Below are 56,273 nucleotides of genomic sequence, written 5' to 3' on the forward strand. Positions count from 1 at the left end.
CGCGCGGCGAACTTAGCGGAGCCCTCGCCACCCGCCCCGCGCTCCGACGCCACGGCGCCCGCGCCTCAAGAACCGTCAGCTACACTGGGCCTGGCGCTTCGGGTCGATGGCCGCCTTCGGCATGTTCGGGGGTTTCGCGAACGTCGGGCTCGTGAAGTCGAACAGGTCGGTCAGCGGATCGGTGTTGGCGTCGCGGGCCGTGAGGGCGGGGAGGTCGAAGCGCGTCTCGATGAAGCGCAGGATCGCGGTGTGGTCGCGCGGCACGTGCGAGACGTAGTGCTTGCGCGCGTACGGCGACACGACGACCAGCGGAATGCGCACGCCGTAGGCGTCGAAGGCTCCAGGGACGTCGTTGGGCCCGAGGATCGGCGCGATCCCGTCGGGGACGCAGGCGGCGGGCGGCGCCACGTGGTCGTAGTAGCCGCCGTGCTCGTCGTAGGTGTGGATGAGGGCCGTGCTCGGCCAGAGCGGGCTCGTCATGACTGCGTCGATGATCGAGGCCGCGAAGGCCTGGCCGACCTGGATGTTCGTCGGCGGGTGCTCGTCGTTCTCGGCCTCGCCGGTGAACGCGGGGTCGACGAAGCTCACCTGCGGGAGCGTGCCGGCCGCCGCGTCGGTGTAGAACTCGGAGATCGGGCGCAGGTTGGCGAGGCCGGTCGTCCGGACGTAACCGAACAGCCCGGCGAAGGGGAGGTCCGAGTAGTAGACCCGCCACGTCACCGGCGGCATGGCCTCGTCGAGCAGGTTGAAGATCGTCCGTTGCGTGTACTCGGGCCCGCCCAGCGGTGGGATCACGTTGGTCGTCTGCCCGAACGACGTGCCGGCGAGCAGATAGTAGCGGTTGGGGAACGTCGGACCCTGGAGCGCGCAGAATTGCCGGTCGCTGATCGCGAACGTCTTGTAGAGCTTGTAGTAGTAGCGAAGATCGCTCTTCGCGTACGCACCCATCGCGCGGCTGCCGCTCGGATCGCTCGGATCCACGTTCTGCGCAGTGAAGCCGTCCATCTCGCCGTTGTCGACCTCGCGGTGCGTGCCGCTCCAACCGTGATCGAGATCGGCGACCTCGCAGTAGCGTTTCTGGTGGAACACCTTGATCGGATGGCCGCCGAGCGGATCGGGGTTGGAGGCGTGGCGCGGCGGACCGCTCTTCTTGCCGTAGAGCCTCCCGAAGTAGTGGTCGAAGGAGCGGTTCTCCTGCATCAGCACGACGATGTGGTCGATCGGGATCTGACTTCCGTGCGGCGTGCCGGGCGGCAGGGTGTCGGCGGGGAGGGCACCCATCCCGAACGGGCAGTCGACGGCGCGAGCTACGGTCGCCGCCGCGGCGATCACCAGGGCGACGATGACGGTACGCAAGGGACGCATGCGATGCGGATAGGCTGGCCGCGCGCGGATCGTCAAGCGCGAAGCTGCGAACGCGCGATGAATCGCGGGGTTCGACGACGGCCCCGCCGCTACGGTCGAACCTCGAGGACGACGTTGAACGGCGTCTGGGTCGCCACCCGAAAGCGCGTGAATCCCGCCTGACGACAGACCTCCTCGAGGCGCTTCGGCCCGGCCTGCGCGCCGAGTGCGAGCCCGACCTCCTGCGAGCGGGACGCCGGCGTGCAAATCATGGTGGATGCCGAGTAGAAGACGCGCCCGACCGGATTGAGATTCTGCTCGAGGCGGTCGCCGGCGAAGGGCTCGACCACGAGCCAGGTGCCGTCCGGCCTGAGCGACTCGCGGACGTGTCGCGCGGCGCCGACCGGATCGCCCATGTCGTGGAGCGCATCGAAGATGCAGACGAGGTCGTAGTCGCTGCCCGAGAAGCGCTTGGCCGCGACTGTCTCGAAGCTCACGTGGTCGGCGACGCCGGCCTCCTCGGCGTGCTGCCGCGCCGACACGATGGAGGGTTGGTGGTAATCGAAGCCGACGAACGTCGAGCGCGGATAGGCCTGCGCCATGATGATCGTCGACGCGCCGTGGCCGCAGCCGACGTCGGCCACGCGGGCACCGGCCTGCAGCTTGGCCTCGACCCCATCGAGCGCCGGGATCCACGACGCGACCAGGTTCGCGTTGTAGCCGGCGCGGAAGAAGCGCTCGGTGCCGCAGAAGAGATCGACGTCGTGCTCGTGCCATGCGACGCCGCCGCCGCTGCGGAACGCCTCGGTGATGCAGTCGAGATCCTTGAACATGGAGCGCGCGATCTGGAAGCCGCCCAGGAAGTGCGCCGGGCTCGACTCGTCGGCGAAGGCGAGGCGCTGCACCTCGTTCAAGGAGAAGGTGCCCGCGCCGGGGTCGTAGTCCACGTAGCCCGACGCGGCCTGCGCGCAGAGCCACTCGCGCACGTAGCGCTCGTCGGTGCCGCTGTGCCGGGCGAGCTCGGCGGGCGTCTGCGGCCCCGCGCCCGCGAGAGTCTTGTAGAGCCCGAGCCGATCGCCGATGCCGACCAGCGCCGCGGAGCACGTGGCTCCCAGGTCGCCGACCAGCTTGCCGAGGAACTCGTCGAGGGTTGGTGTCGTCGTCATGGTGTCTCTCCTCTCCAGTCTGCTCAAAGGAGCTCGGCGATGCGGGCGGCGGCGCGGCAGGCGCCGTCGTTCTCGACGTCGCGGTAGCTCGTGGGTCGTCCGATCTCGTCGGCGATCGCGGCGGCGATCGCGTCCGGCGTCGCCGTGTCGTAGTCCATGCAGCGCCCCGCGCCGTAGCGCTGGAGCCGATGGCGCACGTGGACGTTCTGCTCGAAGTGGTGCCGGAGCGGGAAGTACAGGAACGGGCGCTTGCACGCCGTCAGCTCCATCGCGGTCGTGAGTCCGCCCTGCACGACGGCGAGGTCGCACGCCGCGAGGTGCCGGTAGAGGTTGTGCACGTAGGCGACCACCTCGAGACCGCGCGCGGACGGCAGCGACGCCGGATCGATGCGCGGTCCGGCGACGACGACCATGCGCAGCTCCGGGACGCGTCGCTTGGCTTCGGGATGGGCGGCGATCACGCGACGCAGGAGATGGTGTCCCACGCCCGAGCCGCCGACCGACACGAGGCAGATCCGCTCGTCGGGACGATAGCCGAGCTCGGCCCGCAACGCCGCGCGATCGCCCAGCGCCGCCGGATCGAAGCCCGACACGTAGCCCGCGAAGGCGAAATGGCGCTCGGTCCACTCGCGGATGCCGGGGAGACCCGGACCGAAGCGCTCGGGCACGATGTCGTCCGCGTTGCCGACGAAGACGGCCCGGTCGCGGACGTGCGGGTTCCGCTCGATGTGCTCGATCATCTCGGCATTGTAGTCCGCGGTGAGCGCCCGCTCGCGCCGGCCGCCGTCGGCCATCGGGAGCCAGCCGACGAAGTCCGTGAGCCACGCGTACGGCGCGCGCTTCTCGCCCGGGTTCTCGTGCAGGTAGTAGTCCAGCTCCCACGCTTCGTCGCCGATCCAGAGGTCGTAGGGCTCGGCACGGACGACGTCGTGGAAGACCATGAAGTTCGCGACCAGGATCTCGTCCATGCGCCGTAGCGCCTGGAAGCAGTGGAGGTCGTGCTCCGCCGACTCGGATTCGAGGTGGCGCGATTCGCTGGCGAGCAGCGCGCTCGCGGGGTGGAGTCGCTCGCCCTCGGCGGCGAGGACGCGCGTGACGGGGTCCTGGGCGAGCCAGTCGATCTCGAGGTCCGGCACGATGCGACGCAGCTCCCGCGCGATCGCCACGTCGCGCTGCGCGTGACCCAGCCCGATGGGGGAGGACAGGAAGAGTGCGCGCCTGCGCCGGCTCCCGCGCGGCGCGGGCCGCACCGGCTTCTGCTCGTCGCCGTTCGTCTCGAGGAAGTCGCGGATCGCGAGGTTCACGCCGACGGGCTTCCGCGCCAGCGGGAGATGACCCGCACCCGGCATGACGACGAGGCGGCCACGGGTTTCGTGCGCGAGCGCGCGGCCGTCGGCGAGCGAGGTGATGATATCGCGGTCGCCGTGGATCACGAGGACGGGGCACCGCACCCGCCGGGCGAGCTCGCGTTGCGCGCGGCGGGTGAACGCGGGCGTCGGGCCCAGCGTCGAACGGCGGAGCGTCTCGCCGTCCGATTCCAGCGCCCAGCCGACGCCGTCCTCGATCTGCTTGGTCGAATGGGGCTCGGGGAACATCTTGGTGATGAACCACTCGGCGAAGTCGGCGTGCTGCGTGCGCATGTGGTGGCCGTTGAACTTGCCCCAGCCGTAGGCGAGCCGCATCGGACGATCGGCGAAGCGACGCACCACCGGGCTCGCGAGGATGCGCCAGAAGAGTCCGCCCGAGAGGCTCGCCGGGAACATCGGCGCGATGAAGACGGCGCCCTCGACCCGATCGGGATGCTCGGCCGCGAGCAGGAGGCCGCGCTGCGCACCGCGCGAGACCCCGACGACGATCGCGCGCCCGACGCCGTTCGCGTCCATCACGTCGAGCGTGTCGCGGACGAATTCCTCCTCGGCGTACGCTTCGGTGGCGTGCGGCCGGTCGGACCGCCCGTTGCCGCGAGGATCGAACGCGAGCACCCGCGCATGCCGCGCGAGGTAGGGGATCTGCGCCTTCCACATGCGCGAGTGGACGATGGACCAGGGCGGCAGGAGCACGATCGTCCGCTCGCCGTCGCCGTAGCGCTCCCAGAACACGCGAACGCCGTCCCGCTCGATGAATCCCTCGGCGTCGGGATAGCGCGCGCGCGATTGCTCACGTACGCCGGCGGCGGGAGAGAGCGCGGTCGGCGCGTCGTCCGGCATGCTGGCGGTGAGATGCATTGTGGGCCCTCCTCGGCTCGCGCGCGGCGAGCCAGCCGTCGATCCAGGTGAGCAGGGCGTCGTGCCCTTCGGTGATTCCGGACATCCGTTCGAGCTGGAACCCCTGAGCCATCGTCATGACCAGGGCCGTCACCGCCTCGAGTGGCCAGGTGCGCTCGTCGAGCCCGTACTCGCGCAGCGCGCGGCCGAACGCCTCGCGCAGGACGCCGCGCCACTCGGCGTTCACGTGCGCGACGCGCGCACGCAGCTCGGGACGGGTCCAGGCCATCGCCTGCAGCTCGAGGAAGATGCGGTCGTAGCCGGACGCGAGGTCCTCTTCCTGGAACCGCCACGCCGTCCGCCACTTCTCGAGGAAGGGAGCGTCCGCCTGGTACATGGCGCGCTGGCGCACGATCAGCCGCTCGGTGAAGCGATCGAGCACTTCGAGGAACACCTGCTCGATCGCGCCGAAATAGTAGTGGACGAGGCCCTGGTTCACGCGCGCTTCCGCCGCGAGCCCGCGGGTGGTGACGTTGGCGTGGCCGACCTCGATGAGCAGGCGCTCGGCCGCGTCGAGGATGGCCTCGGCGGTCTCGTTGCGGCGCGCGGCTACGGCCATGCGGTCTCCCTGGAGTTAGGCATATGACTTAGGCGATCGCCTAACACCGACTCGGGACCTACGTCAAGAGGGTCGTGGGGCTCGCGGGGTGCCGAGGCCGCGTTGCGGTCGCCCCCGGGCGCGTGATCTTGCTGGACGCATGTCGACGAACCGCTTCGAAGGTCGCACCGCCATCGTCACCGGCGCCGGATCGGGGCTCGGCGCCGCGACCGCCGCCCGCCTCGGGGCGGAAGGCGCCGCCGTCGCCTGCGTCGACGTCGCCGTCGACGGGGCGTCCCGCACCGCGGCCGGGATTCGCGAGCAGGGCGGGCGCGCGCAGGCCTACGCCGCCGACGTGTCCGAACCGGCCGCGGTGACGTCCGCGGTGACCGCCGCGACGCGCGAGCTCGGGCGGCCCTCGGTGGTCGTCAACTGCGCCGGCATCGGGCGCTTCTACCACTCGCACGAGATGCCGTTCGCCGACTGGCAGCGCATCATCGCCGTCAACCTGACCGGCACGTTCCTCGTTTGCCAGGCGGCGCTCCCGCACCTGCTCGACGGCGGTGGCGTGATCGTGAACATCGCGTCCAACGCGGGACTCATGTCGCAGCCGTACAGCGCGGCCTACTGCGCGTCGAAGGGCGGCGTCGTGCAGCTGACGCGCGCGCTCGCCGACGAGTACCTCGAGCGCGGCGTGCGCGTGAACGCGATCGCGCCCGGCGGCATCGAAACGCCCCTCCAGGACGTCTTCCGCAAGGCGCCCGAGGGCATCGACTTCAAGAAGCTCGGCAAGATCAAGACCCCGCTCGGGAACGCGAAGCCGGTGGAGGTGGCGGCGCTGATCGCCTTCGTCGCGTCGGACGAGGGACGCTACATGACCGGCGCGATCGTCTCGATCGATGGCGGCCTCACCATGTGAGCCGCCTCAGGCGTCGCGGAACTCGGCCCACACGGCGGCGTGGTCGGAGGGCTGCTTACCCTTGCGCGAGTTCCGGTCGACGCCCGACGCGGTCGCGCGCTCGGCGAGCGCCGGCGTCGCGAGCAGATGGTCGATGCGGAGCCCGCGATTCTTCGGGAAGCCCAGCATGCGGTAGTCCCACCAGGTGAAGAGCGGCTCGGTGGGATGCATCGTCCGCAGCAGGTCCACGAGCCCCGCGTCCACGATCTTGCGGAGCTCGGTGCGCTCCGGCTCCGAGAACAGCACCTTGCCCTCCCAGGCCGCCGGATCGTGGACGTCGAGCGGGGCGGGCGCGACGTTGAAGTCGCCGCACAGGATGGCCGTCCGCCGCTCGCCGAGCTGCCCCTTCACGTAGCGGCGCAGCCGCTCCATCCAGTCGAGCTTGTAGCGGAACTTCTCCGAGCCGACGCTCTCGCCGTTCGGCACGTAGACCGACATGACGCGGACGCCTGCGGTGGTGGCCGCGAGCAGGCGCGCCTGCGCGTCCTCGTCGCCGTCGCCGAAGCCGCGCGTGACGTCGTCGAGCTTCGTGCGCGAGAGGATCGCGACGCCGTTGTACGTGCGCTGGCCGTGGAACGCGCACTGGTAGCCGAGGCGGCGCAGCTCGTCGGCGGGGAACGCGCCGTCCTCGACCTTGGTCTCCTGGAGGCACATGACGTCGGGACGCTGCGCTTCGAGCCAGGCGAGCACGCGCCCCAAGCGCGCGCGGATGCTGTTCACGTTCCAGGTTGCGAGCTTCACGCGCGCGCATCCTGCCTCCCGGCGCGCCTCTTGTGAAGGCGGCGAGCCTGCCATATCCGATCACCTGGAGAACGACCCATGGAGACACTTCGCACACCCGACGCTCGCTTTGCGAACCTGCCAGGCTACACGTTCGCGCCGCACTACACGGAAGTGGACGGCCTGCGCATCCACTACCTGGACGAAGGACCGCGCAGCGCCGCGCCCGTGCTCATGCTGCACGGGGAGCCGTCGTGGTCCTACCTCTACCGGAAGATGATCCCGATCATCACCGCCGCCGGCCATCGCGCCGTCGCGCCGGACCTGGTGGGCTTCGGACGCTCGGACAAGCCGACGCGGCGCGAGGACTACACCTTCCAGCGCCACGTCGACTGGATGCGACACGTGCTGGTATCGCTCGATCTCCGCGGCGCGACGCTCGTGTGCCAGGACTGGGGCGGGCTGCTGGGGCTCCGCCTCGTGGCCGAGCATCCGGATCGCTTCGCGCGCGTCGTGGTGGCGAACACGTTCCTGCCGACGGGCGACGTCCCCGCCGGTCCGGCGTTCCTCGCCTGGAGGGAGTACTCGCAGACGACGCCCGAGTTCCACGTCGGCGGCATCGTGCGCGGCGGCTGCACGAGCGACCTCTCGCCCGAGATCATCGCGGCGTACGACGCACCCTTCCCGGACGATCGCTACAAGGCCGGGGCGCGGCAGTTCCCGGTGCTCGTACCGGTCACCCCCGACGATCCCGCGGCGCCCGCGAACCGCGCCGCCTGGGAGGTGCTGTCGAAGTGGGCGAAGCCGTTCCTCACGGCCTTCAGCGACCAGGACCCGATCACGCGCGGCGCCGATCGCATCTTCCAGGAGCGCGTGCCGGGCGCCAAGGGTCGGCCGCACACCACCATCGAGGGCGGCGGACATTTCCTGCAAGAGGACAGGGGCGAAGAGCTCGCGCGCGTGGTCGTCGACTTCATCGGGCGAAGCTGAGGGAGGTCGCATGTATCGCATCTTCGGCGTCGAGCTGTCGCCGTATTCGGTGAAGGTCCGCTCGTACTTCCGCTACAAGCGCATTCCCCACGAATGGGTCGTGCGCGACGTGACGCGCATGGACGAGTACAACCGCTATGCCAAGCTGCCGCTGATCCCGCTCGTCGTCACGCCCGAGGGAACGGCGATGCAGGACTCGACGCCCATCATCGAGAAGATGGAGGCGCTCCACCCCGAGCCGGCGCTCGACCCGGCCGACCCCGGGCTCGCGTTCCTCTCGGCGTTGATCGAGGAGTACGCCGACGAGTGGGGCAACAAGCCCATGTTCCACTACCGCTGGTTCTACCAGGCGGACGCCGACTCGGCGGCCGATCGGATCGCACACAGCATGAATCCCGGCCTCGACGCGGACGCGCTCCCGACCGTCACCGGCGCCGTCAAGGGACGCATGGTGCCGCGGCTCGCGTTCGTCGGCTCGTCGCCGCAGACCAAGGACGCGATCGAAGCGTCGTTCCATCGCCAGCTCGCGATCCTCGAAGCGCACCTGGCAATGCGGCCGTATCTCTTCGGCGGCCGCCCGGCGCTCGGCGACTTCGGCCTCTTCGCGCAGCTCTACGAATGCTCGACCGACCCGACGCCGGGCGCCGTCATGCGCGCCAAGGCGCCGCGGACGCTCGCCTGGATCGCGCGCATGCTCGACCCCACGGGCGAGGGCGCCTTCGAGCCGTGGGAGCGCCTCGAGCCGACGCTGCTACCGCTCCTGCGCGACGAGATCGGTGCCGTGTTCTTCCCGTGGACGCTCGCGAACGCGCAGGCGCTCGCCGCGGGCGCGAAAGAGCTCACCTGCACGCTCGAGGGGAAACCCTTCGCGCAGGAGCCGCAGAAGTACCACGCGAAGTCGCTGGCGGCGCTGCGGGCGCGCTATGCGAAGGTCGCCGGCACGCCGTGGCTCGACGGCGTGCTCGAGCGCGCCGGGTGTCTCGCGGGGCTGCGCGGGAGCTGAGGTGCGATTCGGGCGGCGCGCGCTCCTCCGGCTGCTCGGGGCCGGAGTCCTCGCCGTCGCGTGCGGGCAAGGGGAACCGCAGCAGGGCGCGAGCGCGCCCGTCGCGAGCGGGCCCATCCGCATCGCGTACGGAAGCGCGGCGCGCCAGTTCGGCGATCTGCGGACGCCCGCGGGGCGGGGACCGTATCCCGTCGTGATCGTCATCCACGGCGGCTACTGGCTCGCGGCCTCCGGGCTCACGTACATGGATTCGCTCGCCGACGCGCTCACCAAGGAGGGCGTCGCCACCTGGAACGTCGAGTATCGCGCGCTCGGCAACGACGGCGGCGGCTGGCCCGGCACGTTCCTCGACGTCGGCGCGGCGGCCGACGCCCTGCGGGGGATGGCGGCCGAGCGGCGGCTCGACCTCGGGCACGTGACCGCGCTCGGCCACTCCGCGGGTGGACAGCTCGCGCTCTGGCTCGCGGGCCGCGCCAGGATCGCGTCGGGTCCGCTCCACGCCGACGACCCGCTGCGGATCGCGCGCGCGATATCGATCGCCGGCGTCGCCGACCTGCGGGCCTTCGGCGCGGCGAAGGTCGACGTGATCGCGCAGTTGCTCGGCGGCGGCCCCGACGCGGTGCCGGAGCGCTACGCCGCCGCCTCGCCGATCGAGCTCCTCCCGCTCGGCGTACCGCAGGTGCTGCTCCACGGCACCGCGGACACCGTCGTTCCGTTCGCCATGAGCGAGCGCTACGTGGAGATCGCGAAGGTGCGCGGCGACGACGCCACGCTGATCGCGCTGCCGGGGATCGACCATCGCCAACCCGTCGATCCCGCCTCGGCGGCGTGGCCGGAGGTACGCGCCGCGGTCGGCTACTCCAGGTGAAGGAAGCCGAGCGCCATCTCGCCGAAGACGTCGCCCGCCCGCAGCGTCGCGAGCTCGCGTCGCGCCCCGTCGCCGACCATCTGCCCGAGGACGTAGAGGACGCGCTTGCGATCCGGCGTGTCCTCGCGGTTGCGGCCGCCGCTGGCGTAGTTGTGGCGCACCTCGCCCTCGAGCCACGATACCAGCTCGAAGGTGCTGCCCGGCTGGTGCCCGACGACGTTCACCAGCTTCTCCTCGGGCACGTTGTGGCATCCGAAGCACATGACGACCAGCGCGTAGGGCTGGTCGGGGCGGTGCATCCCCCTGGCGATGCTCTGGCATGCTGCCCTCCTTGGCGCGCCGTCGCGCGCGAACGCGGCAGACAGTGAGTCAGTCCGGCGATGAAATCAAGATGGATGCCGCGATCACTCGTCCGGGTCGTCGAACGTGCCGTCGGCGTCCGACGGCCAGAGCGGGCGATAGCCCGGCGAGCGGAGCTTCGCCGCGAGGCGTGCCACCTCGTCGGGGTAGAGGGGCGCGACGTTGCTCTGCTCGAGCGGGTCGGCGACGACGTCGTACAGCTCGACCTCGATCGGCGGGAGGGGAAGCTGGTTCGACTTCACCGTCTCGGTGTACTTCCACTGCGCTTCGCGCACCGTCGCCCACACGCGCTGCGCCGGCCAGCCCTCGGTCACGAAGTCGGTCCGCCATGCGGGCGCCGTGCCGTCGAGGATGCGCACGAGGCTGCGGCCGTCGAACTGGATCGGCGGCAGCGAGACGCCGGCCAGCTCGGCGAAGGTGGGGCAGAGATCGATGTTGAGCGTCATGGCGTTCGACTCGATCCGCGCGAGCGGCGCCAGCGCCGGATAGCGCACGAACATGGGCGCACGGATCGCCTCCTCGAAGGGCTTGTTCTTGCGGTCCTGCCGGTGCTCGCCCCACAGCCACCCGTTGTCGGAGAAATAGACGACGAGCGTGTGGTCGGCGATGCCGAGGTCGCGCAGGGTCTGCATGAGGCCCGTGATCGCGAACTGCGTCGAGCCGCCGATCATCTCGTCGACGGCTTGGAGCATCTCGAGCTGGTGCTGGCGGATCGCGTCGAGCGCCGCCATCGCGCCCATGTCGAGGAGCGGAGTGTTCTGGACCCACATCGGCATGTCGTCGAGCTCCGCGTCCGACTCGTTGTACGACGCGGGACGCCACGGCGCGATGCCGAGGTACTTGTCCACGTGGCGGGGCGCCGGCTCCTCGGGCAGGTGCGGCGCCTTCGGCGCCAGATAGAGGAAGAACGGCTCGCCCGTCGCCGCCGAGGTCGTGATGAAGTCCCGCGCGATCTCGCGCAGGACGTCGGTCGAGTAGTCGGCGTCCGCCGCGCCGTGGAGCTCCTCGACGTGGTCGTAGCCCACGCCGTTCCGGACCAGCGTGTAGTTGAAGTAGGTCGGCTGCTCGAAGACGTGCCACTCGTCCCACCCCGCGGGCACGAACGGCGGGCTCCCCGCCGTCCAGAGCGCGGGGTAGCCGTTCAGGTACTTGCCGATGAAGCCCGTCCGATAACCGGCGCTCTGCAGCATGGTGCCGAGGCTCACGCCGTCGGCCGGATAGACGTGCGCGCCGCCGTGCGGCCCCGAGTTCGAGAGCACGCCCGTCGTGTGCGCGTACTGCCCGCGCAGGATGCTCGAGCGCGACGGACAGCACAGCGGCGTCGTCATGAACGCCTGCGTGAAGCGCACGCCGGAGTCGCCTAGCTCGTGGTGAAGCCCGGGCATGATGAGCTCGCCCGCCGGCGCCTGCGTCGCATCGGTCGTGTCCCAGCGCTGATCGTCGGAGAGGATGAACAGGATGTTCGGCCGCAGCGGCTGCGGGTTCGGCCCGTTCCGGTCGACCCAGGTGCGTCCGAGCGTGTGCAGGCACGTCTGCAGCCCGGCCGTGTCGACCGGCGTCCCGACCGCGCCGACCGCCGCTGCGCACTGCGGGCCCACGTTCGGGATGACCACGCCGCTCGCGTCCGCCGCGACGGTGACCGCACATTTGAGGGGAATCTTCTCGAGCTGGCGTGCCGCGCGCTCGTCGGCGAGCGCCGGATCGATGCCGAGCGTGAGATAGCGGAGCTTCTTCCCGACGTAGCTCGAGACCGCCTTCCCGATCTGCTTCTGGCAGCGGTACTGGAGGCTCAGCGCGCCGGCGTCGATCTCCGCCGCCGGCGGATCGTTCGCCCCGTACGCGAGGCGCACGGCATCGGCGACCATCGTGTCCGCACACGTCGGCGGCACCGTCTGCTGGCAGGTCGTGTTCTGGTTCTTGAACTTCCGATCGTTGCACCGCACCGCCTGCCGCAGGCTCTTCCTCACGGTCTGCGCATCGTCGGACGAGGTGCATCCCCCGAACGCCATCCTCGGCACGGCGGCAAGGATCAGAAGGCCCGCGACGACCACCGTCTTCATACCCAGGACCCTACGCAGCAGGCGCTTCGCCCCGCAATACCGAATTCGGGGTGCGGAGAACTGCACCGTCCGCTCGACCGCGCACATGCGTTGCAAATTCTCCGTCCCCCGCTGTACGGTGCCGGCCCATGGCAAGCGACATGCTGCAAATGGTCGTCAACATGCTGCGGGCCCAGCGCGACGCCACCCCGCAAATCGTCGACCCGGTCGCGCTGCGCGCCGGCATGGAGAGCATGACGAGCCTCATGCCGCTCGCGCCCGACGTCACGCACGAGCCCACCGCGGCCGGCGGCGTGCGAGCCGAGTGGGTGTCGGCCCCCGGTGCGCACGAGGACCGCGTGGTCCTGTACCTGCACGGCGGCGCGTACGTGATGGGATCGATCAACACGCACCGCGACCTCGCCGGACGGATCTCGCGGGCGTCGGGCGCGCGCGTCCTGAACGTCGACTATCGGCTGGCGCCCGAGCACCCGCATCCGGCAGCCGTGGAGGATTCGACGGCCGCGTACCGGTGGCTGATCGGCGAGGGCTACGACGCCGCGGATCTCGCCGTCGCGGGAGACTCCGCGGGGGGCGGGCTCACCGTCGCGACGCTGGTGGCGCTGCGCGACCAGGAGCAGCCGCTGCCCGCGGCCGGCGTTTGTCTATCGCCGTGGGTCGACCTCGAGGGCGTGGGCGAATCCATGACGACGAAGGCCGACGTCGATCCCATGGTGCAGAGGGAGCACCTCGTGATGATGGCGCAGCACTACCTCGCCGATCATCCGCCGCGCACGCCGCTCGCGGCGCCCCTCTACGCCGACCTCTCGGGTCTGCCGCCGCTCTACGTCCAGGTCGGCACCGCCGAGACGCTCCTCGACGACTCGGTCCGGCTCGCCGAGCGCGCGCGCGAGGCGGGCGTCGACGTGACGCTCGAGCAGTGGGACGACATGATCCACGTCTTCCAGGCGTTCGCGCCGATGCTTCCCGAGGGACAGCAGGCGATCGACAAGATCGGCGAGTACCTCCGCGCGCGCTGGGCGTGACGACCGCGCGCGACGCCGCCGGTCCGCCGCCCGGCCTCTACGACTCGCCGTGGCCGGCGGAGGACGGCGGGCCGCGCCGGCAGCTCGTGCCGCGGACGCGCGGCCTCGGCGTCCGCGCCGGCGAGCGTCTCGGTGTGACGTTCCGTTCACTCTTCGTCTGCAACATGGTCGTGCTGCGCGCGCCGGGCGAGGTCTACCTCCAGGGCAGCACGTCCTTCTCGGCCGACGGCGCCGTCTTCGTCGAGCGCGTGGACCCGGTGTCGCTCGAGCCGCTGCGGCGCTCGCCGGATCTGGAGCTCGGCGGCGCGTGGTGGCCGGGCGGGATCGTCGCGCACCGAAACGGCTTCCTCTACGTCACGCAGGGCACGTTCTGTCACAAGCTCGACGCCGACTGCACGCTCGTCGCGAGCCGCCGGCTTCCCCGGCCGCAGGCGTACAACAGCCTGCTCGTGCTCTCCGACGGCAACCTCGTCATGAAGAACATGGTCTTCGACGGCAGCGCGCGCTCCGCGTTCGTCGTGCTCGAGCCAGACGAGCTGCGGCCGGTCGGTCCTGAGGTCGAGATTCCCGAGGGCTCGATCGCGCGCATCTCGAAGGACCTGTCGGACGCGGGCGAGCACGTCTACGTGGTCGGCGACCACACGATCTTCCGCCTGCGCTATGCGGGTGGCCGCCTCGCGCTCGACGACTGGCGCGTGCGCTACCTGACGGCGTCCGACGCCGAACAGTCGTACGGCTGGGATCCGGTGATCGCGGGCGGGCACACGTGGTTCCTCGACAACGGCGCCAACACGTTCTCGGGATCGTTCCGCGGCGGCGGCACGGCGACCGGGCCGATCCATCTGGTGCGAGTGTCGCTCGCCGACGCGCGCGACTGGGAGCTCATGACGCCGTTCGGCGTCGCGCACGGCACGGTCGCGAATCCGCCGGCCTTCGAGCCCGATCGCCGCATCGCCGTCGCGTACGACAGCGGCAACGCGCGCATCGCCGCCTTCCGGTTCGACGGGCCGGGACGGTATGCGCGCCTGTGGGATCACCCGTTCGGCGCCGCGAACCACTTCCTCCTCTATCCGGATACGGGCGAAATCGCCGTCAACGACTTCCAGGAAGGCGTGGGCGAGCACGTCGTCGTCCTCGACCTCGAGACGGGCCGCGAGCTCGGACGGGTCGCAACCGGCAGCCCCGTGCAGTCGGTCGTGTTCCAGGCACCCGGGTTCGGGCGCGACCTCTATACCTGCGCGTTCGCGGGCGTCGCCCGCGTCGAGGTACGGTGAGCCATGAAGCTCGGCCTCTACCTCCGCAACATGGGACCGCAGTCGACGCGCGAGACGATTCTCGCGTGCGCGAGGGCCGCCGAGGCGGCCGGGATCGACGACCTCTGGGTCGCCGATCACATCGCGATCCCGCCCGACGAGGCCGAGGGCTCGGGCGGCCGCTACCTCGATCCGCTCGCGACGCTCGCCTTTCTCGCCGCCGCGACCACGCGCATCGGGCTCGGCACGGGCGTCCTCGTGCTGCCCTACCGGCCGCCGCTCGCGACCGCGAAGTGGGTCGCGTCCATCCAGGAGCTTTCGGGCGGGCGCCTGCGCTTGGGCGTCGGCGCGGGATGGATGGAGGCCGAGTTCCGCGCCGTCGGGGTGGCGCGGAAGGAGCGCGGCCGCGTGACCGACGCGACGCTCGCCTTCCTGCGCCGCTGCTTCGACGCCGACGAGGTCGAGTCGAACGGCCAGCGCTTCCTCTTCCTTCCGCGTCCTCCGCGTCCGCCGATCTTCGTCGGCGGCGCGCCGCCGCACGCGTTCCGGCGCGCCGTCGAGCTCGGCGACGGCTGGATGCCGAACGGCGGCAGCGACCCGGTGGCGCTCCGTCCCGCGATCGAGCAGCTCCACGAGCTGGCCGCGAAGTCGGGGCGACCGCGCCCGGAGGTCGTCATGGTGACGACGCTGCCGCTCGGCGAGCCCGCACGCGCCGCGGACGTCGTCCACGAGCTCGCCGATATCGGCGTGACGCGCGTGGTGCACGGCCTTCGCTACCCGGACGCCGCCGCGTTCGCGCGCGCGGCCGAAGCGCTCGCGACGCACGTCGCGACAAAGGGGGTTTCGTGAGATCCAGACACCATCGCTTCTACGCCGCCGAGGTCTCCTACTTCTCGGCGAAGGTGCGACCGGCCCTGCGCTACAAGCACGTGCCGTTCGACGAGATTCTGCCGACGCCCCAGGCGTACCGCGAGGTGATCCGTCCGCGGACGGGTCTCTCGCAGATCCCCGTGCTGGTCACGCCCGACGGCGAGGTGTTCCAGGATTCGAGCGTCATCCTGGACGAGATCGAGCGCCGCTACCCGGAGCCGCCGCTCTACCCGAAGACGCCCGTCCAGCGGATGCTGGGGCTCGTCCTCGAGATCTACGACGACGAGTTCCTGCTCCTGCCCGGCGTGCACTACCGCTGGAGCTTCCCCGAGAGCGCCACCAAGGCGATCGCGGACTTCACCGCGTCCTCGGGCGATACGCAGGGCGCGACACGCCTCGCCGAGAGCGTACAGGTGTTCACGCGTGTGTCCGGCGTCACGCCGGAGACGATCCCCGCCGTCGAGGCGCACACGAAGGAGCTGCTGCGGGCCTTCGACGCCCATCTGGAGGAATACCCGTACGTCCTGGGTGCGCGGCCGTCGCTCGGCGACTGCGCCCTCATCGGGCTTCTGTATCCCCACCTCTACCTCGACGCCGTACCCGGGCGGCTCATGCGCGAGATCGCGCCGCGGATCTGCCACTGGATCGAGCGGATGAACCACCCCGATCCCGAGAGCTTCGGTGACTGGCTCCCCGTCGACGCGATTCCGCCCACGATGCGTCCCGTCGTCGAGCTGGCCGGCGAAGACGCCGTCCCGTTCATCCTCGACATCGCGCGCGCCTTCGAAGCGTGGGCGGACGCCAACATGACGCACGAGGGATTCCTCCCGCGCGTGGTCGGGATGCACGGGTCGAGCTTGCGCGGCATCCCGCTCGAGCGCATCACGACGCCGTACACCATGTGGATGGTGCAGCGGGTGACCGACGCGTATCGCGCGCTCGCGGCGCAGGAGCGCGCCGCGGTCGACGCGGCGTTCGCCGGCACCGGAGTCGAGGCGCTCCTCGCGTACGTGCCGCGCCGCCGGGTGCGCCGCGACCCGTGCCGGCTGGTGCTCGACCACACCTGAGGGAGGGAAGCCGCGATGCCTTGGGTGGTCCTCATCGTCGCCGGGATCTTCGAGATGGGCTGGGCGATCGGGCTCAAGTACACCGACGGCTTCTCGCGCTTGTGGCCGACCGTGTGGACGGCGGCGTCGATGGTCGTGAGCCTCTACCTCCTCGGGCAGGCGCTCCGCACGCTCCCGGTCGGGACGGCGTACGCGGTGTGGACCGGCGTCGGGGCCGTCGGCACGGCCGTGCTCGGCGTCGTCCTGCTCGGCGAGCCCGCGACGCCCGCGCGCCTCGCCTGCATCGGCCTCGTCGTCGCCGGGATCGCGGGTTTGAGGATGGTGAGCTGACCGTGGAGCTCCCGCCGCTCGACTTCGACGACGTCCACCGCCGCGTGCTCTCGGAGCGATTGCGCACCGGGATCGGCCGCATGGCGGCGGCCGACGTCGCCGGCGTGCCCTCGATCGCGCTCCGTCTCGTGGACGGCCGATCGTACCGCTTGACACCGGACGGAGGAGAGATCCGCATCGAAGCCGGCGACGACGCGACCACGGTCGTCCTGATGGACGAGGACGCCTGGTGCGACTTCGCCCGCGAGCTGGCGACGGCGGCGGGCCTCCTCTACGGCGATCGCCTGCGCTTCGTCGCCGGCGGATCACCGGACCTGGAGCGCTGGGAGCCTGCGCTGCGCGCGCTCTACAGCGGCCGGTCCATCTTCGATCCGAGACACACGGTGCTCCGCGGGCGCGACGGCGTGGCGCTCGACCCGAGCCGCAGCTTCGCGCTCGGCGATCCCGACGACGAGCTGCGGGACTTCCTGCACGCGACGGGCTACCTCCACGTGCGGAGCGTCTTCACCCGGGACGAGATCGCCCGCCTCGTCGAGGTCGTCGAACGCCACCAGTCGGAGGCGAAGCCCGGTGACGGGCGCTCCTGGTGGGCGAAGCGGACCGACGGAGCGCAGGTTCTCTGCCGCCTCATCTATCTCGGGCTCGTGTCGCCGGAGATCGCGGCCCTCGCCGACGATCCGCGGCTGCGTCGCCTGGCCGCGCTCTCCGACACGCCGCTGCGGGCCGTGCACGACCACAGCGACGGCGACTCGGTCGTCATCAAGAACGCGAACGTGTCCGAAGGCCTCTCGGACCTTCCGTGGCATCGCGACTGCGGCCTCGGGGGGCATCCCGTACGGTGCCCCTCGATCAACCTCGGCGTGCAGCTCGATGCGGCGACGGAAGCGAGCGGCCGCCTCCATTTCGTTCCAGGGTCGTGGCGGGGATCGTGTCACCGCAGCGACCTCTCGCGTGCCGCGACCGTCGCCGTCGACACGGAGCCCGGCGACTGCACGCTCCACTTCGGCGACGTGATGCACGCCGCGCCGCCACCTACCGGCACCGGCCCGGGCCGCCGCGCCTTGTACGTGACCTACATGCCCCACGAAGCCGACGCGTTCATTCCCGCGGGCAAGAGCTACAACGACGTCATCCTGAAGCGCGTCGGCGGGCTCTAGGAGGCCGACCCAAGACTCCGTCTTGGGTCGGGGTAGGACGCGAGTGTGTCGCGTTCGTGGCACGCGCGACCGGCATGCCGCGGCCAGCCAAGCTGGCGCGGGAGACGAAATACGCCCGTTGGGTTGCGGCGTCACGCCGGCCTCCTAGTATCCTGCCGCAACGTCGACGACGCCTTCGAGGGGCTCGCCGGCGAGCATTCGGCGCAGGTTCGCGACGAACTTGCCGACCAGGACGTCGCCGCCGCCGGGGCCGTTCCACGACACGTGGGCGGACAGGTGGACGCGGGGATGCGTGTACATCCAATGCCCATCGGGCAGCGGCTCCGGCTCGACCGCGTCGAGCGACGCCAGCGCCACGCGTTCGTCGTCGAGCGCGCGGCGGAGCGCCTCGTCGTCTACGAGCGGGCCGCGCGCCACGTTCACGAGATGGACGCCGGGCTTCACGACGCGCAGCGCTCGCTCGCCGATGATCCCGCGCGTCTCGGCCGTGGCCGGCGTGACCAGCACCAGGTGATCCGCCGTCGCGAGCAGATCGTCCAGCGTCGGCGCGATCTCGACGCCGTGGATCGGGCTCGGCGCCGCCGTGCGCCGGAAGGCACGCACGCGCATGCCGAACGGCAGCGCGCGCGCGGCGATCGCGCTGCCGATGCCGCCGATCCCGACCAGCGCGAGCGTCTTCTCGTACAGGCCGCCCATGGTCGGCCGGAAGTTCCACGACGACGGGAACGCGCGCAGCCACTCCGCGGGGAGGTTCTTCTCGAACGCGAGCATCTGCGCGAGCACCCACTCGGCGATCGGGATGGCGCTCGCGCCGCGCGAGCAGGTGAGGAGGCGATCGCCGACGACGTCCAGGGGAAAGCGATCGACGCCGGTGCCGACCGTGTGGATCCATCGCACGCCGGTGGTGGCGAGGACCTCGGCCAGGTTCGGCGTGCCCCACGGCAGCGTCAGCAGCGCGTCGGCGCGAAGCTGCGGGTCGATCGGATCGGCGGTAGGGATCACGATCGTCTCGACGCCGGGAACGGCCTCCGCGATCTGCGCCGCGAACGAGTCGCCGAGGTGGACGAGCACCCGCACGCTCCGCGTCCTAGCGCGGTCCCGCCGGCCCGGCTAGAGTCCGGCCCATGTCGGTCGAGGCGCATCGCGCCGAGGGCAAGCGCGTGATCGCGTGCGCCGTCCTCACCGTGAGCGATACGCGGACGGTCGAGACCGACACGAGCGGAGCGAGGACGGGCGAGCTGCTCGCCGCCGGCGGCCACACGATCGTCGATCGGGCGATCCTCCCCGACGAGCCGGCGCGCGTCCGCCGACACGTCGAGGCGCTTCTCGGCAGGCCGGACGTCGACGCGATCTTCGTCAACGGCGGCACGGGGCTCGCACCACGCGACACCACCTACGAGGCGATCGCCGGGCTGCTCGAGAAGCGGCTCGACGGCTTCGGCGAGATCTTTCGCATGCTGTCGTTCCAGGAGATCGGCGCCGCTGCGATGCTGTCGCGCGCCGTCGCGGGCGTCGCACGCGGCAAGGTCGTCGCCTCGATGCCGGGATCGACCGCCGCCGTCGAGCTCGCGATGACGAAGCTCCTGGTCCCCGAGCTCGGCCACATGGTGAAGCTCGCGCGGGGCTGACCGTGACCGTCCGCCTGCGCGTCTTCGCGATCCTCCGCGAGCGGCTCGGCGCGTCCGAGATCGAGCGCACCGCGGGGCCCCGGACGACGGTGGGCGCGATCTGGCGCGCGGTCGTCGCCGAGCATCCCGAGGTCGCGCGCGTGCGCGTCCGCTTCGCCGTGAAGGAAGCCTACGTCGACGCCGACTACCGCCCGAAGGACGGCGACGAGGTGGCGGTGTTCCCGCCCGTGTCGGGAGGCGCCTAGCGTGTTCCGGATCGTGAAGCGACGGATCGACCTCCGGGCGCTCGATGCCGCGGTCCGCCATCCGCGCGCGGGTGCGATCGTCACGTTCGTCGGGACGACGCGGAGCGAGAACGTCGGCCGTCGGGTCCGGCGGCTCGAGTACGAAGCGTTCGTCTCGATGGCGACGAAGGAGATGCGCGCGCTCGCCGCCCAGGCGAAGAAGCGCTGGCCGCTGCGCAAGGTGGCGATGGTGCATCGCCTCGGCGTCGTGCCGGTCGGCGAGGCGAGCGTCGCGATCGCCGTCTCGGCGGGCCATCGCCGCGAGGCGTTCGAGGCGTGCCACTGGCTCATCGACCGCCTGAAGGAGATCGTGCCCATCTGGAAGAAGGAGCACTATCACGGTGGCGAGGTGTGGATCGGCGTGCAGCAGGGCGGTCCCGCGCCGCGCTCGAGCTAGTATCCGCAGTCCGAAGAGCTAGGCCTCCTTGTCGAGCGCGCGGCGGGCCTCCCGGAGCTGGGCCCGCTGCACGCGGTCGACCTTGGGATAGTGCAGGTCGAGGTCGATTAGCGCATCGACGACCGCCGCCGCCACCACCAGACGCGTGAACCACTTGTTGTCGGCCGGGACGACGAACCACGGCGCGTGCGGCGCCGCCGTCGCGCGGATCGCGTCCTCGTAGGCCTGCATGTAGTCCTTCCAGTACTGGCGCTCGGTGACGTCGGCGGCCGAGAACTTCCAGTTCTTGCGGGGGTACTGGAGCCGTTCGAGGAAGCGCTTGCGCTGCTCGGCGCGCGAGACGTGCAGGAAGAACTTGAGGATCACCCATCCCTGCCGCGCGAGGTACTGCTCGAAGCCGCGAATGTCCTCGTAGCGCTCCTCCCAGATGTGCTTGCTCACGAGCTGCGGCGGCAGCTTCTGGCGCGCGAGGATCTCCTTGTGCACGCGCACCACCAGCACCTCCTCGTAGTAGGACCGGTTGAAGATCCCGATCCGGCCGCGCTCGGGGAGGCACCTGGCCGAGCGCCACATGAAGTCGTGGTCCAGCTCCTCGTTCGACGGTGCTTTGAACGAGTAGACCTGGCACCCCTGCGGGTTCACGCCCGACATCACGTGCTTGATCGTGCCGTCCTTGCCGGCGGCGTCCATCGCCTGGAAGACCAGCAGCACGCCCCAGCGATCCTGTGCGTAGAGCATGTCCTGCTGGGTTTTCAGCACCTCGATACCGCGGGCGAGCGTCTCGTTCGCCTTCTTCTTCCCGATGTCGAGGCCGCGCGTGTCGCCCGGATCGATGTCCTTCAGGCGAAAGTGCTTGCCCTTCGTCACCCGGAACGGCTTCACGAACCGCTCGGCGATCTCACCTGCGCGCCTGACATCCGGATCCTTCTTCGGCATGCGCGAGACGTACCGTGGTGGGGTGCGCCGCGTCCACCAGGCGTCAGACCGCCGGCGTCTCCTCGTGGATCTCGCGCACCTCGGGAAGCGCGGCCAGCTGGGCGAGCAGATCGCGTTGGTGACGGCGTGGCAGGCGGAAGAGGAAGCGCCCCCGAGCGAAGTCGCCCGATCCCTCCACGGTCCCCACGACCTCGTAGGCGACGTCGAACGCGACCAGGAGCTGCTCGATCCGGATCAGCGTCTTGCCGTGGTTCGGGTCGAAGGCGATCGCGACGAGGGTGGGCGGCAGGCCTGCGATCCGGTGCTCCTCGACGAAATGCAGGGCCACGAGCGTCGCGCGGATCAGGAGCGCGAGGCCGAGGCCGGCGCCCGCCCGGCCCGCCCCGACGACCATGCCCATGGCCGCCGTGATCCAGATCGACGCGGCCGTCGTCGTGCCGGTGACGCCGACGCTCTCGCGCAGGATGACGCCCGCGCCGAGAAAGCCGATGCCGGTCACGATCTGGGCGGCGACGCGGCCGGAGTCGCCGGTCGTAGTGGTGAACGCGAAGGATGCCATCGTGAAAACGGCTGACCCGAGACAGACGAGGACCAGCGTGCGCAGCCCGGCGGGCTTCTCGCGCTGTTCTCGTTCGGCGCCGACGATGGCGCCGCACACGATCGCGACGAGGGCCAGTGCGATCGGCGCCGCGTGACCGGGGAGCAGGCGCCACCAGTCCTCGAGGACGTAGGTCACGGGTGCCGCTTAGCGCGCCGCAGCGCGCGCCGCCAGGTGGGCAGTTGCGGTCGTGCGAGGCCGGACGCTATAGGGCGCCAACCACGAAAGGGGGGGCGTGTGGACGGCCAAACAGCAGCGTGGATCAACCGGGGACGATCGGGCGTGCACGCGGTGGCTCTCGCGATCACGCTCACGGCGATGTGGGGATGCGCGACGGGGGTGAAACCGAATCCGACAATCAACAAGGCGAACGCCGAGGTCGGGAAGATCAGGTACGAGCAGTACTGCACCCCGTGCCACGGCCCGGGCGGCGGACCCGGCACCGCCAAGTACCGCTCGACGGGCGAGCCGGTCGATCTGCGCACCTACGTCGAGCGTAACGGTGGGACGTTCCCGGCGGCGCAGTGGATCGCCGTCACGCAGGACGTGAATCCCGGCGGCGTCCATGCCGACGTGTGGAACACCATCCAGAAGTACAACATGTCCATGTCGCTCTCGAACGACGATAGCGACGCCAAGGGTGTCCTGGCGATGATCGCGAACTACATCATGTCGGTCCAGGTCCCCACCAAGAAGTAGACGCGCATCCATGACACGACTGCCGTCCGTGCTCGTCGCCGCGTTGGCGCTCGCCCTCGCTGCCTGCAGCCAGTTCACGATCCGCACCGGCTACGACAAGTCGGCCGACTTCTCGCACCTGCACACCTACGCCTGGCTGCCCATCGATCAGGCGGCGCCGGCAGACCAGAACGTCCCGGATCGGCTCATCGACACGCAGATCCGCGCCGCGGCCGACGACGAGCTGACGGCGAAGGGCTATCGCAGCGCGAACGGGGGCCCAGCGGACTTCCTGCTGAACTATCGCCTCACGACGCGGGCCGGAGAGGATCTCAGCGCCGACGCGTCGCCGTACGGCTGGGGGTGGTGGGGGTGGCCGGGCGCCGAGGTGACGACCTACTCCGAAGGGACGCTCTACCTCGGCGTGATCGACCCGAAGGCCAAGCGCATGATCTGGCTCGGCGCCGCCGAGGCGCGGATCATGCCGCAGATGTCGATCTCGTACGAGAAGCGGCGCGAGCGCATCTTCGACGCCGTCGACCAGATCCTGGCGAAGTTCCCGCCCCAGTGACCCCGCGCCGCCCTCACGGAGTGGCGAGGTGCTCGACGAGGATGCGGCGCACCTCCTCGATCGTGTGCGGGTTGTCCTGGCAGGAGTGACCCGACTTCACGACCAGCTCGGACTCGACGCCGTCGATGTGCGCGCTCTGGTACGCGACGATGCCGTCGTGGCCCTCCTCGACCGGACCGTCGCCCTGCACGGCGATGATGGAGTGTGCCTTGACGCCAGGCACGACCGAGAGGGACGAGATCGACTTCGCGAAGCGGCTGCCGGGCGTCATGTTGTCGACCGCGGTCGCCACGCGCCCGAAGGACCTTGCCGTGGCGAGGTCGGGGTTCTGCCGCATGACGTCGGTCACCGTGTGCGTGACGTCGAGAGGGAAGGTGATGAACCGGGCGGCGTAGTGGCTGAGCCAGTTGCCGGCGAAGTAGCTCCCGCGGTGCGGCGTCGCGATGAACACGACGCGCGTCACGAAAGGCAGGGGCTCCACGAACATGGATCGCGCGAGGAACGCGCGCGCATTCGGACTGAGGTTGACCTGGTCGAAGGGCTTGTTCGAGACGCCGTCCCAGAAGACGTTCCCGCTGTCGACCGCGGTGAGCTTCGTCAGGAGCCCGCCCTGGCTGTGGCCGATCACGATCATGTGGCGAAGCGCGGGGTCTTTCCCCTCGGGATCGAGCTGCGCAACGGCGCCGGCGAGCGAGTCGCGGAGCAGCATCGCGGAGTAGAGGATGGGGTTGCCGGTGTTGTAGCTGAACAGCCAGAACTGCACGCGATCGCGCAGGCGCGGATCGTTCGACAGCTCGTTCACCATCTGCGCCCAGCGGCCCGCGCTCGACGCCGTGCCGTGCACGAGCACGACCGGCACGCGGCCCGGACGATAGGGCGCCAGCGCGGCGAGCTGGGTCTTCTCGTCGATGAGGCCGGCGCCCTGCAGGAAGCCCTTCAGCTCCTGCGCCCAGACCGGCGACTCTGCGAGCGTGTAGGCGAGGTTCGCCGTCGACTCGACCTCGATCGGCACGGGCTTTCCCGTACCCGGGTCGAACGCCTCGGCGCGGTCCGGCGTCACCAGCGCGAGGGTCGCATCGATGCGGGGCTGGCCGAGCTGCTGGCGCGCGTGGTCGATGCGTAGCAGCGCGGTGACGGCGACCTTCGCCCACGGCTCGACGAAATCCGCGTAGCCCTTCTCGCGATCGAGCGGCTCGGTGCTGGCGCCGAGCGGCGCCCCGATTCCGGGCCATCGATACCGCGTCTGCAATCCGCGCACGTCGAGATCGGCGACCGACGTGAAGTGGACGAGCCGGCGGCTGCCCCAGACGAGCCCGGTCGGATCGACATGGACGTCGAGCCAGCCGAACGGGAGCTGGTAGCTGCCTTCCTGGATCTGCACCTCGTGGTTCGGTCCGGCGAAGCCCTCGGCGATCCCGCGGTTGTAGAGATCGGCGGCGATGCGAAGGCGCGGATCGAACGGATCCGGCCGCGTATGGCCGTCGCCGGGGAAGAGGAACGCGTAGGCGTACACCGACGCCGCCAGGAAGTAGGGGCGCTTGCCGGTCTCTCCGGCGTGGTAGAAGGAGAGCTCCGCCAGCGCGAAGACGTCGTCGCGGTTCTCGCGCCCGGCCACGACCAGCGCGTGCAGGTCCGCGAGCGCGCCGTCGGGGTCGTCGTCGAACCGCTCGACGAGATCGCGTCGGTAGAGGACGTTCTTCGTGGACTGGCTGAGCTTGCCGCTCGAGAGCACGCTGCGCGTGAGGACGCGCTGGACCTGCTCGGGTGAGACGCGCCTCACGCCGACGGGCGTTTCGCAGCCGGCGCCCAGCACGACGGCGATCGAGAGCGCCACCGCGATGCTGCGGCGTCGACGTCCTACCGCGCGGCGCCCCACGTCGTGCTCTCTGGCCGACCGGCGGCGTGCACGCAAGGCGAGGCCGGTTTGCCCGTCCCGGCCCGGTCCGTTATGCGGAGCCCCGAGCGTCAACGGTTCCCTGATGGAAATCACGCGCGCCGAGCAAGAGGGCGGCCGACTCGCGCTTCGACTCGCGGGCACCATCGGCCTCGACGCGGTCGCGACGCTTCGGGCGCGGGCGCAGGAGCTCGCGGGCGAGGCGGCCCGCGGCGTCGACTTCGATCTCTCGAAGGTCGATGCCATGGACGGCAGTGCGATGGCCGTCCTGCTCCAGATGCGGACCGAGCTCGCCCACGGCGGCGCCGACGTCCGCGTGGTCGGCGCGCACGACGCGGTCGCGCGCCTCTACGAGCTGTACGACAGCGCCGAACGCAAGGCCTCGCTGCGCGAGCGACCCGCACCCGTGAGCACGCTCGAGCAGATCGGCCGCGAGGTGGCCGGACTGATCACCGGACTCTTCGAGCAGCTCGACTACCTCGGCAGTCTCCTCCGCGCCTTCCTCGACACCCTGGGCCGGCCCGCCAACGTCAACTGGGGCGACATCCCGCGCGTGATGGAGCGCGCCGGCGCCGACGGCTTCCCGATCGTCGTCATGATCACGTTCCTGGTCGGTATGGTGACCGCGTTCCAGGCCATCGTGCAGCTCCGGCAGTTCGGGGCCGACATCTTCGTCGCCGACCTCGTGGCGCTCTCGGTGGCGCGCGAGCTCGGGCCGCTCATGACGGCCATCATCGTGGCGGGCCGATCGGGGGCCGCGTTCTCGGCCGAGCTCGGTACCATGGCGGTCTCCGAGGAGATCGACGCCTTGAAGACGCTCGGCCTGTCGCCGTACGGGTTCCTCGTCTATCCGCGTCTCGTCGCGCTGCTGCTCGTGGTCCCGCTGCTGACGCTGATCGGCGATCTCTGCGGCATCCTCGGAGGCGTGTTCGTGTCGATGCTCCGCCTCGACATCACGCTCTCCGCCTACCTCCAGCGCACGCAGCAGATGCTTGACCTGTGGGACGTCGGGGGCGGCGTGCTGAAGAGCGTCTTCTTCGGTTGGGCGATCGCCCTCATCGCGTGCCAGCGGGGCATCGCGACGCGCGGCGGCGCTGCGGGCGTCGGGCTGTCGACGACGTCGGCCGTCGTCGCGAGCCTCTTCTCGCTCGTCGTCATCGACGCCGTCTTCACCATCATCTTCAACCTCTACGGCGTATGAGCGAGCCCGTCATCGAGGTCGATCGCCTGACGATCGGATGGGGCGACGTGGTCCTCATGAAGGACATCACGTTCGAGGTACCGGCCGGCGACGTGTTCGCGATCCTCGGCGGCAGCGGCGCGGGCAAGTCGACGCTCCTGCGCAACATGATCGGGCTCGAGGTGCCGAAGAGCGGCACCGTGCGCATCCGCGGCGCGGGCGCGGGGCACGACGACGGCCGGCCGTCGTTCGGCGTCCTCTTCCAGTCGGGTGCCCTCTTCGGGTCGATGACCGTGGGCGAGAACGTCGCGCTGCCGCTGCGGCAGTGGACCGATCTCGACGACGACAGCATCGAGGCGATCGTGCACGCGAAGCTGGCGCTGGTGGGGCTCGGCGGCTTCGAGCATCACCTGCCCGCGGAGATCTCGGGCGGCATGAAGAAGCGCGCCGGCATCGCGCGGGCGCTCGCGCTCGATTCGCCCATCATCTTCCTCGACGAGCCGTCGGCGGGCCTCGACCCCGTGAGCTCGGTCGAGCTCGACAACCTGATCCGGACGCTCTCCGACAACCTCGGCGTCACGGCCGTCGTCGTCACGCACGAATTGCAGAGCATCTTCGCGATCGTGAAGGACTGCATCCTGCTCGACCGCGACGCCCAGGGCATCATCGCACACGGCGACCCGCGCGAGCTCCGGGACCACTCGACCGATCCGCGCGTCTCGCGCTTCCTCAACCGCCGCATCGCAGAAGGGTGACGTCCGTGTCGCAGACCAACCATTGGAAGCTGGGACTCTTCGTCGTGGCCGGGATCGGGCTCGGTCTGGCGACGGTGTTCTGGATCGGGCTGCGGCGTCTCAACCGCGACTCGATTCCGGTCGTCACGTACTTCGACGAGTCCGTGCAGGGCCTCGACGTGGGGTCGCCCGTCAAGTTCCGCGGCGTCACGCTCGGCACGGTCGCGACCATCACGGTCGCGCCGGACCTCCGGCACGTCGAGGTCTGGATGCGCATCTACAGCGACGAGCTGCGCCGCATGGGCTTCGATCCCGACGGGCCGCGCGATCCGCTGCTGCGCCCGCAGCTCGCGTCGGCGGGCATCACCGGCGTCAAGTTCGTCCAGTTCGATACCTTCCCACCCGAGCGCTACAAGGAGGTGGATCTGCCGTTCGCCGTGCCGGAGAGCTACTACGTTCCGGCCGTGCCCTCGACCTTGAAGAGTCTCGAGGAGCTCGCGAACGACTTCGTGGCGCGCCTCCCGAAGCTGCAGGACCAGCTCGGCGACACGCTCATGGAAGCCAAGAAGTCGCTGCGCAATCTCGCCGACCTCGTGGGCTGGGTGAAGAGCGACGAGAGCGGCGTGCGCAAGCTCATCGGGTCGCTCGACGAGGCCGCGCGGACGCTGAAGAAGGCGATCCGCGAGGCCGAGCTCGGGCAGACGACGGGCTCGGTGCGCGCGGCGGCGGGGAGCGTCGGGGGGACGGCGTCGCAGCTCGGCGGACAGAGCGCGCAGCTCGAAGCGACGCTGGTCGCACTGCGCGAGACGCTCGAGGCCGTGCGGGCGCTCGCGGCGCGGCTTGAGCGCGATCCGAGCGCGCTGCTGCGCGGCCGCACGGTGGAGGAGCCGAAGTGAGGAGGCGAGGAATGTCGATGCGGTGGATCGGGGCCGTCTGCGTGCTGCTGGCCGGGTGCCTGCTCCCGTCGCCGCCCGACCCCCCGCGCTACTTCGCGCCGACGACCGAAGACGGCATGCCGCGCGCCGCGACGAACGCGCCCGTGCGCCTGGCGCCGGTGCGCAGCCCGACGTACCTCCGCGAGGCGATGGTATGGCGCCGCTCGGAGGTCGAGTACGGGTTCTACGACCAGCGGCGCTGGACCGAGCTGCCGTCGACCTACGTCGAGCGCGCGCTCGCCCGCGGCCTGTTCGCGGTCGAGCGGACGCCTGGGGAGGGCACGGCGAACCTGCCGGTCGTCTACGCCGAGGTGCGCGCGTTCGAGGACGTGCTCGCCCCCGTGCACGAGGCCCGGGTCGCGGTCGCGATCGAGGTCGTGGACGGCCGCTGCGTGCTCTTGCGGACGACCGTCGCAGCGACCCGCCCGCTCGCGAATGACGATCCCGGAGCGGCCGCGCGTGGCATCGGCGAGGCGCTCGACGAGGTCGCGCAGCAGGCCGACACGGAGATCCGCGACGCCGTCGCCCGTCGCCAGCCCTGCTCGTAGCCGGTCATGATCGGACGATTGCTCCGCCTCCTCGTGGGGATCGTCGTGGTCGTGACGCTGGCCGCCGGGCTCCTCGTCTGGCGCCTGCAACGCGCGCCGATCTCGCTCGACGTCTTCGTGCCGCGAATCGAGGCGGCGCTCGGCGGCGCGGCCGCCGTGCGCATCGGCTCGGTCGAGCTCGTGTGGAATCCGGAGCGCCACCGCCCCGAGCTGCGCGCACGAGACGTGAAGCTCGGGAGCCCCGACGAGGGCTCGACGGTCTCGCTCGCCGAGGTGGCGATCCGCTTCGCGCTCCGCGACCTGCTGCACGGCGGGTTCGCCGTCACGGGGATCGAGGTCCTCGAGCCGCAGCTGAACCTCGTCCGCTCGCATGACGGCCGGATCGTGGCCGGCACGGCGGCGCCGGACGCGACGGCGCCGGAGCAGGGACCCGCGCTCGAGCGGATGGACGCCGTGCTCGGACGGCTTCGCTACGTGGCGATCAGCGACGGGGACCTGAACGTCGTCGACGAAGTGACCGGGACGCGCTGGCACGTGCCGGACGTCGACGGGATGATGTGGCGAGAGGGCACCGGCATCCGCCTGGAGCTCGAAATGAAGCTCGAGTGCGACGCAGCCCGCGTTCCGCTGTCGGTCCAGGGGCTCTTCGACGAGGGCGCGAAACGGTTCGAGGTGCAGGCGAGCGCGGGCGCGCTCGAGACCGCCGCGGGTCTCGCGTGCTGGCCTCCCGGTGCCGCGTCGGAGGCGCGCGCGTGGGTGAAAGCGAACGTCACCGGGGGCACGGTGCGTGACGCGCGCCTAGTACTCGCGGGTCATGCCGGAGAGGGCGCCGGGCTCGACTCGCTCGCGGCGACGCTCGCCTTCGGGGATCTGACGGTCCGCTACGTCGACACCATGCCGCCCGCACGCGGCGTCGAAGGTACGGGCGCGTTCTCGCTCGGCGGCGCCGAGTTCAAGGTCGGCAAGGCCGCCGTCGACGCGCTGCAGGTGAAGCCGGCGAGCGTTCGCCTCGCCTGGGCGGGAGAGGGGCCGCCTCGCATCGCGATCGAGGCCCAGTTCGACGGCCCTCTCTCCGGCGCGCTGGCGGTGCTCGACGCCGAGCCGATCGCGATGAGCGCCGCGCTCCGCATTTCCACCCGCGGCGCGACGGGCCGGATGGCCGGCCGGGTCGGGTTCGACTTCCGGCTCGGGGGCAAGCCCACGCCGGCTGGTCTCGGGCTCGCGGTCAGCGCGACGCTGCGCGGGGCGGCGGTCCCCGAGATGCCGGAGGCGCTGGCGATGACCGCGGGCGACCTCGACATCAAGGTGGACGGCCAGGGCCTCGGTGCGACCGGGCAGGCGCGCCTGCGGGGCGTTCCGGTCCGACTCCGCATCACCGAGCGCTGGGGCGATCCCACGGCGCGACGGATCGAGATCTCGGCTCGCCTCGATCGCGCCGCGCGCGCGACGTTCGATCTCGATTTCGGCAGCACCGTCGAGGGCCCGGTCGACACGAGGATCCAGCTCGGGCGGACGAAGGACGGACAGGACGTGGCGGACGTCGACGTCGACCTCCAGACTGCAACCGTCACCATGCCGGGCATCGCCCTGCGCAAGGCGGCCGGCGTGCCGGGCCGGCTCACGTCCAGCCTCGTGCTGGCGGACGGCCGGATCGCGAGGGTCGAGCGCTTCCAGCTCGCGGTCGGGCAGACGCGGGTGCGGGGAAGCGCCACACGGGCATCCAGCGGAGATCGCTGGGCGACGATCGACGCCGACGCGACGCTGGCGCCCCAATTCCCCGGCGGCCTGCCCGGCACGGCGGTGCTCGCGTTGCGCGGCAGCGACGGTCCCCGGTACGGGGCGACGCTCAGGTCGAGGGACGCCGGTAATCTGGTCGCGAGCTTTGGAAACCCGAACGTGCGCGGCGGGACCCTTTCCTTCGAGGGGACGATCGACCCGTTCGCCGCGGGATCGCCGTTCGCTGGACGCCTCACCTGCGAGAAGATCACCGTTGCGGACATGCCATGGCTCATCCGCGTCATCACGCTGACCTCGATCGCAGGCCTGCTCGGGTCGGACAACGTCGTCCCGTTCGACGCCGTGACGGCGACGCTCGACTACCGCGCGCCGACGCTGGTGGTGAAGGATCTGCGAGCACAGGGTCCGAAGCTCGACCTGCTGCTCGACGGTGCCATCGATCTCGTCGAGGACCGGCTCGACTTCACCGGAACGCTCATCCCATCGTATTACCGGCTGAACGGGGTGCTCGGCCGGATCCCGTTCATCGGCGGCGTGCTCTCGAAGGCGACCGGTGACGCCATTTCGGCAGTCACCTTCACCGTGCGAGGAACGCGGCAGAACCCGGACGTCAGCGTGAAGCCGCTCTCGACGCTCGCGCCGGGCGCGCTGCGCGACGTTTTCCAGAAGCTGGGATTGTGAGCAGCCCCCGCCGCTCTGCGAGGCGCGCGAAAACGGTTTGCGTTTTGCATGTTCGTCGGTCATGGTTGGGTGTATTCCGTCATGTGGCCCCGTGTAGCGGCCGTTTTGGTACTTGCCGTCGTGCTGGTGAGTGGCTGCGCAGGGGTAAGGCAGCGACTCATGGGGACGGGCATGCCCGGAACCCCGGTCGAGTTGCCGTCCGAAGCGGAGCCGCTGGGTCACTTCCTGCGCGGACAAGTCGCGCTCACGCGCAACGACGCGCCCGCCGCCATCAAGGAGTTCGAGAAGGCGATCGCGGCCGACCCGTCGACGCCGTGGCTGCGCCTACGGCTCGCACAGCTCTACGTGCGCGTCGGCAAGCTCGATCTCGCGCTCGAGCAGTGCCAGTACGTCGTCGAGGCCGAGCCGAACAACCTCGATGCGCTCGCGCTCGAAGGCGGCGTCCTGTCGGCGCTCGGTCGCGACCAGGAGGCCATCGCGGTCTACGAGCACGTGCTGCAAGTCGATCCCGACGTGCAGGAGGCGTACCTCTATCTGGGCGCGCTCTACGGAAAGCGCGGCGATCTCGCCCTCGCGGTGGCGACGCTGCAGAAGCTCACCGCGCGCAATCCGACGTCGATCCTCGGCTACTACTACCTGGGCCGCGTGTACGCCGGCGCCGGGCAGCTCGACAAGGCGGAGCACTACTACCTCGAAGCCCTGAAGCTCTCGCCGCAGTCGGAGCTGATCCTCACCGATCTCGCCGTCGCGTACGAGGCGCAGGGCAAGACGCAGAAGGCGGTCGAGCTCTACGAGCGCATCCTCGCCGCGAATCCGCAGAGCGTGATCGTTCGGCGCCGGCTCGGCGGCATCTACGTCGGTCAGAAGCGGTTCGACGACGCGCTGGCGCAGTTCCGCGAGATCGAGCGCATCGACGGCGACCCGCGCGAGGCGCGCACCAAGATCGGCCTCATCTACTTCGAGAAGGGTGACCTCGACCGCGCCGCCACCGAGTTCAACCTCGTCCTCGCCGCCGATCCCAAGAACGACCGCGTGCGGTACTACCTCGGCGCGGCGTACGCCGAGCTCGGCGAGACGTCGCACGCGCTCGACGAGTTCGACAAGGTCGACGAGAAGTCCGACTACTACGTCGACGCGCGCGTCCGGCGCGCCACGATCCTCCAGAAGGACAACCTCAAGCAGGCGATCTCGGAGATCCAGGACGCCTTGAAGGTGAAGCCCGACTCGCCCGAGCTGATGAGTTACCTCGCCTCGCTCTACCGCGAGCAGCGCGACTACCCGAAGGCCGTGACGATGCTCGAGCGCGTCGTCCAGCAGTATCCCGACAACGATCGCTATCGCTTCACGCTCGGCGCCGCGTACGACGAGATGAACAACAGGGATCGCGCCATCGAGGAGATGCAGCGCGCGATCGCGATCAACCCGAAGAACGCGCCTGCGCTCAACTATCTCGGCTACACGTACGCGGACATGGGCGTGAAGCTCGACGAGGCGGAGGTGCTGATCCGCCGCGCGATCGAGCTCGAGCCCGACGACGGCTTCTACATCGACAGCCTCGGCTGGGTGTACTTCCAGCGCGGCGACTACAACCGCGCGGTCGAGACGCTCGAGCGCGCCGCGGAGCTCGCCGGCGAGGATCCGACGATCGTCGAGCACCTGGGCGACGCGTACCTGAAGACCGGACGGGCCGACTCGGCCCTCCAGTCCTACAAGGACGCGCTCGGACACTCGAAGGACCAGGCGCAGATCGAGCGCTTGAAGGAGAAGATCCACGGGCTGGGCGAGGCGAGCCGCGCCGAGGCGTCGCCCCATTCCTGACGTGCCGCGGGCCGCGCTCCGGAGCCGGATCTGGCTCCTCGGCCTCGTGCTCGTCGCCGGGTGTGCCGGTCTGCGGGGCCTCGGGCCTGCGCGGCCGACGACGACCGACGAGCTCCTCGCCGGCGTCTCCGCGCGCCGCGCAGCCGTGACGTCGCTCCGCGCGCGCGTCCGGCTGCGTTCGGGCCTCGCGCGCGTGTGGACGCGCCAGGCGGTGCTCGTGCAGCGGCCGGCCGCGATCCGCATCGACGTTCTGTCGCCGTTCGGCCTCGCGCTCGCGGTCGGAACCGAGGGGCGCACGCTGTGGGCGTACCCACCCCAGCAGGGCGTGCTCTACGAAGGCGTCGCGAGCCCGGCGAACCTCCAGCGTCTGCTCGGCACGCCGCTCGCGGTCGAAGATCTGGTCGACGTGTTTCTCGGTGCGGCGCCGGCCCGAACGCCCACCGCGGAGCCCACGCTCGCGCGCGACGGCGACGCGTACGTGCTGACGATCCCGTACCAGGGCGGGACGCAGATCCTGCGCTTCGCCGTCGACACGCTCGACATGGTCGGCATCGAGGAGCTGCGTGACGGGGCGGCGCCCATCCGCGTCACCTTCGGCGACTACGAGGACGGCTTCGCGCACGCGCTCGATCTCACGGGTGCCGACGGCGTGGCCGCGAGCATCGCGTACGACCAGGTCGAGCGAAACGCGACGATCGACCCCGCGGCGTTCACGCCGCCGGCGGCGCAGCGGGTCCTGCCGCTCGAGCGTGCGGCGGCGCCCTCCTGATGCCGCTCCTTTCGGTCGAGCACCTGACGATGGAGTTTCCGAACGACGGGGCTCCGGCGCGGGCGATCGACGACGTCTCGTTCGAGCTCGAGCGCGGGCACGTGCTGGGGCTCGTCGGCGAATCGGGGTGCGGCAAGAGCATGACCGCGCTCTGCGTGATGCGGCTCGTTCCGACCTCCGGCCGGATCGCCGCCGGCCGCATCGTCTTCGACGGGCGGGATCTCCTCGCGCTGCCGGAGCACGAGATCCGCGCGCTGCGCGGCGCGCGCATCGCGATGATCTTCCAGGAGCCCATGACGGCCCTGAATCCCGTGCTCACGGCCGGCTACCAGATCGCCGAGGCGCTGCGCATCCACGAGCCCATCTCGCGCCGCGACGCGTGGGCCCGCGCCGTCGAGCTCCTGGGGGAGGTCGGCATCCCCGAGCCGGCGACGCGCGCCCACGACTACTCGCACCAGCTCTCGGGGGGCATGCGCCAGCGCGTCATGATCGCGATGGCGATCGCGTGCAAGCCCGACCTCCTCATCGCCGACGAGCCGACGACCGCGCTCGACGTGACGATCCAGGCCGAGATCCTGGATCTGCTACGCCGCCTGCGCGACACGCGCGGCATGGCGGTCGTGCTCATCACGCACGATCTCGGTATCGTCGCCGAGCAAGCCGACCGCGTCGCGATCATGTACGCCGGGCGCATCGTCGAGCAGGCGCCGACGCGCGAGCTGTTCGCGAACCCGCTCCACCCCTACACGCGCGCGCTCCTGCGCTCGATGCCGACGCTCGGCGCGCACCGCGAACGCCTGGAGGCCATTCCCGGCAACGTGCCCGACATCACCCGCCGCCCGAGCGGCTGCAGCTTCCGCGACCGCTGCGCGCTCGCGACCGCGGACTGCGCCACCGCGCCACCCGCGCTCGTGCCCAAGGCCCCCGCGCACGCCGTCGCGTGCATCAACGTATGACCCCGCTCGTCGAGGCCACGAACCTCACCAAGACGTTTCCGGTCGGGCGCAACGTGCTCGGCCGGCCGCGGGCATGGGTGCGCGCGGTGACGGACGTGTCGATGACGCTCCAGCCCGGTGAGACGCTCGGGCTGGTCGGCGAGTCGGGATGCGGGAAGTCGACGCTCGGGCGGCTGCTCCTGCGTCTCATCGAGCCGACCTCGGGCGACGTCCGCTTCGAGGGACGCTCGCTGCTCGGTCTGCGTGGCCGCGAGCTGCGCGCGCTGCGGCGCCGGATGCAGGTCGTGTTCCAGGATCCGTACGGGTCGCTCAACCCGCGCATGCGCGTCGAGTCGATCGTGGGCGAGGGCCTCTTGATCCACAAGATGGGCAACCGCGCCGAGCGCCGCGCGAAGGTGCGCGAGCTGCTGGAGCTGGTGGGCCTTCCGCCCGAGGCGGCCGTCCGCTACCCGCACGAGTTCAGCGGCGGGCAACGCCAGCGCATCGGGATCGCGCGCGCGCTCGCGCTCGGCCCGAGCTTCGTCGTCGCGGACGAGGCGGTCTCGGCGCTCGACGTGTCGATCCAGGCACAGATCCTGAACCTGCTCCAGGACCTGCGGCGGCGGCTGGCGCTGACGCTGCTCTTCGTGTCGCACGACCTGCGGGTGGTGGAGCACCTCGCCGATCGGGTGGCGATCATGTACCTGGGACGCATCGTCGAGGAAGGGCCGCGCGCGGCGGTCTACGGCAACGCGCGTCACCCCTACACCCGCGCGCTCCTCTCGGCCGTTCCGGTTCCCGATCCCACGCGCAAGGCGGAGCGGCAGCATCTCCCGGGCGAGCCGCCGAGCCCGGTCGCGCCGCCGCCCGGCTGCGCGTTCCATCCGCGCTGCCCGTTCGCGATCGAACGCTGCCGGGTGGACGTGCCCGAGCTCGTGGCGGGGCGGGGCGGGCACGCCGTCGCGTGCCACGTGTTTCCCGTCGAGTGACGGCCGGCGCGTCGCGGAATCAGGTCCGCGGCAGCATCCGGCGCGCGACGGCGGCGGCGCCAGCCAGCGCCGCTTCGCCGGTCACCACGCGCACCGGAATGCGCCGCAGGAGGTCCGTCTTGCGTCCCTTGGCGACGAAAGCCTCCATGAAGAGGTCGCTCCAGCGGCCTTCGAGCAGCCGGGCCGCGATGCCCCCCGCGACGTAGATGCCGCCGAACGTCAGTCCCTTCAGGGCGAGGTTCCCCGCCTCGGCGCCGTAGCTCCGGCTGAAGATCTCGAGCGCGCGCACGCAGATGAGGTGCTCGGCCGCGATGCCCGCGGACGTGACGACCATCGACGGCTCCTTCGCGATCGCGAGGCTGCGGCGGAGCTCCGGCGGCTCCTCCTCGCGCCCGGAATCACGCAGGAATTCGTAGACCCGCACGATGCCGGGGCCGGACACGACCGCCTCCCAGCTCACGTGCCCGCTCGACCGCGCCAGCCACTCGTAGAGGGCCACGTCGAGCTCGTCGCGCGGGGCGAAGTCGGCATGGCCGCCCTCGGAGGCGAGCGCGACCGGCGTGTCCTCGTGCCATCCGACGAGGGTCTCGCCGAGCCCCGTCCCCGCCGCGATGACCGCGACGTTGCCGCGTGGAAGCGCGGTGCCCATCGCGATCGTCCGCAGCTCGGCGTCGGGAAGCTCGATCACGCCGTAGGCCGCGGCCTCGAGGTCGTTCAGCAGGCGGACCTTGGCCCCGCCGAGCGCTTCCGACAGCGCGGCCGCATCGAGCTGCCAGTCGAGGTTGGTCATCTTGATGCGGCCCTCGAGGACCGGTCCGGCGGCCCCGAACGCGGCGGCCAGGACGCGTGGATTGCCGGCGTCGTCGAGGAAGCGGCGGATCACGCCCTCGGGGCCCTCGAAGTCGACGTTCGAGAAGATGCGCTCGTCGCCGAGCGGTCCACCCGCATCACCCAGCACGAGCCGGGTTCGCGTACCTCCGATGTCGCCCGCGAGAATCACGAAGTCCCTGATTTACAGCAGCCCCGAATGCACATATAGGCACGCCGATGGCAAGTGCACCCGACCTCCTCACGCGAGCGCAGAGCTGGCAGGACGTGCGCGTCTCGCTCGGGTCCGACGCCGAGGTGTCGGGCAAGCTCTCGTTCGCGACCGCGACCCGCATCGAGGGGAAGCTGAAGGGCGAGATCCGCTCGAGCGACCTCCTCATCATCGGTCCGTCGGCCGTCGTGCAGGCCACGATCCGCGCCGATCGTCTCGTCATCCTCGGCGAGGTGAACGGCGAGGTGCAGGGCGCGACGCGCGTCCAGATCTGCTCGGGCGGCAAGCTCTACGGCGACGTCGAGACGCGCGGCCTCGTGATCGAGGAAGGCGCCGTGCTCGAAGGCCGGTGCAAGATGGGCGATGCGGCGCCGGCGACGGCGAAGCCCGTCGCGACGCCGGCGACGCAGCCGAGCGCGTAGCGAGCGGTCGGTCTACAGCACTTCTCGTCTTCACGATACGGTGACGACGATAGAGGTCGACCATCGTTCCCGGGCCCATGAAGCGCGCTTCCCGCCTCTCTCATGCCACGGAGGGGCACGTCGACTTCCCGACTCCACGACACGAGCGAGTACGCTCAGGGCCCGACGGCGTGCAGCGGCGGCGTGATCGCGAGGTCGGCGAGCGTCTTCGTCGACGCCTGGAGCAGTGAGTTCAGCGTGGACATGTACGCCGGCAGCTTGCAGCAACCGCCCCGCGGCGTGATCGTGACGCAGCCACCCGAGAAGTTCGAGGTCTCGTTCGAGTTCGCGATCGTGACACTCGCCGGAAGACCCGGGACGAAGACGGTGTCGCCGACGGCCTCGAGTTCCGGGAGGAACGTGTCCCCCAGAACCATCGGGGAACCGGTGCAGTCCGTGGACGTGTAGTAGACCGTCCCCACGGGCTTGCCGGTGTAGTCGACGCCGAGCAACGCGGGTCCGGGGAGCGCATCGCGTCGCACGAGCACTTCGATCACCGTTAGGCCCTCGAGGAGGTTCTTGCTGGCCGCCAGGGACCACTCGACGTAGACGGCCGGGCCCACTTCCCGTGATTTGCTGTCCACCAGGCGGATGGGCGACGGACCGGTCGGTCCCTTCGGTCCCTGCTGCCCCGCGGGACCCGGCGCGCCCACGCCCTCGAGGGCGACCGGCACTTCCTTCGCGCGACACGCATCGCGCACGACGATCGTGCTCGCGCGCGTCTTGCACAGGACGGCGGCGCCGCCGTCGGTCGCGCCGAGGAGCGACAGGGCAACGCCGATTCGCACGAGCCTACCCATCACGACCTCACCTGACGACCGCATGGAACGGCGGCACCAGACCGAACACGCTCAGCGGGACGCGCGCCGTCGGGACCTGGCCGCTCACGGTGCCGCTGCTCGTTCCGCAACACGTGCCGCGCCCCGTCGGGCTGAGTCCGACCGGACAGGAGCTCCCCTCGAGCGTGTACTCGTAGGATCCAGTGGTGATGCTGCGGGCGCTGCCGGTCGCGTAGTACGCCGCGAGCCCCCACACCGGCGCAAGCGGCGCGAGGCCCATGGGCGGAAGGTAGAAGCTCTCGATGTATGCGACACCCGAGCAGTCCGCGCTCTCGTAGGCCAGCTGGTCAAGGCTCGAACCGAAGCCCGAAGGATAGACCTGCAGCATGAGGGGCGTCGGGAGCGACGCCGCAGTCACTTCGACGAGCGCCGCTACGGAATAGAAATTGACGATCTTGCCCACCTCGACGCCGTTCGAGTCGACGAGCCGGAGGGGGAACTGTCCGGGATCGCCCGCGGGTCCGGGATCGCCCATCGTTCCGCGAGGACCCGCAGCGCCGAAGGCGCTCGTATCGACGGGGTGCTCCCGCTTGCGGCATGCGTCTCGCACGAGGAGCTGGCCCTTCTTCTTCTCGCACAGCGCTGCGCCGCTCGCCGAGGACGAGAGCGCCGCGACCACGACGGCCGCGATCAGCAGGCGCGTCGGCGTCCGTCTCATCGCTGCACCATGAAGGGGAGCGTCACGCCGAGCGTGGAGATCTCGATGGTCTTCGCCGGCGAGCCTGCAGCACTCCCGCTGAAATCCGTGCAGCACGTACCTCGCGAGGTGGCGACGGAGCCGCTCGAGCAGCTTCCGGGCGATGGGGACTCGAGCGATTTGTGCTCGATCACGTCCGGCGCCGCGGTCGCGTAGTAGCCTACGGTGCCGACCACGATGACGGGCGGCACGAGCCCGACGCTGCCGTAGACGAACGGCGTGCCGGTACATCCGGGCTCCTCGTAGTAGACGTCGGGAACATCGGCGAGGAAGCCTCCCTCCACGGATACTACGAACTGCACCGGCGTTCCGTCAGGCAGCGTCACCTCCACGCGCACGCGTGCCGTGTCGAAGCCAAGCACCAGGCCGAACGGATGGCCCTGCGCGTCGACGAGACGATACGGATGTCCGCCGGGCGACCCGGTCGGGCCGGCGATGCCGTCCGCGCCCGCGGGACCGACGAGCCCGACTGCCGTCTCGTCGATCGCGCGTTCGCGCTTCCTGCACGCCGTCCGCTCGACCACCTGACCCGACCGCTTCACGCAGAGGACATCGCCGCGCGCATCGCGGAGGGCGACGCCTGCGAGCGCGACCGTCGCGACGAGAAGGAAGGCGCGGGTTCGGCTGGCCATCGGCAGCAGGTGCGGGCGGACGCTACGCCGAGGGTGTCGGCGGCGTCAAGGCGCGGCGCTAGCTCTTCGCGCCGCTGTCTTCGGCGACGCGGGCGGCACGGCCTGCGCGGCTACGCAGGTAGTAGAGCTTCGCGCGGCGCACTGAGCCGCGCGTGGTGACCTCGACCTTGTCGATGCGTGGCGAGTTCACCGGAAAGATGCGCTCCACGCCGACGCCGTAGGACGTCTTGCGCACGGTGAAGGTCTCGCGGTTCTTCGAGCCCGCGCGGCCGATGACCGTGCCCTCGAAGACCTGGACGCGCTCCTTGTCGCCCTCGACGACCTTCACGTGCACGCGCACGGTGTCGCCGGGCTTGAAGGGCGGCACGTCCTTGCGCAGCTGCTCGGCCTCGATCCGGTCGATCGGGTTCATGGAACTCCGGGTTTCTATCGTCCATTGCGGAGTCGGTCAAGGATGACGGCGGCCGCGCTCCGGACGGACAGGTGGTTGTAGTCGCCGATCCCGCGCACCGGCTCGAGGAGCGCATCGCAGCGATCCAGGACCTCCTTCGTGAGCCCCCAGCCCGTTCCGAAGACGAGCAGGACGGGCGGGCCGTCGCCGCGGATCTCGTCGCGCAGCGCACCGTAGGAGAGCCGATCGGTCCCCTCGCGCGCGCTCGTCGCGACCAGGCGCGGCAGCACGCCCGTCTCGCGCTCGACGTCGGTCATCGCGGCGTCGAGCTCGTCGACCACGCGCACGACCGCGAGCGCCTCCTTGCGGGTCTCGTTGTAGGCGGCGCCGGGGCCGGTCTCCCAGTGCCAGATGATGCGCGTCACCAGACGCTGGAGCGTCGGGACGGGCGTGCAGACGTAGAAGCCGCGCACGCCGTACGTGCGCGACAGCCGTGCGATGTCGTGCACGTCCATGTTCGTCACGGCCGTCGTCACCACCGCGCCGTTCTTGTCGAGCACCGGGTGGTGGACGAGCGCGACGTAGAGGTCAGCCATCGGGCGGCTTCCATCCGAGCGATCGCAGAAAGCTCCGGTCCGCGTCGTCGAGCGGCGCGGTCGCGAGCAGGTCGGGCCGGCGCTCGAGCGTCGTGCGCAGCGCCTGCTGGCGGCGCCAGCGCGCGATGGCGCCGTGGTCGCCGGAGAGGAGCACGTCGGGCACACGCACGCCGCCAAGATCCGGCGGCCGCGTGTACTGCGGTCCCTCGAGGAGGCCGGTCGCGAACGAATCGTCGACCGGAGACGCCGCGTTGCCGAGCACGCCGGGGAGGAGGCGCACGATCGCGTCCAGCACCACCAGCGCCGCGAGCTCGCCGCCCGACAGCACGTAGTCGCCGATCGACAGCTCCTCGTCGACGTGCGCCGCCACCCGCTCGTCGATTCCCTCGTAGCGCCCGCACACGAAGAGCAGGCTCGGCAGCGCCGCCAGCTCGGCCGCCTTCGCCTGCGCGAAGCGCGCGCCCCGCGCCGCCAGCATGATCGTGCGCGGCCGGCCGTCGGCGCGGACGTGCTCGATCGCCGCGAGCAGCGGCTCGGGCTTCATCACCATCCCCTGGCCGCCGCCGTACGGGACGTCGTCGACCATCAGGTGCTTGTCGGTCGCGTAGTCGCGGAGCTGGTGCACCGCGACGTCGAGCAGGCCCTTCTCGCGCGCGATGCGGATCGGCCCGGTCGCGAGGGGCCCGCCGAACAGCTCCGGAAAGATCGTGAGGAAGTGGACCTTCACGGCGTCACTCGAGCAGGCCCGGCATGGGCTCGATCACCACGCGCCGTCCCTCGCGATCGATCTCGCGCACGACGTCGGCGATGATGGGGATCAGGTGCTCGCGCCCCGCGCCGCGCACGATCCACACGTCGTTGAGGCCGGTCGGGAAGGTCTCGTCGATCGTGCCGAGGGCGCGGCCGTCGGTCGTGACGACGGCGAAGCCGTGCAGCTCGTAATGGTAGAATTCGTCGTCGGCCGCAGCGGGGAGATCGGCGGCGCGGACGAGGAGGCGCATGCTCGTGAGCGCCTCGGCCGCGGTGCGATCGCCCACGCCGTCCAGCACGAGCAACATGCTCTGTCCGTGCGGCGCCGCCTCGGCGACGCGCGACGCCAGCCATACGCCGTCGCGCTCGAGCAGCACGGGGCGACCGGGCGTCAGGCTCGGCGCGCCGGGTTGATACGCCCGGAGCCGCACCGCGCCGCGAAGCCCGTGCGGGCTTCCGAGCTCGCCGACCGCGACCGCGGTCGGGTCGGGGAGAGCCGGGGACGGGCCGGTCGGCGCGGGCCGCGGCTCACTTGTCTTCGATGATCTCGAGGACGACCTTGCGGTTCGTGCGGGACGCGACGGCATTCAAAATGGTGCGAATCGACTTGGCGGTCCGTCCCTGCTTGCCGATGACTCGGCCGATGTCTTCCTTGGCGACCTTGAGCTCGAGCACCGACGCCGTGTCGCCCTGGGTCTCCTTCACTTCGACGGCGTCGGGATGATTCACCAGCTGCTTTGCCAAAAACAAGACCAGTTCCTTCATGGGAGTCTCCGGCTGCTCGGACCGGGTTCCCGGTCCCCGTGGCTATGCGGGCGCGCTGTCGACGCCCGCCTGACGGATGAGCTGGGCTACGGTCTGGGTGGGCTGGGCGCCCTTGGCCCGCCACTTCTTCAACTTCTCGGCCTGGAACTGAATGAGCGGCTTGGACGGATCGTACGTGCCGACCTGATCGATGTAGCGTCCGTCGCGGGGCGACTCCGAGTTCGCGACGACGATGCGATAGAACGGATGCTTCTTGGCCCCATGGCGGGCGAGTCGGATCTTGACCATCGGGTCTCCTACGGCTGCGGCGCGGGTGCGCGCCCGGGTTAGCGGAACATGCCCGGCATGCCGCGCATCGTGGGCGCGGAGCCGAGCTTCTTCATCACCTTTCTCGTCTGTTCGAACTGCTTGATCAACCGGTTCACCTCGGCGACCGACGTGCCGCTGCCGGCCGCGATGCGCTTTCGGCGGCTCGCGTTGAGGATCAGGTGGTTGCGGCGCTCCTGCTTGGTCATGGAGTTGATGATCGCCTCGACGCGCCGGAGCTCCCCGTCGGCGCCGTCCAGCTCGGTGCCTTTGAAGAGTTTCTTCACGCCGGGGATCATGCCGAGGATCTCCGTCATCGAGCCCATCTTCTTCACCGCCGTCAGCTGCTCGCGGAAGTCCTCCAGATCGAACGCGTTCTTCTTCAGCTTCTTCTGCAGCTCCTCGGCGCGGCTGCGGTCGAACGTCTTCTCGGCCCGCTCGATCAGCGAGAGCATGTCGCCCATGCCGAGGATGCGCGACGCGACGCGATCGGGGTGGAACGACTCGAGCGCGTCGAGCTTCTCGCCCGTGCCGGCGAACACGATCGGCTTCCCGGTGACCGAGCGGAGCGAGAGCGCGGCACCGCCGCGCGCGTCGCCCTCGATCTTGGAGAGGATGACGCCCGTGAGCGGCAGGCGCGCGGCGAAGCCCTGCGCGGTCGCGACCGCGTCCTGGCCGGTCATCGCGTCGGCGACGAGCAGAATCTGCTTCGGCGTTACGGCGGCTCGGATGCGCTCGAGCTCGAGCATGAGCCCTTCGTCGACCGTCTGACGGCCGGCCGTGTCGAGCAGGACGACGTCGGCGCCGCTCGTGCGCGCCGCTGCGACGGCGTCGGTCGCGATGCGCACGGGATCGCCCTCGGCGGGCGTCGGATGCACGGGCAGGTCGAGCTGGCCCGCGAGCAGGCGGAGCTGCTCGATGGCTGCCGGACGGTAGACGTCGAGCGAGGCGAGATACGGGTGGCGGCCGCGATCGTGCTTCAACCAGCGCGCGAGCTTGCCCGTGGTCGTCGTCTTGCCGGCGCCGTTGAGGCCCACCAGCATCACGACGACGGGGGAGGGCCCGCCGACGTCGAACGGCGCCGCCTTCTCGCCGAGCAGTCGGACCAGCTCGCGGTGGACGAGCTTGATGAAGTGCTGCTCGGGCGTGAGGCTCCGCAGGACCTCCTCGCCGACGGCGTCCTTCTTGACGGCGTCGACGAAGTCCTTGACTACGCCGACGTTGACGTCGGCCTCGAGGAGCGCCAGCCGCACGTCCCGGAGCGCCTCCTCGATGTTCTTCTCGGTGATCTTCCCCTGGCCCTGCAGCTTGCGCCACAGGCCTTCGAACTTCTCGCCCAGGGATTCGAACATCGGGTTAAACCAAGCGCTTCGGGGGCCGGGAAGGGCTGAAGCTAGAGGAGCCCCCCCAGGCTGTCAAGGAACGATCGCGCGTGCGGCGCTCGGCTTCGACGACGGTGCAGAGGAACGAGAGAGCGCCCTCCCAGGGGGTTGGTTTCCGGAAGGACGCCCTCTCGCGACCGACGACCGAGGCCCGGTGCCGGTCTTCCGTTGCGACTGTCCAACGACCGAGCGCCGGCGGCGGTTGACCGCGGTCGTCGCGCAGGGAGAGCGGCCCCGGGAGAACCTTCAGGACCGCGGCAAGACGTCGAGTTCCCCGCTCGGCCATGGAAACTTGGCGGCCCGACGGCACGCGGTGATATGGTGCGGCGCACCCGTGGCCGACTACGAAACGCTTCGCCAGCGACACGTCGCGCGTTTCGGCGAGCTGTTGCCGGATCTCATCGCACGCCTTGCGTGGACGCCGGAGCGGCTGCGCGACGAGCGGCGCGCGAGCCTGCGGGCCATCCTCGCGCATGCGAAGGCGCGCTCGCCGTGGCATGGGCGGCGCTTGGCGGGCGTCGACGTGGAGCGCATGGAGGAGATCGATCTCCGATCGCTGCCCACGATGACCAAGGACGATCTCATGGCGCATTTCGACGAGATCGTCGTCGACCCGCGCCTCACTCGCGACGTCGTCGAGGCCCACCTCGCCGGGCTCACGGCCGACGCCTACCTGCTCGACGAGTACCACGCCTGCGCGTCGGGGGGATCGAGCGGTCGGCGCGGCACCTTCGTGTACGACTTCGAGGGTTGGGTCGTGACGTTCCTCTCCATGGTCCGGTTCAGTATGCGCATGGCGGCCGAGGTGACGGGGGGCAGCGTGACGCCCATGGCGATGATCATGGCCGACAAGGCCTCGCACATGACCTCGGCGTTCGCGCAGACCTTTCCGCCTCCCGGTGGCGACATCGAGCGCTTGCCGGCGACCATGCCCCTCGGGCGGATCGTTGCTCGGCTGAACGCGATCCAGCCCGTCTATCTCACGGGCTACAGCTCGATGATCCACCAGCTCGCCCACGAGGCATCGGCGGGCCGCCTGCGCATCGCCCCCCGGCTCGTCGGCGTGGGATCCGAACCCGTGCTGCCCGAGATCCGCAAGGCGGTCACCGAGGCGTGGAGGGCGCCACTCTTCAACGGCTTCGGCTCGACCGAGGGGCTCATGGGTGGATCGTGCAGCGCCGGGCAGGGCATCCATCTGAGCGACGACCTCTTCGTGATCGAGCCGGTGAATGCGCACGGCGCGGCGGTGCCACCGGGCGAGCGCGCCGCGAAGATATTGCTCACGAGCCTCGTCAATCGCGCGCAGCCGCTCGTCCGCTACGAGCTCTCCGACGAGGTGACCGTCTTGGGCGGTCCCTGTCCGTGCGGATCGGGCCTGCTCCGCATCGACGACATCCAGGGTCGCCTCGACGACTGCTTCACGTACCGCGGCGGGCCGACGGTCCATCCGTTCACCTTCCGCTCGCCGCTCGGACGCGACCGCCACGTCGTCGAGTACCAGGTGCGTCAGACGGCGCGCGGCGCCGACGTCCTCGTGGTGGCCCAGGCGGCCGTCGACACGGAGCGTCTCGCCGCCACACTGCGCAGCGCGCTCGCCGAGCAGGGCCTCGTCGACGCGGAGGTGACGGTCACGCGCGTGGAAGCGCTCGAGCGCCAAGTGACGGGCAAGCTCCGCCGCTTCGTCCCGCTGCCGCCGTCGAGCTGAGCGATCGGTCGCCGATCGCGCGTCTGAGAGGGGTGGGGCAGGGGCGTGTAGCGCTAGCGGTCCGCGCGTACCCGGTTTGCCGCGCCAGCTTCGCTGGCCGCGGCACCCCGGTCGCGCGTCCACTAACGCTACACTCTCGCCCTCCGACCCCGACCCGAGACGGAGTCTCGGGTCGGCGCCCTACATCATTCCCGGCATGCCGCCCATGCCGCCGCCGGGCATGCCGCCCGGCATCGGCGTGTCTTCTTTCGGCTTCTCGGCGACCATGGCCTCGGTCGTGAGCAGGAGCCCCGCCACGGACGCGGCGTTCTGCAGCGCGGTGCGTACGACTTTGGTCGGATCGATGATGCCCGCCTTCAGGAGGTCTTCGTACTCCTCGCTGTAGGCGTTGTAGCCGAACGCGCCCTTGCCGCTCTTCACCTTGTCGAGGACGATCGCGCCCTCGGCTCCGGCGTTCTTGGCGATGTGGCGCAGCGGCTCCTCGATGGCCCGGCGCACGATGCCCACGCCGAAGCGCTCCTCGTCGCTGACCTTCACCTTGTCGAGCGCAGTCTGGCAGCGGATGAGCGCCACGCCGCCGCCGGGGACCACGCCCTCCTCGACGGCCGCGCGGGTCGCGTGCATCGCGTCCTCGACGCGCGCCTTCTTCTCCTTCATCTCGACCTCGGTCGCAGCGCCCACCTTGATGACCGCCACGCCACCCACGAGCTTCGCCAGCCGCTCCTGCAGCTTCTCGCGGTCGTAGTCCGACGTCGTCTCTTCGATCTGGGCGCGGATCTGCTTGATCCGCCCCTCGATGTCGGCCTTCTTGCCGGCGCCGTCGATCAGCGTCGTGTTGTCCTTGTCGACCGTGATCCGCTTGCAGCGGCCGAGGTCCTTCAGGGTCACGTTCTCGAGCTTCACGCCGAGCTCCTCGGCGATCATTCGGCCGCCCGACAGGATCGCGATGTCTTCGAGCATGGCCTTGCGGCGGTCGCCGAAGCCGGGCGCCTTCACCGAGCACACCTGGAGCGTGCCGCGGATCTTGTTCACGACGAGCGTCGCGAGCGCCTCGCCCTCGACCTCCTCGGCGATGATGAGGAGGGGCTTGCCGGCGCGCGCCACCTGCTCGAGCACGGGGAGCAGGTCCTTCATCGACGAGATCTTCTTCTCGTGGATGAGGATGAAGGCCTCTTCGAGCGCCGCTTCCATGCGCTCGGGATCGGTCACGAAGTACGGCGAGAGATAGCCGCGGTCGAACTGCATGCCCTCGACGACGTCGAGCTGCGTCTCGAGGCTCTTGGCCTCCTCGACCGTGATGACGCCTTCCTTGCCGACCTTGCTCATCGCCTCGGCGATGATCTCGCCGATGGTGGGGTCGTTGTTGGCGGAGATGGTGCCGACCTGCGCGATCTCCTTCTGGTCCTTGGTCGGCTTCGAGAGCTCCTTCAGCTCGGCGACGATGGCGGTGACCGCCTTGTCGATGCCGCGCTTGAGGCTCATCGGGTCGTGGCCGGCGACGACCATCTTCAGCCCCTCGGTGAAGATGGCGCGCGCGAGCACGGTCGCGGTGGTGGTGCCGTCGCCGGCGACGTCGGAGGTCTTGCTGGCGACCTCCTTCACCATCTGCGCGCCCATGTTCTCGAACTTGTCCTCGAGCTCGATCTCCTTGGCGACGGTGACGCCGTCCTTGGTCACGTTCGGCGCCCCGAACGACTTGTCGAGGATGACGTTGCGGCCGCGTGGTCCGAGCGTCGCGGTGACGGCGTCGGCGAGCACGTTCACCCCGCGCAGGATCTTGTCGCGGGCTTCCTGGTGAAACTTGATGATCTTCGCTGCCATGATGTCCTCAGCCCTCCACGACGCCGAGGATGTCTTCCTCACGCATGATGAGGAGCTCCTCGCCGTCGACTTTGATCTCGGATCCCGAGTACTTGCCGAACAGCACCTTGTCGCCGACCTTGACGTCGAGAGGCAGCACCTTGCCCTCGTCGTTCACCTTGCCCTTGCCGGCGGCCATGATCTTGCCCTGCTGGGGCTTCTCCTTGGCGCTGTCGGGGATGTAGAGCCCACCCTTGGTCTTCTCCATGTCGTCTTCGAGTCGCTTGACCAGGACCCGGTCCTGGAGGGGCCTCACCTTCATGCCTGTAGCTCCTTTCCTTTCGTTCGGGGGTTAAGCGGACGAAAACTATCCGCCGGAGCCGCCGTGTCAAGGTCCTGACCGTGAAACCGTCTAAAGTTGGACGGTCGGGGCGCCGACATGGCGGTTGTGAGATTCCGCGTTCCCTCCCTCCTTTGGGCCGTAGCCGTCGTGGGCCTCACGGGCTGCATGACGATCCATCAGCCCGCGGGCGGCGATCCGTCGCTGAAGCACGCGCCGGCGGCCCCCGAGCCGCAGACCGGCGGCGAGCCGGGGACGATGCGGGCCCTTCCCCCCCTGGTCTCCGGCCAGCAGGACGAGGGCGCCCTGGACCTCCTGGTCCACCTGCGCGACGAGCGCTTGAAGAACGGGCCCGGCACCGACACGCCCGTCGGCCCCGGCGACATCATCGAGGTCGCCGCCCCGGGCGTGAAGGAGCTCGCGTTCGTCACGACCCGCGTCTCCGGCGACGGGATCATCGCCCTGCCGGTGGTCGGGACGATCCAGGCTGGGGGGCGGACCGAGGATCAGATCCGGCAGGAAGTCCGCTCGCGGCTCGGGGCGATCATGTACGATCCCCAGGTCTCGGTCTTCGTGCGCGAGTACCACAGCCGCAAGATCGCGGTGATCGGCGCCGTGCTGAAGGCCGGCCTCTACGAGCCCGCGAGCCCGAACGAGACCATACTCGACATGATCGCGATGGCCCGAGGCCCGTCGAACGACGCGTCCCGCCAGGTGGTGTTCATTCCGCACGGCGCCTCGAGCGCGGCCGAGCTGGAAGCCCTGGCGCGGCTGCCCAAGGGCGGCGCCGGCGCCGTGTCGGTTCCCGGCATGCTGCGCAACGTCGAGCCCGTCGTCTTCAACATCCGCGACATGAGCGCGGCCATGACCGAGGTGGTGCTCTCGCTGCCGGTGCGGCCGGGCGACGTCATCATGATTCCCGAGGCCGGGAACGTCTTCATCCAGGGATGGGTGGTGAGACCCGGCCCCTACAAGATCAACCAGGACCTCACCATGCTCGCGCTGATCGCCGCGGCTGGCGGTCCCATGTTTCCCGCCGACATGAGCGCCGCGCGGCTCATCCGCGCCGGCGTCAACGGCGAGAAGCAGCTCTACGACGTCGACCTGCAGGCGATCGCGCGCGGCGAGCAGAACGACGTGTACGTGCAAAACGGCGACGTCATCGAGCTCGGCTCGACAGCGCCGCGGCTCGCCGCGTACGGGCTCTACTTCTTCTTCACCAGCATCTTCCGGGTGGGAGCCGCCGTTTCGGTGCTGTGATGACCGACCTCGCCGAGCCCACGCACGACCTGCCGGGCATCGACCTCGCGCACTACGCGGGCGTGGCGCGGCGCAACGCCGCGCTCATCGCCGCCCTGGTGGGGGTCGTGACCGTGTTCGCGACGCTGGACGCGCTGCGCACGCCGCGGCGCTACACCGCGGCGACGACGCTGCAGGTCGAGCCGCGCGATCCGCAGGTGGTGAACATCCAGGGCATGCACACCGAGGCGGTCGAGGACGAGACCCGCTACCTGCGCACGCTCTATCAGAACCTGAAGAGCCGCGAGCTCGCCGAGCGCGTGATCCGCGACAATGGGCTGCGGCACGAGCGCCTGCTCGGCGGCGTTCCCGCCGGGCCCGAAACGGATTGGGCCAAGCTCGATCCGGGCCTCGTCGACCGCTACCTCGCGGGCCTCGACGTCGAGGCGGTGCCCGGCACGCGGCTCATCAAGGTGACCTACGCGGCCGCCGATCCCGCGCTCGCCGCCCGTATCGCGAACGCGCACGTCGCCACCTTCGTGCGCCAGGGACTGCGCCAGCGTGCGTCGATCAACCAGGCCGGTCTCGACTTCCTGCGCGATCGGCTGGGCGAGCTGAAGGCGCGCCTCGAGACCTCCGAAGCCGCGCTCAACAACTACCGCTGGCAGAGGGGCATCCTCGCGACCGACGAGAAGAAGGAGAACGTCGTCGTCGAGCAGCTCGACGATCTCAACAAGGAGCTCTCGAAGGCGGAGGCCGAACGGCTCGCGCTCGAGGCCGAGGTCCGGACGATCGACACCCAGGGCGTGGAAGCGCTGCCCGAGGTGACGCGGAACACGACCCTGCACGAGCTGCACGTGCAGCTCGCCGTGGCCGAGAGCGACTACGCGCGCATCGCGACGCTCTTCAAGCCGAACTATCCCGGCGTCGCCGAGCTGCGCAGCAAGGCCGACACGCTGCGGGCCCACCTGGAGGCCGAGACCAGGCGCGTCGCCGACGCCGTGCGCAACGCCTACCGGGCCGCGCGCGACACCGAGGACCGGCTGCGCGTGCGCCTGGCGGAGCAGAAGGCGCAGGCCATGGCGCAGAAGGACGCGGCGGTCGAGTACACGATCCTCGCGCGCGAGGTCGAGACCAACCGCGGCCTGTACGAGAGCGTGCTCTCGCGCATGAAGGAGATGACCGTCGCGGTCGAGGTGCGTGCGACGAACCTCAGCGTCGCCGACAAGGCGGTCCCGCCGACGGCGTCCGCGGGCCCCGGACGCCTGCGCAGCATCGCGTTCGCGGCCCTGCTCGCCGCGCTGGCCGGCATCGTGCTCGCCTTCGTGCGCGACGCCCTCGACGACAGCCTCAAGACCGCCGACGACGTCGAACGGTACGGGCGGCTCCCGAGCCTGGGCGTCGTGCCGCTCGGCGCGAGCGCCGCCGCGGCGCAGCCGCTCCTGCCGTGGCCCTTCGCCGGCCGCCGCCGCGCTCCGGGTGGGACGACGATCGTCGTCTCCGGCCAGCCCGATCCGATCTCGAGCGACGCCTACCGCCAGGTGCGCACCTCGCTCCTGCTCGCGCAGCCGGAGGGGGCCCCGCGGACGATCCTGGTCACCAGTGCACGCGACGGCGAGGGCAAGACGCTCACCGCCGCGAACCTCGCGATCGCGTTCTCGCAGATCGCCGAGCGCGTCGTCCTGATCGACGCCGATCTGCGGCGGCCGTCCGCGCACCGGCTGTTCGGGCTCGCGGCAAAGCCGGGCCTGACCGAGGTGCTGGCCGGACGCAGCTGCCTCGACGAGGTGCTGCAGGCGGCGCGCGGCGACGCGCTCTCGATCGTGGCGGCGGGCGCGCTTGCGGTGAACCCGACCGAGCTCCTCTCCTCGCCCGAGATGCGAACGCTGATCGCAGCCGTGGCGACGCAGTTCGACTACGTGATCGTCGACTCGTCCGCGGCCCTCGCGGCGCCGGACGCCGTCGTGCTCTCGACGCTGGTCGACGGCGTGGTCCTGGTGGCACGCGGCAACCAGACCTCGCGGCGCCTGCTGCAGAAGCTCCGCGCACGTCTCGCCTACGCGCGCGCGTCGATCATGGGCGTCGTCCTGAACGGCGTCGAGGACGAGACCGAACCCTACGGCCCGCACGGCACGATGATCGAGGTGACGCCGCCGTCACCGCCGCCCGCATCCCGAGCGCATCAGGCCGCGTGAGGGTCGTCCCTCCGCCATGACCGCGATCGTCCTCCTGGCTCTCCTCGCCGCGACGGTGGCGAGCCTCGCCGCACCCTTGATGCGCCAGGTGGGCTTCGCCGTGGGCGCGATCGATCGTCCCGGGCATCGCAAGGTGCACGAGGTCGAGGTGTCGCGCCTGGGCGGCGTCACGGTGTGGGGCGCGTTCGTCGCCACGGCGATCGTGGCCGAACGCATGGGCGTCCTCGACGCGCAGGCGTTCACCCACGCCGGTGTCGCGTGGCCGCTCCTCGCCCTCGGTGCCGCGCTGCTCGCGGCGATCGGCGTCGTCGACGACGTGCGGAGCATGGGCGCGCACTGGAAGCTGCTCGTGCAGATCGTCGCCGCGTGCCTCGTCGTCGCCAGCGGCTGCGTGATCCGCGAGGCGACGAATCCGCTCACGGGCACCTCGCTCCAGCTCGGCTGGCTCGGAGCGCCGGTCACGATCTGCTGGGTGATCGGCATCACCAACGCGCTCAACCTGATCGATGGCCTCGACGGTCTCGCGGCGGGCGTCGGGCTCATCGTGTCCACCACCCTGTGCGTGATCTCGTTCTTCGCTGGCCGCGCCGACGTCGCGCTCCTCGCCGGCGTGCTCGCGGGCGCGCTGGTCGGGTTCCTGTACTTCAACTTCAACCCGGCCACGATCTTCCTCGGTGATTCGGGGAGCCTCTTTCTCGGCTACGCGCTCGCCGTGCTTTCGATCGAGGCCGCCCACAAGGGAACGACGGCCGTCCTCCTCATGGCTCCGATCCTGGCGCTCGGCATCCCGATCATGGAGACGATGCTGACCGTGCTGCGCCGCCTGCTCGTCTCGGCGTCGATCATGCAGGCCGACCGCGACCACATCCACCATCGCCTGCTCGCGCTCGGCCTCTCGCACCGCCGGGCGGTGCTGGTGCTCTATGCCGCGTGCCTGCTCCTGAATCTCGCGGCGGTCTTCACGGCCCGGGCGGCGACGCGCGATACGGCGCTCGTCGCGGTCGCGGTGGCGCTCGCGACGTTCCTCGGCGTGCGCAAGCTCCGCTACCACGATCTGGGGCTTCCGGGCATGGCGGCCATCGGACAGCACGCGCTGCTCGCCCTCGCCGACGCCGCCTCGCTCATCGTCGCGTACGCCGTCGCGGTGCTGGCGCTCCACGGCGGCTCGCTCCCGCCCAACGCCGGCATCGACGTCCTGCGCGCCGCCACGGTCGCGGGCGTGCTCGAGCTCTGCGTCCTGTTGCTGAGCGGCGTCTATCGCGACGAGCCCGGCGACCCGTCGCGCGGGCCGTGGCGCACGCTCGGCGTCTCGCTCGTCCTCGGCGCGATCGTCGCCAGCGCGGGACTCTACGCCACCCGCACGGCGCACTTCTTCGATCCGACGACGCTCGCGCTCGACCTCATCCTGTCGGCCGCGCTGCTCGCCGCGCTCCGCGGAGCGGCGCACCTCCGGCGCCGGATGATCGCGCTGAGAGCGCCGGCCGGCGCCGTCACGATCGAGACGACGCCGCCCGCGGAGGGGACGCCCGCAGCCGGCGGGAGAGACGCGGCGTGAGTGCGCCCCGCTTGAAGGTGCTCCAGGTCGGGAAGTTCTTCCCGCCGTACCGCGGCGGCATGGAGACCTACCTCGAGAGCCTCTGCGGCGAGCTCAGCCGCACGGTCGACGTGGAGGTGCTGGTCGCGAACACGACCGCACGCACCGTGCGCGAGGTCGTGAAGGGCGTTCCGGTGACGCGCACCGCGAGCCTCGGGCGTGTGCGCTCGGCGTCGTTGACGCCGCTGCTGGCGCGCGAGATCGCCCGCCGGGCGGCGGACGTGATCCACCTCCACACGCCGAATCCGATCGCGGAGCTCGCGGTCCTGCGCCACGTGCGCCGGCGTCGCACGAAGCTCGTGCTCACCTGGCACTCCGACATCGTCCGCCAGCGCTGGCTGGGGCGCCTCCATCAGCCACTCAGCCGGCGCCTGCTGGCGCGCGCGGACGCGATCTGTGTCGCGACGCCCCAGCACGTGACCACGTCCGCGCTGCTCCCGGACTACGCCGCGAAGTGCCACGTGTGCCCGTTCGGCGTCGACCTGGACGCCATGCGCGCCGACGCGGCCGACGTGAACGCCGTCCGGCGTCGCTATGGCACGCGCCCGATCGTGCTCGGCGTCGGACGGCTCGTTTACTACAAGGGGTTCGACGTGCTGCTCGAGGCGGTCGCCGGCCTCGACGCGACGCTGCTCATCGTCGGCGACGGTGAGCTGCGGCCGCGCCTGGAGGCGCGCATCTCGTCGCTCGGCCTCGAGGGACGCGCCTGGCTCGCCGGCGAGCAGCCGGACCTGCGGCCGTACTTCGCGGCCGCCGACGTGTTCGTCCTGCCGTCGACCCACCGCAGCGAGACCTTCGGCATCGTACAGCTCGAAGCGATGGCGTTCGAGAAACCCGTCGTCAGCACGCGGCTTGGCACGGGCGTCGAGTACGTGAACCTCGACGGCACGACGGGTCTCACGGTGGCGCCCGGCGATCCCACCGCGCTGCGCGCCGCGATCGCGCGCCTGCTGGCGACCCCGGCGCTGCGCGCGCGGCTGGGCACGAACGGTCGCCGTCGCGTCGAGGACGAGTTCACGATCCGCCGCGCGGCGGAGGGCGTGCTTGCGGTCTACCGGCGCGTCGCGGGGCGCGAGGTCGCGGTCGCGCCCGAGGGGCGGACGCGCGATGTGGCGTAAGCTCCTTCGCAACGCCCTCTCCAACGTGACCGGGACGGCGATCGGGCTCGCCGTCGGGTTCGTCACGATGCCGCTCGTGGTGCACCACCTGGGTCCGACGCAGTTCGGGCTCTGGGTGCTCGCGACCGGCGTCGTCGGCTACGTGGGCGTGCTCGACCTCGGCCTCGCGCCGACGCTGGTGAACGAAGCCGCAGCGCTGCTCGCGCACGACGACGCCGAGACGCACACGCGGCTCGACGAGACGACGAGCACCATCTACGCCGTGTACGCGGGACTCGGGCTCTTGGCCGCGCTCGGGCTCGCGGTCGTCGCCCTCGGCGCGAGCCGTCTCTTCCAGGTCGCGCCCGACGACCTCGCGACCTTTCGCATCGTGCTGCTCGTGGTCGGCGTGCAGACGGCGCTCGGGCTCCCGATGTCGGTGTGGAACGGCCTCCTCTCCGGCCTCCAGGCGTTCCACGTGCTCAACGCCATCGGCGTCGCGACGACCGTCGCGCGCGGTGCGCTCACGATCGCGCTCGTCCTCACCGGGCACGGTCTGGTCGCGCTGGTCGGGTCGTCGTTCGCCGTCACGCTCGCCGGCTGGCTCGCGGCGCGGGCGTGCGTGCACCGCCGGATCGCGGGGCTGCGCGTGCGGCTCACGGGCTTCCGGCGCGCGCGCCTGCGCGAGATCGGACGCTTCAGCATCGCCATGATCGTGTGGACGGCCGCCGGCGCGACCCTCCACCAGCTCGACCGCATCCTCATCGGCATCGTGCTGCCGGTCGCCTCGCTCACGACCTACGAAATCGGTGCGCGGCTCGCGAACTACTCGCGCGCGCTCCTGCACAGCTGGCTCGGGATCGTGATGCCGGCCACCTCGGCGCTCGCGGCGCGCGGCGAGCGTGGCCGGCTGCGGTCGCTCTACCTGCGCACGACGCGCTACCTCATGACGACGTACGCCGGCGTCGTCGTGCTGCTGCTCGGCTTCGGCGGCCCGCTCGTGCGCCTGTGGATGGGCCCCGGGTTCGAGGAGGGCTACGTCGTGATGAGCCTCCTCCTCGTCGGCAGCCTCGTGCAGAGCCAGAACGTGGTTGCCCACGTGATGCTGCCGGGCGTCGGCGAGCTGCGGATCTTCACGATCTTCATGGCGATCTACCCGGTGGTCACCGCGGCGTGCGCGGTGACGGGCATCCTCACCGCCGGCCTCACCGGGCTCGCCGCCGGTACGGCGACGGCGATGCTCGTCATGGAGTCGGTCTTCCTCGTCGTCGTGCGGCGCCGCTTGGGTGTGTCGCTGCGGCGCGTGCTCGCGCGCTGCCACTGGCCGGTCGCGAAGGCGACACTGCCGGCGGCGCTCTGGATCGTGCTCCTGCGCCTGGTGACGCCGGTCGAGTCGTGGCTCGCGCTCGCGGTCACCGGCGCCGTCGCGGGCCTCGTCTTCCTCTCCGCCGCGTGGACGGGCACGCTCACGCCCGCCGAGCGGCGGGCGGTGTCGTCGGCCCTGGGCGAGCGCTGGCGCGCGGCAACGCGTGCGGAGCTTCCGGGCGAGGCATCATGCTGACCAAGACCGAGAGCTCGCGCGCGGCGCTCCACGTGACCGCGCTCGCCTACCACGCCGAGCCGGGTCTGACGCCGCTCAGCGACGAGAAGACGGCCGTGCTCGCGCGCGTGCCGCCGGGGGCCCACGTCCTGGAGGTGGGCGCGCACACGGGATACTTCTCGGCCCAGCTCCGCGCGCGCGGCTGCACGGTGACGGCGCTCGAGGTCGACCCGCGCGCGGCGCCGCACGCCTCGCGCTTCGCCGATCGCGTCGTGGTGGGCGACGTCGAGGACCCGCACGTGCGCGCGAAGCTCGACGGCCCGTTCGACGTCGTGCTCTTCATGCACGTCCTCGAGCACCTGGTCGATCCCTGGACGACGCTCGGGGCGATGCGGGAGATGCTCGCGCCCGGCGGCCTCGCGATCGTGCTCTTGCCGAACGTCGCGTGCTGGCAGGTCCGCAAGACGCTCTTCTTCCGCGGCACCTTCGAGTACGAGGAAACCGGCATTCTCGATCGCACGCACCTGCGCTTCTTCACGCTCGGGTCGGGCCGAGGTCTCCTCGAAGCCAGCGGCTACGTCGTGCGCGCGTGGACGCCGACCGGCGTGTGCGTGCCGCTCGAGCGCCGGATCTCGCGCGTCCCGATCCTGCGTGCCCTCGCGCCCGTCTGGCACCGCTGGTGGCTGGCCTGGTTCCCGAACCTCTGCACGGAGATCGTGCTCTACGAGGCCGTGCCGCGGGGCAAGGCGTAGGACGTGGCGCGCGTCGCGTTCACGCTCGATGAGCCGCTCGCCCGTGCGGACGGCCGCATGGCCGGGCTCCAGGTGCGCGTGCTCGAGATGGCGAGCGCGCTCGCGCGCGCCGGTCACGACGTCGTGGTCGCGGCGCCGCCGCCCGTCCCGGCGGACGTGCGGTTCCCCGTCGTCGCGCCGGATGCGCTCGGGGCGGCGGGTCCGTTCGACGTCTGGATCACCCACCCGCGGATGGTCGCCGCCCACGCGGCGCGGCTCTCCACGCGCGCGCTCGTCGTCGACGGCTACGAGTCGCCGTTCGGGAGCTTCCTGTCGCAGGCGACGGCGCTCCTGCCGCGCCTGGGCGCACGCGTCGCCCGCGACTACCGCGCGACGGCCGTGCAGTTCCTCGCCGCCTTCGCGCGCGCCGATCGGGTCCTGTGTGCGAACGAGAGCCAGCGCATCTCGTACCTCACGATCCTCTCGATGCTCGGCCGCGTCGGTCCGCGCTCGCCGGGGACGGACGCCGTGCTCTGCGTCTCGTCGGGGGCAGCGGCCGCACCGCCCGAGCGCCCGCGCGACGCCGTCGCGCACGATCCGGTGCTCCTGTGGTGCGGCGGCTGCTACCCGTGGTTCGACGTCGAGACCTATCTCCAGGCGCTGCCGGCCATCGTCGCGGCGGTGCCACAGGTGCGCCTGCGCTTCGCGGGCATCGACGGCGTCGGGGGCGACGAGCTGCCGCTCGCGCGGCGGATCCGCGACGTCGTCGCGGGGTCGCCCGACTTGCGTGCGCGCACCGAGTTCACGGACTGGCGTCCGTACGCCGAGCGCGGCGCGCTCTACGCCGGCGCCGACGTCGGCGTGTGCACGTACGGCGATCATCTCGAGA

At 70.7% G+C, this 56,273-nt stretch carries 57 protein-coding genes (1 of these 57 running past the window's edge); 33 read left to right on the forward strand and 24 right to left on the reverse strand.

What is annotated here, in order from left to right; genetic code table 11:
• Positions 1-75 precede the first annotated feature (75 nt).
• The 4 genes from VMS22_18520 to VMS22_18535 form a co-directional block, all read right to left on the reverse strand.
• On the reverse strand, positions 76-1,365 hold the full coding sequence (locus tag VMS22_18520) for an alkaline phosphatase family protein (protein ID HXJ36030.1): 1,290 nt from the start codon (positions 1,363-1,365) through the stop codon (positions 76-78).
• A gap of 89 nt (positions 1,366-1,454) precedes the next feature.
• Complete coding sequence (locus VMS22_18525; GenBank protein HXJ36031.1) at positions 1,455-2,510, reverse strand: class I SAM-dependent methyltransferase; 1,056 nt, start codon at positions 2,508-2,510, stop codon at positions 1,455-1,457.
• Between the two features lie 23 nt (positions 2,511-2,533).
• Positions 2,534-4,735, reverse strand: coding sequence for an alpha/beta fold hydrolase (locus VMS22_18530; GenBank protein HXJ36032.1), 2,202 nt, complete (start codon positions 4,733-4,735; stop codon positions 2,534-2,536).
• Positions 4,668-5,333 (reverse strand): helix-turn-helix domain-containing protein, encoded by a 666-nt coding sequence (locus VMS22_18535; GenBank protein ID HXJ36033.1) that lies wholly within the window; start codon positions 5,331-5,333, stop codon positions 4,668-4,670. The genes VMS22_18530 and VMS22_18535 overlap by 68 nt, the downstream gene beginning before the upstream one ends.
• 139 nt (positions 5,334-5,472) lie before the next feature.
• Here VMS22_18535 and VMS22_18540 point away from each other — a divergent pair, with 139 nt between their 5' ends.
• Complete coding sequence (locus VMS22_18540) at positions 5,473-6,231, forward strand: SDR family NAD(P)-dependent oxidoreductase (GenBank protein ID HXJ36034.1); 759 nt, start codon at positions 5,473-5,475, stop codon at positions 6,229-6,231.
• Positions 6,232-6,237: 6 nt separating this feature from the next.
• Here VMS22_18540 and VMS22_18545 read toward each other — a convergent pair whose 3' ends face one another.
• Positions 6,238-7,011 (reverse strand): exodeoxyribonuclease III, encoded by a 774-nt coding sequence (locus VMS22_18545; GenBank protein HXJ36035.1) that lies wholly within the window; start codon positions 7,009-7,011, stop codon positions 6,238-6,240.
• Positions 7,012-7,089: 78 nt separating this feature from the next.
• On the opposite strand from VMS22_18545, the gene VMS22_18550 reads away from it, so the two are divergent.
• From VMS22_18550 to VMS22_18560, 3 genes are read left to right on the forward strand one after another with little or no spacing between them, the layout of a single operon-like run.
• Complete coding sequence (locus tag VMS22_18550; GenBank protein HXJ36036.1) at positions 7,090-7,980, forward strand: haloalkane dehalogenase; 891 nt, start codon at positions 7,090-7,092, stop codon at positions 7,978-7,980.
• Between the two features lie 10 nt (positions 7,981-7,990).
• Complete coding sequence (locus VMS22_18555) at positions 7,991-8,983, forward strand: glutathione S-transferase family protein (protein HXJ36037.1); 993 nt, start codon at positions 7,991-7,993, stop codon at positions 8,981-8,983.
• Position 8,984: 1 nt separating this feature from the next.
• Positions 8,985-9,851, forward strand: a complete 867-nt coding sequence (locus tag VMS22_18560) for an alpha/beta hydrolase (protein ID HXJ36038.1) — start codon at positions 8,985-8,987, stop codon at positions 9,849-9,851.
• Here the strand turns inward: VMS22_18560 and VMS22_18565 are convergent.
• Both VMS22_18565 and VMS22_18570 read right to left on the reverse strand, forming a co-directional pair.
• The gene (locus VMS22_18565; GenBank protein ID HXJ36039.1) at positions 9,839-10,150 is read right to left on the reverse strand and encodes a hypothetical protein; all 312 of its coding nucleotides are present in this window, start codon (positions 10,148-10,150) and stop codon (positions 9,839-9,841) included. The genes VMS22_18560 and VMS22_18565 overlap by 13 nt on opposite strands.
• 105 nt (positions 10,151-10,255) lie before the next feature.
• Complete coding sequence (locus tag VMS22_18570; GenBank protein ID HXJ36040.1) at positions 10,256-12,271, reverse strand: sulfatase; 2,016 nt, start codon at positions 12,269-12,271, stop codon at positions 10,256-10,258.
• A 128-nt stretch (positions 12,272-12,399) separates the two neighbouring features.
• Here VMS22_18570 and VMS22_18575 point away from each other — a divergent pair, with 128 nt between their 5' ends.
• Genes VMS22_18575 through VMS22_18600 form a run of 6 tightly spaced genes read left to right on the forward strand, consistent with a single transcriptional unit; the run spans position 12,400 to position 17,973 of the window.
• Positions 12,400-13,296 carry an alpha/beta hydrolase gene (locus VMS22_18575; GenBank protein HXJ36041.1) on the forward strand — a complete coding sequence of 299 codons (897 nt, stop codon included), beginning with the start codon at positions 12,400-12,402 and terminating at the stop codon, positions 13,294-13,296.
• Positions 13,293-14,570 carry a hypothetical protein gene (locus VMS22_18580; GenBank protein ID HXJ36042.1) on the forward strand — a complete coding sequence of 426 codons (1,278 nt, stop codon included), beginning with the start codon at positions 13,293-13,295 and terminating at the stop codon, positions 14,568-14,570. The genes VMS22_18575 and VMS22_18580 overlap by 4 nt, the downstream gene beginning before the upstream one ends.
• A gap of 3 nt (positions 14,571-14,573) precedes the next feature.
• Positions 14,574-15,398 carry a TIGR03619 family F420-dependent LLM class oxidoreductase gene (locus VMS22_18585; GenBank protein HXJ36043.1) on the forward strand — a complete coding sequence of 275 codons (825 nt, stop codon included), beginning with the start codon at positions 14,574-14,576 and terminating at the stop codon, positions 15,396-15,398.
• Positions 15,395-16,486: a glutathione S-transferase family protein gene (locus tag VMS22_18590; protein HXJ36044.1), complete on the forward strand. Its 1,092-nt coding sequence runs from the start codon at positions 15,395-15,397 to the stop codon at positions 16,484-16,486. Before VMS22_18585 ends, VMS22_18590 begins: the two co-directional genes overlap by 4 nt.
• A 15-nt stretch (positions 16,487-16,501) precedes the next feature.
• Complete coding sequence (gene sugE / locus VMS22_18595) at positions 16,502-16,816, forward strand: quaternary ammonium compound efflux SMR transporter SugE (GenBank protein ID HXJ36045.1); 315 nt, start codon at positions 16,502-16,504, stop codon at positions 16,814-16,816.
• A gap of 2 nt (positions 16,817-16,818) precedes the next feature.
• The gene (locus VMS22_18600) at positions 16,819-17,973 is read left to right on the forward strand and encodes a phytanoyl-CoA dioxygenase family protein (GenBank protein ID HXJ36046.1); all 1,155 of its coding nucleotides are present in this window, start codon (positions 16,819-16,821) and stop codon (positions 17,971-17,973) included.
• A 144-nt stretch (positions 17,974-18,117) separates the two neighbouring features.
• Here VMS22_18600 and VMS22_18605 read toward each other — a convergent pair whose 3' ends face one another.
• Positions 18,118-19,050, reverse strand: a complete 933-nt coding sequence (locus VMS22_18605; GenBank protein HXJ36047.1) for an NAD(P)-dependent oxidoreductase — start codon at positions 19,048-19,050, stop codon at positions 18,118-18,120.
• A gap of 47 nt (positions 19,051-19,097) precedes the next feature.
• Here VMS22_18605 and VMS22_18610 point away from each other — a divergent pair, with 47 nt between their 5' ends.
• Genes VMS22_18610 through VMS22_18620 form a run of 3 tightly spaced genes read left to right on the forward strand, consistent with a single transcriptional unit; the run spans position 19,098 to position 20,282 of the window.
• On the forward strand, positions 19,098-19,601 hold the full coding sequence (locus VMS22_18610; protein HXJ36048.1) for a MogA/MoaB family molybdenum cofactor biosynthesis protein: 504 nt from the start codon (positions 19,098-19,100) through the stop codon (positions 19,599-19,601).
• Between the two features lie 2 nt (positions 19,602-19,603).
• Positions 19,604-19,846 (forward strand): MoaD/ThiS family protein, encoded by a 243-nt coding sequence (locus VMS22_18615; protein ID HXJ36049.1) that lies wholly within the window; start codon positions 19,604-19,606, stop codon positions 19,844-19,846.
• A gap of 1 nt (position 19,847) precedes the next feature.
• The gene (locus VMS22_18620; protein HXJ36050.1) at positions 19,848-20,282 is read left to right on the forward strand and encodes a molybdenum cofactor biosynthesis protein MoaE; all 435 of its coding nucleotides are present in this window, start codon (positions 19,848-19,850) and stop codon (positions 20,280-20,282) included.
• 18 nt (positions 20,283-20,300) lie between these two features.
• Here the strand turns inward: VMS22_18620 and VMS22_18625 are convergent, their stop codons facing one another.
• A complete protein-coding gene (locus VMS22_18625; protein HXJ36051.1) occupies positions 20,301-21,218 on the reverse strand; it encodes a polyphosphate kinase 2 family protein in 918 nt (305 codons plus the stop codon).
• 43 nt (positions 21,219-21,261) lie between these two features.
• Positions 21,262-21,954 (reverse strand): MgtC/SapB family protein, encoded by a 693-nt coding sequence (locus VMS22_18630; GenBank protein ID HXJ36052.1) that lies wholly within the window; start codon positions 21,952-21,954, stop codon positions 21,262-21,264.
• Positions 21,955-22,098: 144 nt separating this feature from the next.
• Between VMS22_18630 and VMS22_18635 the strand changes: the two genes are divergently transcribed.
• Positions 22,099-22,515 carry a hypothetical protein gene (locus VMS22_18635; protein ID HXJ36053.1) on the forward strand — a complete coding sequence of 139 codons (417 nt, stop codon included), beginning with the start codon at positions 22,099-22,101 and terminating at the stop codon, positions 22,513-22,515.
• 10 nt (positions 22,516-22,525) lie between these two features.
• Positions 22,526-23,065, forward strand: coding sequence for a DUF4136 domain-containing protein (locus tag VMS22_18640; GenBank protein ID HXJ36054.1), 540 nt, complete (start codon positions 22,526-22,528; stop codon positions 23,063-23,065).
• 13 nt (positions 23,066-23,078) lie between these two features.
• Here the strand turns inward: VMS22_18640 and VMS22_18645 are convergent, their stop codons facing one another.
• Entirely contained in the window at positions 23,079-24,899 is a 1,821-nt protein-coding gene (locus tag VMS22_18645) for an alpha/beta fold hydrolase (protein HXJ36055.1), read from the reverse strand.
• Positions 24,900-25,044: 145 nt separating this feature from the next.
• On the opposite strand from VMS22_18645, the gene VMS22_18650 reads away from it, so the two are divergent.
• The 9 genes from VMS22_18650 to VMS22_18690 all read left to right on the forward strand — a co-directional run bounded on the left by VMS22_18650 (position 25,045) and on the right by VMS22_18690 (position 35,285).
• Positions 25,045-26,160, forward strand: coding sequence for an MlaE family lipid ABC transporter permease subunit (locus VMS22_18650; protein HXJ36056.1), 1,116 nt, complete (start codon positions 25,045-25,047; stop codon positions 26,158-26,160).
• Positions 26,157-26,894 (forward strand): ATP-binding cassette domain-containing protein, encoded by a 738-nt coding sequence (locus VMS22_18655; GenBank protein ID HXJ36057.1) that lies wholly within the window; start codon positions 26,157-26,159, stop codon positions 26,892-26,894. The genes VMS22_18650 and VMS22_18655 overlap by 4 nt, the downstream gene beginning before the upstream one ends.
• 5 nt (positions 26,895-26,899) lie before the next feature.
• Positions 26,900-27,769: an MlaD family protein gene (locus tag VMS22_18660; protein ID HXJ36058.1), complete on the forward strand. Its 870-nt coding sequence runs from the start codon at positions 26,900-26,902 to the stop codon at positions 27,767-27,769.
• A gap of 11 nt (positions 27,770-27,780) precedes the next feature.
• Complete coding sequence (locus tag VMS22_18665; protein HXJ36059.1) at positions 27,781-28,356, forward strand: ABC-type transport auxiliary lipoprotein family protein; 576 nt, start codon at positions 27,781-27,783, stop codon at positions 28,354-28,356.
• A gap of 6 nt (positions 28,357-28,362) precedes the next feature.
• Positions 28,363-30,774 carry an AsmA-like C-terminal region-containing protein gene (locus VMS22_18670; GenBank protein ID HXJ36060.1) on the forward strand — a complete coding sequence of 804 codons (2,412 nt, stop codon included), beginning with the start codon at positions 28,363-28,365 and terminating at the stop codon, positions 30,772-30,774.
• Positions 30,775-30,945: 171 nt separating this feature from the next.
• Entirely contained in the window at positions 30,946-32,592 is a 1,647-nt protein-coding gene (locus tag VMS22_18675; protein HXJ36061.1) for a tetratricopeptide repeat protein, read from the forward strand.
• Position 32,593: 1 nt separating this feature from the next.
• Complete coding sequence (locus tag VMS22_18680; protein HXJ36062.1) at positions 32,594-33,361, forward strand: hypothetical protein; 768 nt, start codon at positions 32,594-32,596, stop codon at positions 33,359-33,361.
• Entirely contained in the window at positions 33,361-34,317 is a 957-nt protein-coding gene (locus VMS22_18685; GenBank protein HXJ36063.1) for an ABC transporter ATP-binding protein, read from the forward strand. Before VMS22_18680 ends, VMS22_18685 begins: the two co-directional genes overlap by 1 nt.
• Positions 34,314-35,285 (forward strand): oligopeptide/dipeptide ABC transporter ATP-binding protein, encoded by a 972-nt coding sequence (locus VMS22_18690; GenBank protein HXJ36064.1) that lies wholly within the window; start codon positions 34,314-34,316, stop codon positions 35,283-35,285. Before VMS22_18685 ends, VMS22_18690 begins: the two co-directional genes overlap by 4 nt.
• Before the next feature lie 19 nt (positions 35,286-35,304).
• Here VMS22_18690 and glk read toward each other — a convergent pair whose 3' ends face one another.
• Entirely contained in the window at positions 35,305-36,285 is a 981-nt protein-coding gene (gene glk / locus VMS22_18695; protein ID HXJ36065.1) for a glucokinase, read from the reverse strand.
• Positions 36,286-36,332: 47 nt separating this feature from the next.
• On the opposite strand from glk, the gene VMS22_18700 reads away from it, so the two are divergent.
• Positions 36,333-36,746 (forward strand): polymer-forming cytoskeletal protein, encoded by a 414-nt coding sequence (locus tag VMS22_18700; protein HXJ36066.1) that lies wholly within the window; start codon positions 36,333-36,335, stop codon positions 36,744-36,746.
• A gap of 155 nt (positions 36,747-36,901) precedes the next feature.
• Here VMS22_18700 and VMS22_18705 read toward each other — a convergent pair whose 3' ends face one another.
• The 10 genes from VMS22_18705 to ffh are packed head-to-tail and all read right to left on the reverse strand — an operon-like array spanning position 36,902 to position 43,113.
• A complete protein-coding gene (locus VMS22_18705) occupies positions 36,902-37,585 on the reverse strand; it encodes a hypothetical protein (protein ID HXJ36067.1) in 684 nt (227 codons plus the stop codon).
• Between the two features lie 7 nt (positions 37,586-37,592).
• Positions 37,593-38,282: a hypothetical protein gene (locus VMS22_18710; GenBank protein ID HXJ36068.1), complete on the reverse strand. Its 690-nt coding sequence runs from the start codon at positions 38,280-38,282 to the stop codon at positions 37,593-37,595.
• Complete coding sequence (locus VMS22_18715; GenBank protein HXJ36069.1) at positions 38,279-38,953, reverse strand: hypothetical protein; 675 nt, start codon at positions 38,951-38,953, stop codon at positions 38,279-38,281. The genes VMS22_18710 and VMS22_18715 overlap by 4 nt, the downstream gene beginning before the upstream one ends.
• 58 nt (positions 38,954-39,011) lie before the next feature.
• Positions 39,012-39,365 (reverse strand): 50S ribosomal protein L19, encoded by a 354-nt coding sequence (gene rplS, locus VMS22_18720; GenBank protein HXJ36070.1) that lies wholly within the window; start codon positions 39,363-39,365, stop codon positions 39,012-39,014.
• A 14-nt stretch (positions 39,366-39,379) separates the two neighbouring features.
• A complete protein-coding gene (locus tag VMS22_18725) occupies positions 39,380-39,940 on the reverse strand; it encodes an RNA methyltransferase (protein ID HXJ36071.1) in 561 nt (186 codons plus the stop codon).
• Positions 39,933-40,667, reverse strand: a complete 735-nt coding sequence (gene trmD / locus VMS22_18730; GenBank protein ID HXJ36072.1) for a tRNA (guanosine(37)-N1)-methyltransferase TrmD — start codon at positions 40,665-40,667, stop codon at positions 39,933-39,935. Before trmD ends, VMS22_18725 begins: the two co-directional genes overlap by 8 nt.
• 4 nt (positions 40,668-40,671) lie before the next feature.
• Positions 40,672-41,277, reverse strand: coding sequence for a ribosome maturation factor RimM (gene rimM / locus VMS22_18735; protein ID HXJ36073.1), 606 nt, complete (start codon positions 41,275-41,277; stop codon positions 40,672-40,674).
• Positions 41,219-41,455: a KH domain-containing protein gene (locus VMS22_18740; GenBank protein HXJ36074.1), complete on the reverse strand. Its 237-nt coding sequence runs from the start codon at positions 41,453-41,455 to the stop codon at positions 41,219-41,221. The genes rimM and VMS22_18740 overlap by 59 nt, the downstream gene beginning before the upstream one ends.
• 42 nt (positions 41,456-41,497) lie before the next feature.
• The gene (rpsP, locus tag VMS22_18745; protein HXJ36075.1) at positions 41,498-41,743 is read right to left on the reverse strand and encodes a 30S ribosomal protein S16; all 246 of its coding nucleotides are present in this window, start codon (positions 41,741-41,743) and stop codon (positions 41,498-41,500) included.
• Between the two features lie 38 nt (positions 41,744-41,781).
• Positions 41,782-43,113 carry a signal recognition particle protein gene (gene ffh / locus VMS22_18750; GenBank protein HXJ36076.1) on the reverse strand — a complete coding sequence of 444 codons (1,332 nt, stop codon included), beginning with the start codon at positions 43,111-43,113 and terminating at the stop codon, positions 41,782-41,784.
• Positions 43,114-43,477: 364 nt separating this feature from the next.
• Here ffh and VMS22_18755 point away from each other — a divergent pair, with 364 nt between their 5' ends.
• The gene (locus VMS22_18755) at positions 43,478-44,848 is read left to right on the forward strand and encodes a hypothetical protein (GenBank protein HXJ36077.1); all 1,371 of its coding nucleotides are present in this window, start codon (positions 43,478-43,480) and stop codon (positions 44,846-44,848) included.
• A gap of 180 nt (positions 44,849-45,028) precedes the next feature.
• Here the strand turns inward: VMS22_18755 and groL are convergent, their stop codons facing one another.
• Both groL and groES read right to left on the reverse strand, forming a co-directional pair.
• Complete coding sequence (gene groL, locus VMS22_18760) at positions 45,029-46,669, reverse strand: chaperonin GroEL (GenBank protein HXJ36078.1); 1,641 nt, start codon at positions 46,667-46,669, stop codon at positions 45,029-45,031.
• A 7-nt stretch (positions 46,670-46,676) separates the two neighbouring features.
• The gene (gene groES, locus VMS22_18765) at positions 46,677-46,970 is read right to left on the reverse strand and encodes a co-chaperone GroES (protein ID HXJ36079.1); all 294 of its coding nucleotides are present in this window, start codon (positions 46,968-46,970) and stop codon (positions 46,677-46,679) included.
• Between the two features lie 117 nt (positions 46,971-47,087).
• Between groES and VMS22_18770 the strand changes: the two genes are divergently transcribed.
• The 7 genes in view from VMS22_18770 to VMS22_18800 are tightly spaced (at most 16 nt apart) and all read left to right on the forward strand, a layout consistent with a single transcriptional unit that may run on beyond the window.
• Entirely contained in the window at positions 47,088-48,248 is a 1,161-nt protein-coding gene (locus tag VMS22_18770; GenBank protein HXJ36080.1) for a polysaccharide biosynthesis/export family protein, read from the forward strand.
• Positions 48,248-50,422, forward strand: a complete 2,175-nt coding sequence (locus tag VMS22_18775) for a polysaccharide biosynthesis tyrosine autokinase (GenBank protein ID HXJ36081.1) — start codon at positions 48,248-48,250, stop codon at positions 50,420-50,422. The genes VMS22_18770 and VMS22_18775 overlap by 1 nt, the downstream gene beginning before the upstream one ends.
• A 16-nt stretch (positions 50,423-50,438) precedes the next feature.
• Positions 50,439-51,977 (forward strand): MraY family glycosyltransferase, encoded by a 1,539-nt coding sequence (locus tag VMS22_18780; protein ID HXJ36082.1) that lies wholly within the window; start codon positions 50,439-50,441, stop codon positions 51,975-51,977.
• Entirely contained in the window at positions 51,974-53,134 is a 1,161-nt protein-coding gene (locus VMS22_18785; GenBank protein HXJ36083.1) for a glycosyltransferase, read from the forward strand. Before VMS22_18780 ends, VMS22_18785 begins: the two co-directional genes overlap by 4 nt.
• On the forward strand, positions 53,124-54,674 hold the full coding sequence (locus tag VMS22_18790) for an oligosaccharide flippase family protein (GenBank protein HXJ36084.1): 1,551 nt from the start codon (positions 53,124-53,126) through the stop codon (positions 54,672-54,674). Before VMS22_18785 ends, VMS22_18790 begins: the two co-directional genes overlap by 11 nt.
• Positions 54,668-55,405 carry a class I SAM-dependent methyltransferase gene (locus VMS22_18795; protein ID HXJ36085.1) on the forward strand — a complete coding sequence of 246 codons (738 nt, stop codon included), beginning with the start codon at positions 54,668-54,670 and terminating at the stop codon, positions 55,403-55,405. Before VMS22_18790 ends, VMS22_18795 begins: the two co-directional genes overlap by 7 nt.
• A gap of 3 nt (positions 55,406-55,408) precedes the next feature.
• Positions 55,409-56,273 carry the 5' portion of a glycosyltransferase family 4 protein gene (locus VMS22_18800; protein ID HXJ36086.1) on the forward strand. Its footprint extends 473 nt past the window's final position, so 865 of the gene's 1,338 nt are visible here — the first part of the coding sequence; it begins with the start codon at positions 55,409-55,411; the stop codon falls past the right edge of the window.

Source organism: Candidatus Eisenbacteria bacterium (assembly GCA_035577985.1).
Lineage (GTDB): Bacteria > Desulfobacterota > Binatia > DP-6 > DP-6 > DATJZY01.

Bases quoted from the DNA above. Each gene is read 5' to 3' on its own strand.
- VMS22_18520 (HXJ36030.1), bottom strand. From the start codon at position 1,365: ATGCGTCCCTTGCGTACCGTCATCGTCGCCCTGGTGATCGCCGCGGCG.
- VMS22_18525 (HXJ36031.1), bottom strand. From the start codon at position 2,510: ATGACGACGACACCAACCCTCGACGAGTTCCTCGGCAAGCTGGTCGGC.
- VMS22_18530 (HXJ36032.1), bottom strand. From the start codon at position 4,735: ATGCATCTCACCGCCAGCATGCCGGACGACGCGCCGACCGCGCTCTCT.
- VMS22_18535 (HXJ36033.1), bottom strand. From the start codon at position 5,333: ATGGCCGTAGCCGCGCGCCGCAACGAGACCGCCGAGGCCATCCTCGAC.
- VMS22_18540 (HXJ36034.1), top strand. From the start codon at position 5,473: ATGTCGACGAACCGCTTCGAAGGTCGCACCGCCATCGTCACCGGCGCC.
- VMS22_18550 (HXJ36036.1), top strand. From the start codon at position 7,090: ATGGAGACACTTCGCACACCCGACGCTCGCTTTGCGAACCTGCCAGGC.
- VMS22_18555 (HXJ36037.1), top strand. From the start codon at position 7,991: ATGTATCGCATCTTCGGCGTCGAGCTGTCGCCGTATTCGGTGAAGGTC.
- VMS22_18565 (HXJ36039.1), bottom strand. From the start codon at position 10,150: ATGCACCGCCCCGACCAGCCCTACGCGCTGGTCGTCATGTGCTTCGGA.
- VMS22_18570 (HXJ36040.1), bottom strand. From the start codon at position 12,271: ATGAAGACGGTGGTCGTCGCGGGCCTTCTGATCCTTGCCGCCGTGCCG.
- VMS22_18575 (HXJ36041.1), top strand. From the start codon at position 12,400: ATGGCAAGCGACATGCTGCAAATGGTCGTCAACATGCTGCGGGCCCAG.
- VMS22_18585 (HXJ36043.1), top strand. From the start codon at position 14,574: ATGAAGCTCGGCCTCTACCTCCGCAACATGGGACCGCAGTCGACGCGC.
- sugE (HXJ36045.1), top strand. From the start codon at position 16,502: ATGCCTTGGGTGGTCCTCATCGTCGCCGGGATCTTCGAGATGGGCTGG.
- VMS22_18610 (HXJ36048.1), top strand. From the start codon at position 19,098: ATGTCGGTCGAGGCGCATCGCGCCGAGGGCAAGCGCGTGATCGCGTGC.
- VMS22_18625 (HXJ36051.1), bottom strand. From the start codon at position 21,218: ATGCCGAAGAAGGATCCGGATGTCAGGCGCGCAGGTGAGATCGCCGAG.
- VMS22_18640 (HXJ36054.1), top strand. From the start codon at position 22,526: ATGACACGACTGCCGTCCGTGCTCGTCGCCGCGTTGGCGCTCGCCCTC.
- VMS22_18650 (HXJ36056.1), top strand. From the start codon at position 25,045: ATGGAAATCACGCGCGCCGAGCAAGAGGGCGGCCGACTCGCGCTTCGA.
- VMS22_18655 (HXJ36057.1), top strand. From the start codon at position 26,157: ATGAGCGAGCCCGTCATCGAGGTCGATCGCCTGACGATCGGATGGGGC.
- VMS22_18665 (HXJ36059.1), top strand. From the start codon at position 27,781: ATGTCGATGCGGTGGATCGGGGCCGTCTGCGTGCTGCTGGCCGGGTGC.
- VMS22_18670 (HXJ36060.1), top strand. From the start codon at position 28,363: ATGATCGGACGATTGCTCCGCCTCCTCGTGGGGATCGTCGTGGTCGTG.
- VMS22_18675 (HXJ36061.1), top strand. From the start codon at position 30,946: ATGCCCGGAACCCCGGTCGAGTTGCCGTCCGAAGCGGAGCCGCTGGGT.
- VMS22_18685 (HXJ36063.1), top strand. From the start codon at position 33,361: ATGCCGCTCCTTTCGGTCGAGCACCTGACGATGGAGTTTCCGAACGAC.
- VMS22_18690 (HXJ36064.1), top strand. From the start codon at position 34,314: ATGACCCCGCTCGTCGAGGCCACGAACCTCACCAAGACGTTTCCGGTC.
- VMS22_18700 (HXJ36066.1), top strand. From the start codon at position 36,333: ATGGCAAGTGCACCCGACCTCCTCACGCGAGCGCAGAGCTGGCAGGAC.
- VMS22_18705 (HXJ36067.1), bottom strand. From the start codon at position 37,585: ATGGGTAGGCTCGTGCGAATCGGCGTTGCCCTGTCGCTCCTCGGCGCG.
- VMS22_18710 (HXJ36068.1), bottom strand. From the start codon at position 38,282: ATGAGACGGACGCCGACGCGCCTGCTGATCGCGGCCGTCGTGGTCGCG.
- VMS22_18715 (HXJ36069.1), bottom strand. From the start codon at position 38,953: ATGGCCAGCCGAACCCGCGCCTTCCTTCTCGTCGCGACGGTCGCGCTC.
- rplS (HXJ36070.1), bottom strand. From the start codon at position 39,365: ATGAACCCGATCGACCGGATCGAGGCCGAGCAGCTGCGCAAGGACGTG.
- VMS22_18725 (HXJ36071.1), bottom strand. From the start codon at position 39,940: ATGGCTGACCTCTACGTCGCGCTCGTCCACCACCCGGTGCTCGACAAG.
- rimM (HXJ36073.1), bottom strand. From the start codon at position 41,277: ATGCCGTCGCGTCCCGCACGAACCGCAAGGTCGTCCTCGAGATCATCG.
- VMS22_18740 (HXJ36074.1), bottom strand. From the start codon at position 41,455: ATGAAGGAACTGGTCTTGTTTTTGGCAAAGCAGCTGGTGAATCATCCC.
- rpsP (HXJ36075.1), bottom strand. From the start codon at position 41,743: ATGGTCAAGATCCGACTCGCCCGCCATGGGGCCAAGAAGCATCCGTTC.
- ffh (HXJ36076.1), bottom strand. From the start codon at position 43,113: ATGTTCGAATCCCTGGGCGAGAAGTTCGAAGGCCTGTGGCGCAAGCTG.
- groL (HXJ36078.1), bottom strand. From the start codon at position 46,669: ATGGCAGCGAAGATCATCAAGTTTCACCAGGAAGCCCGCGACAAGATC.
- groES (HXJ36079.1), bottom strand. From the start codon at position 46,970: ATGAAGGTGAGGCCCCTCCAGGACCGGGTCCTGGTCAAGCGACTCGAA.
- VMS22_18770 (HXJ36080.1), top strand. From the start codon at position 47,088: ATGGCGGTTGTGAGATTCCGCGTTCCCTCCCTCCTTTGGGCCGTAGCC.
- VMS22_18775 (HXJ36081.1), top strand. From the start codon at position 48,248: ATGACCGACCTCGCCGAGCCCACGCACGACCTGCCGGGCATCGACCTC.
- VMS22_18780 (HXJ36082.1), top strand. From the start codon at position 50,439: ATGACCGCGATCGTCCTCCTGGCTCTCCTCGCCGCGACGGTGGCGAGC.
- VMS22_18790 (HXJ36084.1), top strand. From the start codon at position 53,124: ATGTGGCGTAAGCTCCTTCGCAACGCCCTCTCCAACGTGACCGGGACG.
- VMS22_18795 (HXJ36085.1), top strand. From the start codon at position 54,668: ATGCTGACCAAGACCGAGAGCTCGCGCGCGGCGCTCCACGTGACCGCG.